At 69.8% G+C, this 57,671-nt stretch carries 44 protein-coding genes, 1 tRNA gene, 2 pseudogenes and 1 CRISPR repeat array (1 of these 48 running past the window's edge); of the genes and pseudogenes, 21 read left to right on the forward strand and 26 right to left on the reverse strand.

The genetic code is table 11. The annotated features are described in order from the left end of the window. Positions 1-206: helix-turn-helix domain-containing protein (locus LY41_RS17180; protein WP_253865076.1), on the reverse strand; the 206-nt coding region annotated here is incomplete at its 3' end. 299 nt (positions 207-505) lie between these two features. Between LY41_RS17180 and LY41_RS17185 the strand changes: the two genes are divergently transcribed. Continuing rightward, a complete protein-coding gene (locus LY41_RS17185) occupies positions 506-1,144 on the forward strand; it encodes an aminodeoxychorismate/anthranilate synthase component II (RefSeq protein WP_253865077.1) in 639 nt (212 codons plus the stop codon). A gap of 105 nt (positions 1,145-1,249) precedes the next feature. Here the strand turns inward: LY41_RS17185 and pknB are convergent, their stop codons facing one another. The 7 genes from pknB to LY41_RS17220 form a co-directional block, all read right to left on the reverse strand. Next, positions 1,250-3,241, reverse strand: a complete 1,992-nt coding sequence (pknB, locus tag LY41_RS17190; protein ID WP_253865078.1) for a Stk1 family PASTA domain-containing Ser/Thr kinase — start codon at positions 3,239-3,241, stop codon at positions 1,250-1,252. Beyond that, positions 3,238-4,668, reverse strand: coding sequence for a serine/threonine-protein kinase (locus LY41_RS17195; protein ID WP_253865079.1), 1,431 nt, complete (start codon positions 4,666-4,668; stop codon positions 3,238-3,240). Before LY41_RS17195 ends, pknB begins: the two co-directional genes overlap by 4 nt. Then, positions 4,669-6,138 (reverse strand): peptidoglycan D,D-transpeptidase FtsI family protein, encoded by a 1,470-nt coding sequence (locus tag LY41_RS17200; protein ID WP_253865080.1) that lies wholly within the window; start codon positions 6,136-6,138, stop codon positions 4,669-4,671. Beyond that, positions 6,135-8,003, reverse strand: coding sequence for an FtsW/RodA/SpoVE family cell cycle protein (locus LY41_RS17205; RefSeq protein WP_253865081.1), 1,869 nt, complete (start codon positions 8,001-8,003; stop codon positions 6,135-6,137). Before LY41_RS17205 ends, LY41_RS17200 begins: the two co-directional genes overlap by 4 nt. Continuing rightward, complete coding sequence (locus LY41_RS17210; protein WP_253865082.1) at positions 8,003-9,445, reverse strand: PP2C family protein-serine/threonine phosphatase; 1,443 nt, start codon at positions 9,443-9,445, stop codon at positions 8,003-8,005. Before LY41_RS17210 ends, LY41_RS17205 begins: the two co-directional genes overlap by 1 nt. Further along, complete coding sequence (locus LY41_RS17215; protein WP_253865083.1) at positions 9,442-9,921, reverse strand: FHA domain-containing protein FhaB/FipA; 480 nt, start codon at positions 9,919-9,921, stop codon at positions 9,442-9,444. Before LY41_RS17215 ends, LY41_RS17210 begins: the two co-directional genes overlap by 4 nt. Positions 9,922-10,084: 163 nt before the next feature. After that, complete coding sequence (locus LY41_RS17220; protein ID WP_253865084.1) at positions 10,085-11,470, reverse strand: FHA domain-containing protein; 1,386 nt, start codon at positions 11,468-11,470, stop codon at positions 10,085-10,087. A gap of 135 nt (positions 11,471-11,605) precedes the next feature. Here LY41_RS17220 and LY41_RS17225 point away from each other — a divergent pair. The 9 genes and pseudogenes from LY41_RS17225 to LY41_RS17265 all read left to right on the forward strand — a co-directional run. Beyond that, positions 11,606-11,688 (forward strand) — tRNA-Leu (locus tag LY41_RS17225). Positions 11,689-12,041: 353 nt separating this feature from the next. Further along, on the forward strand, positions 12,042-13,091 hold the full coding sequence (locus tag LY41_RS17230) for a trans-sulfuration enzyme family protein (RefSeq protein WP_253865085.1): 1,050 nt from the start codon (positions 12,042-12,044) through the stop codon (positions 13,089-13,091). A gap of 79 nt (positions 13,092-13,170) precedes the next feature. Next, positions 13,171-14,706 carry an ABC transporter substrate-binding protein gene (locus LY41_RS17235; RefSeq protein WP_253865086.1) on the forward strand — a complete coding sequence of 512 codons (1,536 nt, stop codon included), beginning with the start codon at positions 13,171-13,173 and terminating at the stop codon, positions 14,704-14,706. 44 nt (positions 14,707-14,750) lie between these two features. Continuing rightward, a complete protein-coding gene (locus tag LY41_RS17240; protein WP_253865535.1) occupies positions 14,751-15,683 on the forward strand; it encodes an ABC transporter permease in 933 nt (310 codons plus the stop codon). Next, positions 15,683-16,492, forward strand: coding sequence for an ABC transporter permease (locus tag LY41_RS17245; protein ID WP_253865087.1), 810 nt, complete (start codon positions 15,683-15,685; stop codon positions 16,490-16,492). The genes LY41_RS17240 and LY41_RS17245 overlap by 1 nt, the downstream gene beginning before the upstream one ends. After that, positions 16,489-17,364 carry an ATP-binding cassette domain-containing protein gene (locus LY41_RS17250; RefSeq protein ID WP_253865088.1) on the forward strand — a complete coding sequence of 292 codons (876 nt, stop codon included), beginning with the start codon at positions 16,489-16,491 and terminating at the stop codon, positions 17,362-17,364. Before LY41_RS17245 ends, LY41_RS17250 begins: the two co-directional genes overlap by 4 nt. Positions 17,365-17,492: 128 nt before the next feature. Beyond that, positions 17,493-18,251, forward strand: a pseudogene (locus LY41_RS17255) (ABC transporter ATP-binding protein); the annotation flags it as partial. A gap of 268 nt (positions 18,252-18,519) precedes the next feature. Then, positions 18,520-19,866 (forward strand): amidase, encoded by a 1,347-nt coding sequence (locus tag LY41_RS17260; protein ID WP_253865089.1) that lies wholly within the window; start codon positions 18,520-18,522, stop codon positions 19,864-19,866. A gap of 102 nt (positions 19,867-19,968) precedes the next feature. After that, positions 19,969-20,089 (forward strand): annotated as a pseudogene (locus tag LY41_RS17265) (SDR family mycofactocin-dependent oxidoreductase); the annotation flags it as partial. A 17-nt stretch (positions 20,090-20,106) separates the two neighbouring features. Here the strand turns inward: LY41_RS17265 and LY41_RS17270 are convergent. Beyond that, a complete protein-coding gene (locus LY41_RS17270) occupies positions 20,107-21,078 on the reverse strand; it encodes an MsnO8 family LLM class oxidoreductase (protein ID WP_253865090.1) in 972 nt (323 codons plus the stop codon). 367 nt (positions 21,079-21,445) lie between these two features. After that, positions 21,446-22,303: an HpcH/HpaI aldolase/citrate lyase family protein gene (locus LY41_RS17275; RefSeq protein WP_253865091.1), complete on the reverse strand. Its 858-nt coding sequence runs from the start codon at positions 22,301-22,303 to the stop codon at positions 21,446-21,448. A gap of 706 nt (positions 22,304-23,009) precedes the next feature. Between LY41_RS17275 and LY41_RS17280 the strand changes: the two genes are divergently transcribed. Together LY41_RS17280 and LY41_RS17285 are read left to right on the forward strand one after the other, a co-directional pair. Then, positions 23,010-23,684 carry a hypothetical protein gene (locus LY41_RS17280; protein WP_253865092.1) on the forward strand — a complete coding sequence of 225 codons (675 nt, stop codon included), beginning with the start codon at positions 23,010-23,012 and terminating at the stop codon, positions 23,682-23,684. A 175-nt stretch (positions 23,685-23,859) separates the two neighbouring features. Further along, positions 23,860-24,513, forward strand: a complete 654-nt coding sequence (locus tag LY41_RS17285; RefSeq protein WP_253865093.1) for an SDR family oxidoreductase — start codon at positions 23,860-23,862, stop codon at positions 24,511-24,513. On the opposite strand, the gene LY41_RS17290 is transcribed toward LY41_RS17285, so the two are convergent. Further along, entirely contained in the window at positions 24,500-25,807 is a 1,308-nt protein-coding gene (locus LY41_RS17290) for a D-arabinono-1,4-lactone oxidase (protein ID WP_253865094.1), read from the reverse strand. The genes LY41_RS17285 and LY41_RS17290 overlap by 14 nt on opposite strands. Positions 25,808-25,889: 82 nt before the next feature. On the opposite strand from LY41_RS17290, the gene LY41_RS17295 reads away from it, so the two are divergent. Beyond that, a complete protein-coding gene (locus tag LY41_RS17295; protein WP_253865095.1) occupies positions 25,890-27,104 on the forward strand; it encodes an amino acid deaminase/aldolase in 1,215 nt (404 codons plus the stop codon). A gap of 50 nt (positions 27,105-27,154) precedes the next feature. On the opposite strand, the gene LY41_RS17300 is transcribed toward LY41_RS17295, so the two are convergent. The 3 genes from LY41_RS17300 to LY41_RS17310 form a co-directional block, all read right to left on the reverse strand. Further along, on the reverse strand, positions 27,155-27,781 hold the full coding sequence (locus LY41_RS17300; RefSeq protein ID WP_253865096.1) for a TetR/AcrR family transcriptional regulator: 627 nt from the start codon (positions 27,779-27,781) through the stop codon (positions 27,155-27,157). A gap of 509 nt (positions 27,782-28,290) precedes the next feature. Beyond that, positions 28,291-28,749, reverse strand: a complete 459-nt coding sequence (locus LY41_RS17305; RefSeq protein ID WP_253865097.1) for a hypothetical protein — start codon at positions 28,747-28,749, stop codon at positions 28,291-28,293. Between the two features lie 12 nt (positions 28,750-28,761). After that, positions 28,762-29,115, reverse strand: a complete 354-nt coding sequence (locus LY41_RS17310; RefSeq protein WP_253865537.1) for a hypothetical protein — start codon at positions 29,113-29,115, stop codon at positions 28,762-28,764. A 531-nt stretch (positions 29,116-29,646) separates the two neighbouring features. Between LY41_RS17310 and LY41_RS17315 the strand changes: the two genes are divergently transcribed. After that, positions 29,647-31,065 carry an NsdA family TPR-like regulatory protein gene (locus tag LY41_RS17315; protein WP_372493309.1) on the forward strand — a complete coding sequence of 473 codons (1,419 nt, stop codon included), beginning with the start codon at positions 29,647-29,649 and terminating at the stop codon, positions 31,063-31,065. Positions 31,066-31,097: 32 nt separating this feature from the next. Further along, a complete protein-coding gene (locus LY41_RS17320) occupies positions 31,098-31,952 on the forward strand; it encodes an aminoglycoside phosphotransferase family protein (protein ID WP_253865098.1) in 855 nt (284 codons plus the stop codon). A 125-nt stretch (positions 31,953-32,077) separates the two neighbouring features. Here the strand turns inward: LY41_RS17320 and LY41_RS17325 are convergent, their stop codons facing one another. The 5 genes from LY41_RS17325 to LY41_RS17345 all read right to left on the reverse strand — a co-directional run bounded on the left by LY41_RS17325 (position 32,078) and on the right by LY41_RS17345 (position 35,704). Next, positions 32,078-33,085: a CopD family protein gene (locus LY41_RS17325; RefSeq protein ID WP_253865099.1), complete on the reverse strand. Its 1,008-nt coding sequence runs from the start codon at positions 33,083-33,085 to the stop codon at positions 32,078-32,080. Further along, positions 33,082-33,594: a copper resistance CopC family protein gene (locus tag LY41_RS17330; RefSeq protein WP_253865541.1), complete on the reverse strand. Its 513-nt coding sequence runs from the start codon at positions 33,592-33,594 to the stop codon at positions 33,082-33,084. Before LY41_RS17330 ends, LY41_RS17325 begins: the two co-directional genes overlap by 4 nt. Positions 33,595-33,668: 74 nt before the next feature. After that, entirely contained in the window at positions 33,669-34,445 is a 777-nt protein-coding gene (locus tag LY41_RS17335) for a YcnI family copper-binding membrane protein (protein ID WP_253865100.1), read from the reverse strand. Between the two features lie 111 nt (positions 34,446-34,556). Continuing rightward, the gene (locus LY41_RS17340; protein ID WP_253865101.1) at positions 34,557-35,093 is read right to left on the reverse strand and encodes a hypothetical protein; all 537 of its coding nucleotides are present in this window, start codon (positions 35,091-35,093) and stop codon (positions 34,557-34,559) included. A gap of 101 nt (positions 35,094-35,194) precedes the next feature. Beyond that, positions 35,195-35,704: a DUF6474 family protein gene (locus LY41_RS17345; RefSeq protein WP_253865542.1), complete on the reverse strand. Its 510-nt coding sequence runs from the start codon at positions 35,702-35,704 to the stop codon at positions 35,195-35,197. Positions 35,705-36,015: 311 nt separating this feature from the next. Between LY41_RS17345 and LY41_RS17350 the strand changes: the two genes are divergently transcribed. Further along, entirely contained in the window at positions 36,016-37,710 is a 1,695-nt protein-coding gene (locus LY41_RS17350; protein ID WP_253865102.1) for a TM0106 family RecB-like putative nuclease, read from the forward strand. Here the strand turns inward: LY41_RS17350 and LY41_RS17355 are convergent. The 3 genes from LY41_RS17355 to LY41_RS17365 form a co-directional block, all read right to left on the reverse strand. Further along, a complete protein-coding gene (locus LY41_RS17355; protein WP_253865103.1) occupies positions 37,694-39,019 on the reverse strand; it encodes an HNH endonuclease signature motif containing protein in 1,326 nt (441 codons plus the stop codon). The two genes, LY41_RS17350 and LY41_RS17355, sit on opposite strands and share 17 nt — an antisense overlap. 735 nt (positions 39,020-39,754) lie before the next feature. Then, positions 39,755-40,513 carry an SDR family NAD(P)-dependent oxidoreductase gene (locus LY41_RS17360; RefSeq protein WP_253865104.1) on the reverse strand — a complete coding sequence of 253 codons (759 nt, stop codon included), beginning with the start codon at positions 40,511-40,513 and terminating at the stop codon, positions 39,755-39,757. 45 nt (positions 40,514-40,558) lie between these two features. Next, complete coding sequence (locus tag LY41_RS17365; protein ID WP_253865596.1) at positions 40,559-40,726, reverse strand: hypothetical protein; 168 nt, start codon at positions 40,724-40,726, stop codon at positions 40,559-40,561. Between LY41_RS17365 and LY41_RS17370 the strand changes: the two genes are divergently transcribed. The 3 genes from LY41_RS17370 to LY41_RS17380 all read left to right on the forward strand — a co-directional run bounded on the left by LY41_RS17370 (position 40,646) and on the right by LY41_RS17380 (position 45,488). Then, positions 40,646-41,956, forward strand: a complete 1,311-nt coding sequence (locus LY41_RS17370) for a UDP-glucose dehydrogenase family protein (protein ID WP_253865105.1) — start codon at positions 40,646-40,648, stop codon at positions 41,954-41,956. The genes LY41_RS17365 and LY41_RS17370 overlap by 81 nt on opposite strands. 101 nt (positions 41,957-42,057) lie before the next feature. Continuing rightward, positions 42,058-43,785 carry a gamma-glutamyltransferase family protein gene (locus tag LY41_RS17375; protein ID WP_253865543.1) on the forward strand — a complete coding sequence of 576 codons (1,728 nt, stop codon included), beginning with the start codon at positions 42,058-42,060 and terminating at the stop codon, positions 43,783-43,785. Between the two features lie 104 nt (positions 43,786-43,889). After that, entirely contained in the window at positions 43,890-45,488 is a 1,599-nt protein-coding gene (locus LY41_RS17380; protein ID WP_253865106.1) for a sugar ABC transporter substrate-binding protein, read from the forward strand. Positions 45,489-46,097: 609 nt separating this feature from the next. Here the strand turns inward: LY41_RS17380 and LY41_RS17385 are convergent. Then, positions 46,098-48,362 carry an acyltransferase family protein gene (locus tag LY41_RS17385; RefSeq protein WP_253865107.1) on the reverse strand — a complete coding sequence of 755 codons (2,265 nt, stop codon included), beginning with the start codon at positions 48,360-48,362 and terminating at the stop codon, positions 46,098-46,100. A 162-nt stretch (positions 48,363-48,524) separates the two neighbouring features. Here LY41_RS17385 and LY41_RS17390 point away from each other — a divergent pair, with 162 nt between their 5' ends. Further along, positions 48,525-49,694 (forward strand): putative hexosyltransferase, encoded by a 1,170-nt coding sequence (locus LY41_RS17390; protein ID WP_253865108.1) that lies wholly within the window; start codon positions 48,525-48,527, stop codon positions 49,692-49,694. A gap of 161 nt (positions 49,695-49,855) precedes the next feature. Here the strand turns inward: LY41_RS17390 and LY41_RS17395 are convergent, their stop codons facing one another. From LY41_RS17395 to LY41_RS17405, 3 genes are all read right to left on the reverse strand, one after another. Further along, the gene (locus LY41_RS17395; RefSeq protein ID WP_253865109.1) at positions 49,856-53,710 is read right to left on the reverse strand and encodes an FkbM family methyltransferase; all 3,855 of its coding nucleotides are present in this window, start codon (positions 53,708-53,710) and stop codon (positions 49,856-49,858) included. Further along, complete coding sequence (locus LY41_RS17400) at positions 53,703-55,256, reverse strand: flagellar basal body-associated FliL family protein (protein WP_253865110.1); 1,554 nt, start codon at positions 55,254-55,256, stop codon at positions 53,703-53,705. The genes LY41_RS17395 and LY41_RS17400 overlap by 8 nt, the downstream gene beginning before the upstream one ends. Positions 55,257-55,397: 141 nt before the next feature. After that, entirely contained in the window at positions 55,398-56,645 is a 1,248-nt protein-coding gene (locus LY41_RS17405; protein ID WP_253865111.1) for a hypothetical protein, read from the reverse strand. A 173-nt stretch (positions 56,646-56,818) separates the two neighbouring features. Here LY41_RS17405 and msrA point away from each other — a divergent pair, with 173 nt between their 5' ends. Then, entirely contained in the window at positions 56,819-57,478 is a 660-nt protein-coding gene (gene msrA / locus LY41_RS17410; RefSeq protein ID WP_253865112.1) for a peptide-methionine (S)-S-oxide reductase MsrA, read from the forward strand. Positions 57,479-57,550: 72 nt separating this feature from the next. After that, positions 57,551-57,671: a CRISPR direct-repeat array (repeat unit 28 nt; unit sequence GTGCTCCCCGCGTACGCGGGGATGATCC); it runs 151 nt beyond the window's last position.

Consider the following 57,671-nt stretch of genomic DNA (forward strand, 5'->3'; position numbering starts at 1 on the left):
AACCGACCACGCTTGACCCGTCGGATTCCCCGATCCCAGTCCCGGGCCGTCCGCACGTGCACTCCCACACGTTCGGCCGCGACTTTCCTGGTCACACCCTCATCCCGCAACGCCAAGAACTCGGCCTTGCGAGGATCGGCAGCCCGCTTCGACCAGAACCCCGCCGCACGAGCCCACCCCTGCGCCGTCACGCGATCGATACCCACCGCACACGCCGCCAAACCCACACACTTGACCACGTCAAGCAGAGCCACAAACCTCTCACGCCGACCCACAACCGACACGATCGCCACAACCTCCCACAACTCAGGGTGTTGCAACCACCGCTAGAACCCGCCGCCCTTCGGGGCACTCGTGCCGTTCGACGACATTGGTGCGGTTCGACCGGATGAGGATTATGCGACGGGAAGTTTTGGGGCGTTGAGCGCCCCGAAGGTGCCCTTGGGGGCACGCTCGTACCGGTTCCGCGAGGGATGTTCCCGCGGTCGGCCGGTATCCTGAGGTCATGCGTGTACTGGTCGTCGACAACTACGACAGCTTCGTCTACAACCTCGTGCAGTACCTGGCACAGCTGGGTGCCGAGCCCGAGGTGTGGCGCAACGACGTCGTCGACCCCGACGCGGTGCCGCAGTTCGACGGCGTGCTCGTCTCGCCCGGCCCCGGCACACCCGAACGCGCAGGCCGCAGCATCGACGTGGTCAACCGGTGCGCCGCCGACGGTGTGCCGATGCTCGGCGTGTGCCTCGGCCACCAGGCCCTCGGCGTCGCCTGGGGCGCGACCGTCGACCGCGCCCCCGAGTTGCTGCACGGCAAGACCAGCCAGGTGCAGCACGGCGGCGTCGGCGTGCTGGCGAACCTGCCCGAACCGTTCACCGCCACGCGCTACCACTCGCTGACCGTGCTGCCCGAGACGATCCCCGACGTCTTCGAGGTCACCGGTCGCACCGAATCGGGCGTCGTCATGGGCATGCGCCACCGGGAGTTGCCCCTCGAAGGCGTGCAGTTCCACCCCGAGTCCGTGCTCACCCAGGGCGGCCATCGCATGCTCGCCAACTGGATGGCCGCCGCGGGCCACCCCGTCGCCCCCGCGACCGTCGACAGCCTCGAACAGGCCACCCGCGCCCTGCAGCACGCGGCCGCCTGACCCACCCCGCCGAGCCCGCACCCGACCGCACACACGAGAACGGCCGCGCCACCACGGAGGCGGCGCGGCCGTCACGGCTCATCGCTGGGCGGTCAGGGGTTGCCGTTACCGAGGCGGGTCGAAGATCCCGTCGTCGTCCTCCTCGGTGGACGACGGCGATTCGTCCTCCTCGGCACCGACGTACAGCGTCACCGGCTGGCCCTTCGTGATCGCCTCACCGGGTGCCGGGCTGCTGTTGGTGACCTTGTCGACGTTCTCCTCGTCGGCGCCGGGATCGGCGACCCGGCTCGGCTGGTCGCCCTGCCAGCCCGCGTCCTTGAGCGCCTGGACGGCGTCGTCCCACGACATACCGGTCAGGTCCGGCATGTCCATCTGCTGGTTTGCGCCGTTGGACACCGTCAGCTGGATCGTGTGGCCGCGTTCGAACTCGCCCGCGTTCGGCGTCTGGTTGATCACCGTGCCCTGGGGCTGTTCGCTGTCGGTGGTCGTGCGCGACACCGAGAAGCCGAGCTGCTCGAGCCGCGCCTTCGCCTCGGCGAACTTCTTGCCCTGCATGTTCTCGACCGTGATCTTCGCGGGCTCCTTGCCGACCGTGATCTTCACGCTCGTACCCGACTCGACCTCGTGATGCGCGGCAGGATTCTGCTTGATGACCGTGCCCACGGCCGACGAGTCGTCGACCTCTTCCTCCGCGATGTCCTGGTCGAGCGACAGCCCGGCGTCCTTCAGCGCCTGCTCGGCCGCACCCTGGTCCAGGCCCTGCAGGTCGGGCACCCGCACCTGCGACGGCTTGACGCCCACCTGCAGGGTCAGCTGCTCGTTGACGTCCACGCGCGTACCCGCCGCCGGGGACACCGCGAGCACCGTGCCCCGCTGATCCGGCGTGCACGCGTTCGGATCGTTCGGGTCGGCCTGATCGCGGCAGATGACCTCTTCTTGCTGCACATTGTCGAAGCCCGCGTTGCCCAGTCGTTCGGTCGCCACCGCGGTCTGCTGGCCGACGACGTCCGGCACGGCCCGTTCGGTCGCCGAGTTGCTGTCGAACACGCCGGCCAGCCAGGCGGCGAACGCCACGAGGCCCACGCCGAGCAGCACGAGCAGCGCGATGAGCCAGCCCTTCCTGCGCTTGCGGTCGTCCTCGTCGTCGTAGGCGGGGGCGTAGTCGGCGTCGTCGTAATCGTCGTCGGGGCCGCCCGAGGGCATGCCCATCACCTGCGTGCGCTCCTCGTCGGACATCACCATCGGCGCGGACGGCTGCTGCCCGGTGAGCGTGCGCACCAGGTCGGAGCGCATCTCCGCGGCCGACTGGTACCGGTTGTCGGCTCCCTTGGCCAGCGCCTTCAGCACCACCGCGTCGAGCTCGGGCGAAACCTCGGGGTTCATCGCCGACGGCGGTTTCGGGTCCTCCCGCACGTGCTGGTACGCCACCGCCACCGGCGAGTCACCGGTGAACGGCGGATCGCCCGTCACCAGCTCGTAGAGCACACAGCCCGCTGCGTAGACGTCGCTGCGGGCGTCGACCCGCTCACCGCGCGCCTGCTCCGGCGACAGGTACTGCGCCGTGCCGATGACCGCGGCCGTCTGCGTCATCGCGGCCTGCCCGTCGTGGACGGCGCGGGCGATGCCGAAGTCCATCACCTTGACCGCGCCGCCCCGCGTGATCATCACGTTCGCCGGTTTGACGTCGCGGTGCACGATGCCGTGGCGGTGCGAGAAGTCCAGCGCCGCCGACACGTCCGCCATGACCTCCATGGCCCGCTGCTCCGGCATCGGACCCTCGGTCTTGACGATGTCGCGCAGCGTCCTGCCCTCGACGTACTCCATGACGATGTAGGGCAGCGGGCCGTACTCGGTGTCGGCTTCGCCCGTGTCGTACACGGCGACGATGGCCGGGTGGTTCAGCGCGGCGGCGTTCTGCGCCTCGCGGCGGAACCGTTCCTGGAACTGCGGGTCGCGGGCCAGGTCGGCACGCAGGATCTTGACGGCCACCTCACGGCCGAGCCGCACGTCGTGGGCGTGGTGGACCTCGGACATGCCGCCGTACCCGAGCGTGTCGCCAAGCTCGTAGCGGTTGGAGAGCATTCTCGGTGCGCTCATTGCTCGGTGCCGTCCCACTTCGTCCACGGTGTGCCCGTCATGCCTTCTGCGTTCTCGTCAGGGTCCCCGACAGTCTTGTCGGAACCGGTTGTCGTTTCACCGGCGGTACTCACTCCGCCTGTGTCGATGACGCCGTCGCCCCCGATGTCGCCCGACGCCTGCGACCAGTTACCGCCGGTCGGCGGCGGCTGGTCCCCGACCCGGCCGGGAGTCGGGTCGGAATCCTGCCCGAGCAGCACGATCAGCAGCGTGGCGATGACGGCCACGACCAGGACGGCGGCCAAGGTGAGCAGTATCCACACCCCGCCGGGCCGCTGTCGTTGAGGCGCCCCCGGTGCGGCCACGCCCGGCGGCGTCATGCCGCCGTGGGACGTGCCCCCGTGACCCGCCATGACGCCGTTCTGGGCCGGTGAGACCGGCGACACCGGCTGCATCGAGGGGTGCGATCCCTGCCCCACGGTATTCGGCTGTGGCTGGTTCCCCGCCTGTCCGGGCGGTCCGGGAGGTGTGACCCGGCCGGCCTGCCCGGCCGCCTGACCACCCTGGACGGGGCCGGCGGCCGGGCCGTAACCCGCCATACCGGACGGCACCGGCAGCGGATGCCCCGCTTTCACCGCCGCGATCGCCGCGGCGAACTCGCCGCCCGCTGCGTAACGCTGGCGCGGATCCTTGAACAATGTGGCATCGATCACGGCGCGCGCCCCGGGTGGTACATCCGGCGGCAGCGGCGGCGGCACATCGCGGATGTGCATCATCGCCACCGTCACGGCGTTCTCCGACAGGAACGGCCTGCGCCCGGCGAGGCACTCGTACCCGCACACCGCGAGCGAGTAGACGTCGCTGCCCGGCTCGGCGTCCTGCCCGAGCGCCTGTTCGGGAGCGATGTAGTGGGCAGTGCCCATCACCATGCCGTTGCGCGTCACGGGCGCCGAATCCGCGGCCTTGGCGATGCCGAAGTCCGTCAGCTTCACCGCGCCCGCAGGCGTGACCATGATGTTGCCGGGTTTGACGTCGCGGTGCACCAGCCCGCGTTCGTGCGCGGCCTGCAGCGCGTGCCCCGCCTGTTCGAGGATGTCGAGCGTGCGCTCGGCCGTGATCCGGCCCTCCCGCTGCAGGATCCCGGCCAGCGGTTCGCCCTCGACCATCTCCATGACCAGGAACGCGATCGCCGACTCGCCCGCTTCGGTCTCGCCGTAGTCGTGCACCGCCGCGATGTTCTGATGGTTCAGCGACGCGGTCGTCTTCGCCTCCGCGCGGAACCGGTGCAGGAACTCGGCGTTGCCGGACAACTCGGCCTTGAGGATCTTCACCGCCACGGGGCGGTCCAGCCGCGTGTCACTGGCCTCCCACACCTCACCCATACCGCCGACGGCGATCTGGTTGGTGAGGCGGTAGCGCTCCGCGATCAGTTGCCCGGTCGACAGCATCTAGCCACCCCCGAGCCCTGCGGAGATGGTGGCCCTGGCGATCTCGGCGGCGACCGTGCCGCCGGTGGCTGCCAGTCCGTGGTTGCCGCCCGACTCGACGATCACCGCGACGGCGATCTCCGGGTCGTCGTGCGGAGCGAACGCCGTGTACCAGGCATGCGGCGGGGTGTTCTTCGGGTCGGAGCCGTGCTCGGCCGTGCCCGTCTTCGAGGCGATCTTCAGATCCGGATCCTTGCCACCGCCGCCGGTGTTCTCCTCGGACTGGATCATCATCTGCGTCAGCGCCTCGGCCGACTCGTCCGACATCGCCTCGTCGCCGGTCAGCTCCTCAGGGCTGATCGGCTCGATGGTCGACAGGTCCGGGGCCAACCGCGCCTTGACGAGGTTCGGCTTCATCGCCATGCCGTCGTTGGCGACCGTCGCCGCCATCAGCGCGTCCTGCAACGGTGTCAGTCGCACGTCCCGCTGGCCGATACCGCTCTGATACAGCGCCGCCTCGCTCTCGAGCTCGCCGAGGCCCGACGGCACGACACCCAGCGGGATCCGGAGGTCGTCCTGGCCGATACCGAAGTTCGCCGCCGTCGCGCGGAGCTTCTCGGCCCCGAGATTGCCGGCGATCTCGGCGAAGGCCGTGTTGCACGAGTACTTCAGCGCGGCCTCGAGCGTGCTGCCAGGGCAGGTCGCGCCGCCGTAGTTCTCCAGCTGGTTGTTCGTCTGCGGCAGCGTGACCTCGGAATCGGACGTGACCCCGGCGTCCGGCTCCATGCCGTCCTCGAGCGCGGCGGCCGTCGTGACGATCTTGAAGGTCGACCCGGGCGGATACGTTTCCCGCACGGCCCGGTTCAACATCGGGTTTTCCTCGGACTCGTTGTACTGCTTCCACGCCTTCTGCTGCTCGTCGCCGTCGTGGGAAGCCAGCCGGTTCGGATCGTACGACGGGGTCGACACCATGCCGAGGATGTCACCGGTCTTCGGGTTCATCGCGACGACCGATCCCGTGTAGCCGTTGTCGGTCATCGCCTGGTATGCAGCCTGCTGCACCGCGGGTTTGATCGTCAGCCGCACGTTGCCGCCACGCGGATCGCGTCCGGTGACCATGTCCGAGAGCCTGCGCACGAACAGCCGCGGATCGGACCCGTTGAGGAACTCGTCCTCGGCGTTCTCCATGCCGCCCGCGCCGTACATGATCGAGTAGTAGCCGGTCACGGGCGCGTACATCGGGCCCTTGCGGTAGGTGCGCAGGAAGTTGAAGTTGTCGTCCGACGGCTCGACGCCCGCGAGGACCTGACCCGCCTCGTCGGAGACGATCTTGCCGCGCTCGCGGGAGTACTCCTCGTACAGCACCCGCGAGTTCCGCGAATCGGACGCGTAGTCGTCACCGCGGATCACCTGGACGTACGTCGTGTTGACCAGCAGCAGCGTCAGCATCGCCAGCATGACCATGCCGACCTTGCGCAGGGGAGTGTTCACGTCGCGTCATCCCCCTTCGGCCGGTGCGGTTCCTCGTCGGTGCTGTCCTCGGTGGGCCAGGCGGGCTCGTCTACGGGCGCCGGTTGCTCCGCCGCTGCCTGCTGCGACTCCGGCGACTGGGGCGGTTGCTGCGGTTCCGCCTTCGGCCGGGGCGGCTGCTGAGCGGCCGGCGCATCCGCCTGCTGCTCCCCGGCCGGGTACACCGGTGGCTGCCCCTGGGCCGGCGTGACCGGTTGCTGCGCCTGTCCGGCCGGGTTCCGGCCCGGTGGGTGTTCCGGTGCCTGCTGCCCGTGCGCGTGTTGCCCCGGTGGTTGCCGGCCGTGCATGTGCTGGTCGGGTGCCTGCTGGCCCGCCGACCCCCGAGCCGCCGGCGCGTTGCTCTCCGACGCCGGCTGCGGCGGGCGCTGCACCATCACGGTGTTCGCCTCGGCGATCGGCGCCAGCGGTTTCTGCGGCGCCTCACCGCGTGGCTTCGACTGCTGCGGGCGGCGCGCCGTGTCGGAGATCCGCAGCAGCAGCGCCACGAGGATGTAGTTCGCCAGCAGCGACGACCCGCCCGCCGACAGGAACGGCGTGGTCACACCCGTCATGGGGATGAGCTTCGTGACGCCGCCGACGATGACGAACACCTGCATGACGATCGCGAACGACAGACCGCCGCCGAGCAGCTTGCCGAACGTGTCCCGCACCGCCAGCGCACTGCGCATCCCGCGCATCGCCAGCAACAGGTAGACCAGCAGCACCGCGGCGAGCCCGACGAAACCGATCTCCTCACCGAGCGCGGCGCTGATGAAATCGGTGTGCGCCTCGGGCACCATCTCCGGCCTGCCCGCGCCCAGCCCGGTGCCGAACACGCCGCCGGTGCCGAGTCCGAACAGGCCCTGCGCGATCTGATAACCGCCGCCGGGATCGTCGTAGGTGGCCAGCGGGTCGATCCAGTTGGTGACACGCTGCTGCACGTGGGTGAACAGCTGGTAGGCGAGGAACGCGCCCGCGAGGAACATGCTCAGGCCGACGACGACCCAGATCGCACGCTCGGTGGCGACGTACAACATCATCAGCGTGATGCCGAAGAACAGCAGCGCCGTGCCGAGGTCGCGCTCGAACACGAGGATGCCGAGGCAGACGACCGCGGCGATGATGATCGGCCCCAGGTCCCGCGCACGCGGCAGCTCGACGCCGATGACGCGTTTGCCCGCCGTCATGAACAGATCCCGCTTCGCGACGAGGAACGACGCGAAGAAGATCATCAGCAGGATCTTGGCGAACTCGCCGGGCTGGATCGAGAAGCCGGGTAGCTTCAGCCAGACCTTCGCGCCGTTGACCTCCGACAGCGACGCCGGAAGCATCGCGGGCAGCGCCAGCAGGATGAGCCCGCCCAGGCCCGCCGTGTAGGCGTAACTGGTGAGCGTGCGGTGGTCCTTGATGATCCGCAGCACCGCGAGGAACAGCGCCAGCGCCACCACCGTGAACAACACCTGCCGCGGCGCGCTGCCCGAGAACTCCTGTCCCAGTGAGCGCGCCCGTTCGGCTTCGGCGAGGTCGAGCCGGTAGATCGTCACCAGCCCGAGCCCGTTGAGCAGCGCCACGCACGGCAGGATCAGCGGATCCGCGTACGGCGCCCAGTACCGCACCGCCACGTGCGCCGCGCTGAAGATCGCCAGGTAGGCACCGCCGTACCAGAGGATCGACCAGGACAGCGTCTGCTCCTGATTGATCTGCACCAGCACGAAGGCCGTCGTGACGATGACCGCCGCGAACGCCAGCAGCATCAGCTCCGTGCCACGGCGTTTCGGCAGTTCACGTGGTGGGTTCGTGGTGTACTGCTGCCCGACCGCGCTCTGGTTGCCTGCGGCCGCGGACATCAGTTACCGCCCGAGCCGGGCGCCGGACGGCAGTCCACCCCCGGCTGCTGGTCCTGTCCCGCCTGCGCGTCGGCCTCGCCCGAAGTCGAGTCGTCCTGGTTCTGCTGGTCCTGCCCGGAGCCGTCGGAGCCGTCGTTCTGCTGCTGCTCGCCCTCGCCGATGCCGCCGATGACGCCGCCGCCCTGCGGCTGGTCCTGCTCGTCGTCGCAGATCTCCAGCATGTTGTTGCGGCGCAGCGTGTCGATGTACTCGCGCGCCGCGGACAGGTCGTCGCGCTTGACCGAGTTCGACACGGCCGAGCGTGCGTCCTGCTGCAGGTCCTGCAGGCGCAGCGGTTCGCACAGCGTCGAGGACGGGGGACAGGACCCCTCGGCCTCCTCGTGCAGGTCCAGACCGAGCACGCTGCCCGGCACGCCCTGGTAGATGACGACCTCGTCGTTCGAACCGACCCCCACGTAGTACTGGCTCATCACGAAGTACCGCGTCGTGATGGCCGCAGCCGCGAGCAGCACGATCGCCAGCCCGATGCCGACGAGCAGCCGGACGCGTTTGCGCCGCTTCGCCTTCGGATCCTCCGGCGGCGGGCCCGCGTCGGCCTGCTGCGCCTGCGAGGGCTGCTGTGGCGCAGTGAGCGCCCGTGCCCGGGCCGCAGGGGAGTCGCCCTGCGGCGCCTCGTCGGTGCCGTCTCCCGCGGCGCCGCCCACGATCGGGGCGTTCTCGCCGTAGTCGACGTCCACGACATCCGCGATGATCACCGTGACGTTGTCCGTGCCGCCGCCCTTGAGTGCCAGCTCGATCATCCGGTCCGCGCATTCCTGCGGGTCCGGGATCTGCATCGCCTCGGCGAGCGTCTCGTTGCTGACCATGCCGGACAGCCCGTCCGAGCAGAACAGGTACCGATCGCCGGCGCGCGCCTCACGCACCGTCAGGCTCGGCTCCACCTCACTGCCCGTCAGCGCCTTGAGTAGCAGCGAACGCTGCGGATGCGTCGCTGCCTCCTCCTCGGTGATCCGCCCCTGCTCGATCAGCTCGTTGACGAAGCTGTCGTCACGCGTGATCTGCGAGAACTGCCCACCTCGCAGCAGGTACGCCCGAGAATCGCCGACGTGGACCATGCCGAGTTTCGAGCCCGAGAACAGCGCGGCCGTGAGCGTCGTGCCCATGCCGTCGAGCTCGGGGTCGTTCGACACCAGTTCCGAGATGGCGTGGTTGCCCTGGATGGTGGCGTCACGGAGCTGGCTGACCAGGTCGTCGCCGGGTTCGTCGTCGTCGAGCGGAGCCAACGACGCGATGACGACCTTGCTGGCCACCTCACCGGCGGCGTGGCCGCCCATACCGTCGGCCAGCGCCAGCAGGCGTGGGCCGGCATATACCGAGTCCTGGTTGTTGGATCGCACCAGGCCGCGGTCACTGCGTGCCGCGTAGCGAAGGACGAGAGTCATGGGCGAAGCTCGATCACCGTCTTGCCGATCCGGATGGGGACGCCGAGCGGGACTCGGAGGGGTGCAGTGACCTTAGCCCGATCGAGGTAGGTGCCGTTCGTCGAGCCCAGGTCTTCCACATACCACTCGTCTCCGCGCAGGGAGATACGAGCGTGGCGCGTCGACGCGTAGTCGTCGTCGAGCACCAGCGTGGAGTCGTCGGCACGGCCGATCAGGATCGGCTTGCCGTCGAGTGCGATACGCGTGCCGGACAAGGCGCCCTGCGTGACGACGAGCTGCCGCGGCATCTTCCCGCCACTGCGCCCGCCCGAACGTGGGCGCTTCTTGTCCTTGCCTCGGCGCAGACTGGGGAGATTCACCCGCAGACCGGACGCCGCGTAGAGGTCCGAACGCACCACGCGCAGCGCGGCGAACACGAACAGCCACAGCAGCAGCAGAAACCCTGCTCTGGTGAGTTGTACGACCAGCTCCGGCACGTGTTGTGTCAGCTCCCGCCTTTTCGCGCTCGCCCCACGGCGAACACGCCGCAGGCCCCCACATGGTCGCCATTATGCGTGACCAGCACGCGGCGTCCGTGCGGGATTGCCGAAAATCCGGGCTGGCGCTCCGCTGCCCGGGCCCGGCCGAACCCGGATCCGCTCAGCCCTGGGTCCGGAACACCAGCGACGAGTGACCCACACGGATCACGTCGCCGTCGGCCAGCTGCCAGGTCTGGACCGGCGTTCCGTTCACGGTCGAACCGTTCGTCGAGCCGATGTCGGCGAGCGTGGCGCTCTGGCCGTCCCAGGTGATCTCCAGGTGGCGACGCGAGACACCCGTGTCCGGGAGGCGGAAATCGGCCTCCTGTCCGCGGCCCACGACGTTGCTGCCCTGCTTCAGGGCGTAGTTCCGGTTGGAGCCGTCGTCGAGCTGCAGCGACGCCGTCAGCGGCCGCGGCGGGGCGCCGGCGGGTGCGCCGGGCGCGCCGGGTGCACCGGGGGCGCCGGGGGCGCCGAAACCGCCGGGCTGGCCGTAGCCGCCGGGCTGGCCGTACGGATCCTGCGCGGGCTGGCCGTACGGATCCGAGTGCGGGGGCGGAGCCTGCGCCGGGTAGCCGCCGGGAGGGCTCGGCGGAGCCCCGTAGCCCTGGTCGTAACCGGGCTGGCCGTACGGGTCCTGCGGTGGCTGGCCGTAACCCGGCTGGCCGTAGGGATCCTGCGGCGGCTGACCGTAACCGGGGTCGTAACCGCCGGGCTGGCCGTAGCCGGGCTGGCCGTACGGATCCTGCGGCGGCTGACCGTAGCCGGGCTGGCCGTACGGGTCCTGCGGTGGCTGGCCGTAACCCGGCTGGCCGTAGGGATCCTGCGGCGGCTGACCGTAACCGGGGTCGTAGCCCTGGCCGTACGGGTCGTAGCCGGGCTGGCCGTAGCCCTGGTCGTAACCCTGGCCGTACGGGTCGTACCCCGGCTGGCCGTAGCCCTGGTCGTAGCCCGGCTGGCCATACCCCTGGTCGTAGCCGGGCTGTCCCTGTCCGTATCCGTACTGGCCCTGGCCGTACGGGTCACCCTGGTCGTACTGGCCGTAGCCGCCGGGCTGGCTCATTGCTCGGTCTCCTGCGTCGCTGGTTCGTGCCGGCCGTGCTTGACCGTCGCCATCAAATGCAAATGCGGTGACGTCGGGATCAACGGTCGAGCGGGTCTTGAACTGTCCAGTATGCAGCGCTTCGTTGCGCTCTAGCGAAACTACGACGTCACCATAGGTGTCCCAACCGTGTTCGGACAGATGCTGTGAGACGGCATCCGCCAGCAATCCGGTGACCCGCTGCTCGTCGCCCGCCATCCGATCGTGATCTGCAGCACCCAAGGACACGATGTAGTGGTTCGGAGCGAGCCTGCGCCCGCCCGCGAGCTCACGAACGTTGTCCTCGCTTTCACGCTCCAGACTGCGCGCCACTTCCTCCGTGACGACGTTGCCGCCGAACATCCGGGCGAAGGTGTTGCCCACCAAGCTCTCGAGGCGCCGGTCAAAACGTTGCACACGACCCAATCCGGACACCCTCCTCCCTGGTGAACACCCCTCTGCCCATCGATCGTATCTGGGTTTGGCGGTCATGACACCGGGGCCGGTGAAAGCCTCCGGAACGGCCTGCTACGCTATTGGAGCTGCCGCAGAAAGGCACTCGCGCGAGTGGCGGAATGGCAGACGCGCACGGTTCAGGTCCGTGTGTCCGAAAGGACGTGTGGGTTCAACTCCCACCTCGCGCACTCGATCGAAGGCGCCCCATGCTTGTCGCTGGGGCGCCTTCGCTTTTTTCGATCATCGTCATGTTTCGTGGGGGCGAAGCCCCCACACCCCACCCGGGGCGCTCCCCGGACCCCCATCCGCCGGGGTCACGTAGGCGCCGTGCACCGCGTGTTCTGCACTCAGGACGTCGTGTTGTGCACTCCGGGGACCGTGTTGCGGATTCCAGGGCGCGTGTTGCAGGTTCCGGGGCAGGAGGGGGTGCGAGTCCGGATGGTGCAGGCGCCGGTGGCCGGTCACCGGAGTGCCGGCGGCTCGCCATCGCGTTGATCTCGTTGACGGGACGCGCACGGTGGGTACGGCTACGGTTGTCCGCGTGAACGATTCGTGGTCCGCGCGCACCCGCGCCATCCTCGCCGGCCGCCCCGACGCCGGTGACGGCAATCCAGCCAACGTCCCGCTCGTCCCGGCCAGCGCGCTCGGCCTCGAGTACTCCCGTGAGGTCGGCACTCCCACGTGGGCGGCGTTCGAAGAGGCCGTCGGCACTCTCGAAGGCGGCACCGCGACGGCGTACGCGTCCGGCATGGCCACCGTCACCGCCGTGCTCGACCTGCTGCCCGCGGGCGCGACGATCGCCGTTCCCCGCTACAGCTACGCCGGTACGCGCAGCGTGCTCGACCACGCCCAGCAGCAGGGCAAGCTGACCGTCCGGCGCATCGATCCCACCGACACCGACGCCTGGATCGCCGCGGCCGGTGAGGTCGACGTGCTGTGGCTCGAATCGCCGGCCAACCCGACGCTCGACGTCACCGACCTCGACGCGGTCCTCACCGCCGCCGCTTCCGCCGAGCGCACGCCACTGACCGTCGTCGACAACACGTTCGCCACGCCGCTCGGCCAGCAGCCCCTGGGCATGGGCGCCGACGTGGTGGTGCACAGCGTCACGAAGTTCATCGGCGGGCACAGCGACCTGCTCCTCGGCGTGGCCGTGACCGCACGCGACGACCTGTCGGCGTCACTGCGCGAGGCGCGCACGCGCACGGGTGCCACGCCCGGTGCGCTCGAGGCATGGCTGGCGCTGCGCGGGCTGCGCACGCTCGGGGTGCGGTTCGCCGCGGCGTCGACGACCGCGTCGCTGCTGGCCGGACGGCTCGCCGAACATCCGGCCGTCGTGCGGGTGCGGTACCCGGCAGCGGGCGCGATGGTGTCGTTCGACCTCGCCGACGGCGACGCCGCCGAACGCCTCTGCGCGAACCTGACGCTCATCCACAACGCGACCAGCCTCGGCGGGGTCGAGAGCACCCTCGAACGCCGCGCTCACCTGCCGGGGGACTCCCACGTGCCCGCCGGCCTGCTGCGGCTGAGCGTCGGCCTCGAAGACCCCGAGGACCTGTGGCGTGACCTGGCCGGTGCGCTGGACGGTTGACCCCTTGACCACCGGTCGGCGCGGTGCCAACGTCAGCCTGCTGATCGGGTTCTCCGAGGTGGCCGGGAGGCGGTGACGGATGGCGGCACGGCGGTCGGCGCTCTCGGCGTTGGCGTCCGCCGCGGTGTTGGCCGCGCCGCTCGCGCTGGCCGGCTGCACTGCGGGTTCGACGGCGATCGTGGCGGGCGGCCCGTCGACGCTGGCCGTGGGATTCACCGCAGAGCCGCAGAACTTCGACTTCACCACCACCGACGGCGCCGCGATTCCGCAGGCGCTGCTCTACAACGTCTACGAGACGCTGGTGAAGATCGACTCGGACGGTGAGATCACGGGCGGGCTCGCCGAATCGTGGGACGTCAGCGACGACCGGACGGTGTACGACTTCCACCTGCGCGACGACGCGACGTTCAGCAACGGCGAACCGTTCACCGCATCGGATGTCGAATTCTCCGTCGAACGGGTAAAGCAGGACTGGACCATCTCGCTGCAGTCCGGCATGGACGTCGTCGACCGGGTCGAGGTGGTCGGCGAGTACCACGCACGCGTCGTACTGAGCAGGCCCAGCAACTCGTGGTTGCGCGCCATGACCACCCGGATCGGTGCGATGTTCGACCCGAGCGGCGTGGCCGACCTGGCGAACGACCCCGTCGGCACCGGCCCGTACGACGTGGAGAGCAGGCGCCGCGGCGATGCGGTCGTGCTCACCCGCAACCCCGAGTACAGCCGCCCCGGCAGCCCCCGGCCCGAACCCGATTACCGCACGGTCGTGCTCAAGTACTACGCCGACGCGACGGCACTGAACAACGCGCTGCTCTCCGGCGGTATCGACGTCATCTCCGGCGTGACCGCACCCGATTCGGTTCCCCAGTTCGAGGCCGACAACCGGTTCCGGGTGCTGCAGGGCACGACGAACGGCGAGGTCGTGCTCGCCTACAACAACCGCCGCGCCCCGCTCGACGACGTCCGCGTGCGCAAAGCGCTGACGTACGCCGTCGACCGGAAGGCGCTGCTCGAGGCCGCGTGGGGCGGGCGCGGCGAGCTGATCGGCAGCATGGTGCCGCCCACCGACCCGTGGTTCGAGGACCTCTCCGGCGAGTACCCGTACGACCCGGACCGCGCCCGCAGGCTGTTACGCGAGGCGGGACACGAATCGCTGCGGCTGAACCTGCGGATCGCCAACCTGCCGTACGCCGTGTCGTCGGCCCAGGTCGTCGCCGCGCATCTGAAGAAGGTCGGCGTGACCGTCGACATCGAACCGCTCGACTTCCCCGCGGTGTGGCTGCAACAGGTGTTCACCGACGGCGACTACGACATGTCGATCGTCCAGCACGTCGAACCGCAGGACATCACGACGTTCGGCGACCCCGAGTTCTACTGGGGCTACGACAGCGAGCGGGTGCAGCGTCTGCTCACCGAGGCCGACACCGCCCCGCCCCGGGAGTACATCGCCGACATGCGCCGGGTCGCCAGGACGCTGTCCGACGACGCCGCCGCCAACTGGCTGTTCCTGTTCCCGAACATCGTCGTCGCGAAGAACGAGGTTCGCGGACTGCAGGCCAACCAGGTGAGCGAGTCGTTCGACCTCACCGGCCTCCGGCGGCAGGAGCCGTCGTGACGGTGGGTGAGCGCGTCGCGGCGGGAGCCAGTCCGGCGGTGGCGATCGCGCGCAGGCTCGTGATCTTCGTGGTGAGCGTGGGTGTCGCGTCGGTCGTGGTGTTCGCGTTCATGGCGGTGCTGCCGGGCGATCCGGCGCAGGTCGCGCTCGGGGTGAACGCGACGCCGGAGCTCGTCGAGCAGACGCGGCAGGAGTTCGGCCTCGACCGGCCACTGGTGACGCAGTATCTCGACTGGATGGGCGGCCTGCTGACCGGCGATTTCGGCACCTCGTACGTCACGAAGGAGGCGATCGGGCCGCAGCTGCTCGACCGGTTGGGCGTGACGCTGTGGCTGGTCGGCGCGGGGATGCTCGTCGCGCTGCTGCTCGCCGTGCCGACGGGGATCGTCGCCGCGGTGCGGCACCGTAAGCCGAGTGGCGTGATCGTGTCGGCGGCGTCGCAGGTGGGCGTGGCGGTGCCCGCGTTCCTGGCGGCGATCATCCTGGTGCAGGTGTTCGCGGTGCAGCTCGGCTGGCTGCCGTCGGGCGGGTGGACGCCGCCCGCCTACGACGTCGGCGCGTGGCTGAGCGGGCTGATCCTGCCCGCGGTGTCGCTGGGCCTGGTACAGGGTGCGGTGCTGACGCGGTACGTGCGTTCCGCGGTGCTCGACGTGCAGCGGGAGGACTTCCTGCGCACCGCGCGGGCCAAGGGGCTGCGGCCGTACCCGGCGCTGCTGCGGCACGGGTTGCGCAACGCGGCGGTCCCGGTGGTGACGGTCCTGGGACTGCAGCTGGCGACCCTGCTCGTCGGCGCCGTGGTGATCGAGCGGGTGTTCGTGCTCCCCGGTCTGGGCAGCATGCTGCTCGACGCCGTCGCGGCGCGGGACCTGCTGACGGTGCAGAGCGTCGTGCTGGTGCTCGTGGTGGGAGTGCTGCTGGTGAACTTCCTGGTCGACGTGCTGTACGCGGTTCTCGATCCCCGGTTGCGGAGGTCGTGATGCGCGGCAACCTCGTCGTCGGCGGAGCGCTCGTGGGCGTGGTCGTGGTGACGGCGCTCGTGTCGCTGCTGTGGACCCCGCTCGACCCGCAGGCCGTCGACGCGAGCGTGCGGTTGCTCGGGCCGACGTCGCAGCACCTGCTCGGCACCGACAAGTTCGGCCGCGACGTCCTCAGTCAGCTCATGGTCGGTGCGCAGACGACGCTGTACGTCGGGATCGTCGCCGTCGGGCTGGCCGCCGTGGCCGGGGTGCCGCTGGGCGTGCTGGCGGCGATGGGGCCGCGGTGGCTCGGCGAGCTGGTCCTGCGGACCAGTGACCTCGTGCTGGCGTTTCCCGCGCTGTTGCTGGCGATCATGCTCGCGGCGGTCTACGGCGCGAGCACGCTGACGGCGATGATCGCGATCGGGGTGGCGACCGTGCCTGCGTTCGCACGTGTCGCCCGGGCGGGCACGCTGCAGGTGCTCTCGCGGGAGTACACGCTCGCCGCGCGGGCCGGTGGGCGGTCGCGGTGGTGGATCGCGTGGCGCCACGTGCTGCCGAACGTCTCGGGCATGGTCGTGGTGCAGTCGTCGGTGTCGTTCGCGATGGCTGTGCTCGCCGAGGCGGCGCTGTCGTTCCTGGGGTTCGGCACCGCGCCGCCGACCCCGTCGTGGGGGCGGATGCTGCAGGAATCGCAGGAACTCCTGGCCGTCGACGCGCGGCTGGCGCTCGTCCCGGGCTTGGCGATCGCGGCGGTCGTGCTCGGCTTCAACCTGCTCGGCGACGGCCTCCGCGACCGGTTCGACCCCCACCTGGAGGCCCGCCGATGACGGAACGTGCCTGCCCCGAAGGGCACCTTGGGGGCGTTGAGCGCCCCGAAGGGGCCCTTGGGGGCGTCGACCGCCCCGATTCTTCCCCTGATCAAGGGCTGCACCGTGAACCCGAACGTGACGGTCTGCTCGCTGTCGACGGGCTGAGCATCACGCACGATGACGGGGAACTGGTGGACGACGTCTCGTTCCGTATCGCGCAGGGGGAGCGGGTCGGACTGATCGGCGCATCCGGATCGGGCAAGTCACTCACCGCGTCGGCGATCATGGGCCTGCTGCCGGACGGACTCGCGGCATCCGGATCGGTGACGCTGCGGGGACGGCAGCTCCTCGGTGCCCCGGAACGCGAGCTGTCCCGCCTGCGCGGCAAGGACCTCGGCATGGTGTTCCAGGAGCCGATGACCGCGCTCAACCCGGCGATGCGCATCGGCAGGCAGGTCGCCGAGGCGCTCACGATCCACGGCACGGCCCGTCGCAGAGCAGCCGACCGCGCCCGCGAACTGCTCGACCGCGTCGGCCTGCCGGAACGGACGGCGCGCGCCTACCCTCACGAACTCTCCGGCGGGCAGCGGCAGCGCGTGCTGCTCACCATCGCGCTCGCCAACGACCCCGCCCTGCTGATCTGCGACGAACCCACCACGGCGCTCGACGTGACGGTGCAGGCCCAGGTGCTCGACCTCGTCGCCGAAGGCGTGCGCGACCGCGGCACCTCCCTGCTTTTCATCACCCACGACCTCGCCGTCATCGCGTCGGTGTGCGAGCGCGTGCTGGTGTGCCGCGACGGTCGTCTCGTCGAGGAAGGCCCCGTCCGGGCGGTGCTGTCGGACCCCGAACACGACTACACCCGGCGACTCGTGGAGGCCGCACTGTGACGTCCACGCCCGACGGAGTTCCCGCCACGCCGGCGTCCGCGGCCCCCACACCGGACGCCGCTACGCCAGCCCCGGCCACGTCGGATGCTGCCACGCCCGCCCCGGCCACTCCGGACACCGCGGCACCGATCCTCGCGGTACGCGACCTCGAACGCACGTACCGCGGCGGGGTTCACGCGCTGCGCGGCGTATCGCTCGACGTGCCACGCGGCGGACGGTTCGGCATCGTCGGCGAATCCGGTTCCGGAAAGTCCACTCTGGTCAGACTGCTCGCCGCGCTCGACCGGCCGACCGCGGGCACGGTCACGTTCGACCGCCGGCGCATCGACGACCGCCGCGATCGTGACCTCGGGTTCCTGCGGCGACGGCTGCAGGTCGTGTTCCAGGATCCGATGGGATCGCTCGACCCGCGCATGCGTGTGCGCGACATCATCAGCGAACCGCTCGGCCGCACGCGCGGCCGTGACGAGCGGGTGGCCGAACTGCTCGAGGCAGTCGACCTGCCCGCCGACGCGGGCCTGCAGTATCCGCACCGGTTCTCCGGTGGGCAGCGCCAGCGCATCTCGATCGCCCGCGCGCTGGCACCGCAGCCGGAGGTGCTGATCGCCGACGAGGCCGTCAGCGCGCTCGACGTGCTGGTGCGCAAACAGATTCTGGACCTGCTCACCCGGCTCGTCGACGAGTACGCGCTGACACTCGTGTTCGTCTCGCACGACCTCGGTGTGGTGCGGAAGGTGTGCGACGAGGTCGCCGTGATGCGCCGGGGCGAGCTCGTCGAGCACGGGCCGGTCGACGACGTGTACGACGCGCCCCGCCACGACTACACCCGCGAGCTGATCGCCGCCGCCCCGACACTGCACGGGGCTCTGTCGCAGCCACAGCGGGGACGATCTTTCGGCGACGCGGCGCCGGTCGAACCACCCGGCCCGGAACCACCCGGCCCGGAACCGCACGGCCCGGAACCGCACGGCCCGGAACCGCACGGCCCGGAACCGCACGGCCCGGAACCGCACGGCCCGGAACCGCAGGCCGCCGAACCACAGAGTTCCGAATCGCAGAGCCCCGAGTCACAGGCCCCAGAATCACCGGACCCAGAATCACCGGACCCCGAATCTTCACGCTCCGAGTATCCACCGTCCGAAAAGGAGTGAGGTCATGACGAGTCTCCCGGCGATGACCGCGACGGAACTGCGCGCCGCGTACACCTCTGGTGAGGTGAGCCCGGTCGAGGTCACCGACGCGGTGCTGGCGCGGATCGACGAGCGCGAACCGCAGTTGCGAGCCCTGTACGCCCTCGATCCGGACGCCGCGCGGCAAGCGGCGGCGGCCTCGGAGCAGCGGTGGCGTGCCGGAACTCCGCTGGGTCCGATCGACGGGATTCCGTTGACGCTCAAGGAGAACATCGCCACGCGCGGGACGCCGAAGCCCATGGGCACGGCCGCGACGAGGCTCGAACCCGCGGCGTCCGACGCGCCGGCTGCGGCGCGCGTCCGGGAGTCCGGTGGCGTGCTCCTGGCGAAAACGACGATGCCCGACTTCGGCATGGTCACCGCGGGCGTGTCGAGTTTTCACGGGACGACGCGGAATCCGTGGGACCAGGCGTGTTCACCCGGCGGGTCGAGCGCGGGTGCGGGAGCTGCGGCAGCGGCCGGGTACGGGCCGTTGCACGCCGGTACCGACATCGGCGGGTCGGTCCGCCTGCCCGCGGCGTGGTGCGGCGTCGTCGGGGTCAAGCCGAGTTTCGGGCGGGTTCCTGTCGATCCGCCGTTCCCGGGGAGGGCGATCGGGCCGATGACGCGGACCGTCGCCGACGCCGCGCTGTTCCTGCGCGTGCTGTCGCAGCCGGATGCGCGGGACCACATGTCGCTGCCACCGTCGGAATTGGACTGGTCGTGCCCGCCCGTCGAACCGTCGTCCCTGCGGATCGGCCTGCAGCTCGACCCCGGCGTGGGACTGCCCGTCGAACCGGCCGTCCGCGACGCCGTGTCCGCAGCGGCCCGCCGATTCGAGGCCGCGGGGGCGAGCGTCGAGGTCGTCGAACCGTGGCTGACGCGGGACATGCTCGACGGGCTCGACCGGTTCTGGCGCACGCGCATTCTCGCCGATCTGACACACCTCGACTCCGGCTCGGTGCTGCCGTACCTCGTCGACTGGGCACGAGCGGCGGAAGGACTGTCCGCTGTGGACGCGTACCACGGGTTTGCGCAGATGGACGCGATCGCCGTCGCGACCCTGCGTGCCACCGAGCCGTACGACATCGTGCTCTCGCCGACGTGCCAGGTATCGCCGCAGCCGGTCGATGCAGCCTCGCCCACGGGAGATCCGATGCGCCCGTTCGAGCACATCACGCTCACGCTGCCGTACAACCTGTCCGGCCAGCCCGCCGTGTCCGTCGATTGTGGACGGACTCCGGACGGCCTGCCCATCGGGCTGCAACTCGCGGGCCGCCGCTTCGACGACATCGGCACCCTGCGCGCCGCCGCGACGTTCGAAAACCTCTGACGCCCGCACCGCCCCACCCCGGCGTGTTGCAGGTCCCAGGGACCGTGTCGCGGGTTCGGTCGGGTAGGCGGGCCGGCCGGTTGCAGTCTCGAGGAGGAGACGATGACGGGTCGGATGGCAGGCAAGGTCGCGTTCATCACCGGCACAGCCCGCGGGCAGGGCAGGAGCCACGCGGTGCGACCGGCGGAGGAGGGCGCCGACATCATCGCGGTCGACAGCTGCGAGCACCTGACGGCCGCGTCAGGCCAGGCCGGCCAGGCGCGTGTACGAGTCGAGCATGTCGGCGCGGTCGTGCGTACTCATCGTGATGAGCAGTTCGTCCGCGCCGGTGCGTTCGACCAGCTCGGCGAGTTCGCGGGCGACGTCGGACTCGGTGCCGTGGATCTGACCACGCAGGGCGTCGTCGAGGTGGCGCCGCTCGCGTTCGCCGGGCGTCGGTACGTCGTCAGGCGGCAGCAGCGGCGGGAAGACGCCGTCGAGGCGTGAGCGGGCCATCGCCCACGCCTCGGGAAGAAGCAGTTCGCGCGCCTGTGCGCGGCTGCCGGCGACGGCTACCGCGGTGGACACGACGACGTGCGGCTCGGGCCACTGCACCGACGGCCGGAACGTCTCGCGGTAGTGCCGGACGCGGTCGGTGAGGCGGTCGAAGTCGCCGAGCGGTGCGATGACGAGTGCCGCGCCCAGTTCCGCAGCGAGTCCGGCGCCTGCCCCCGTGGCCAGCACGAACAGCGGCGGTGGCTCCAGTCCCGCCGCGGGGAGGCCGCGTACCCGGTGGTCGCCGTCGAAGTGGCCGAGCAGTTCACGGACGTCGTCGCCGAACCGGTCGGCATCGGTCTTGCCGGCACCGAGGGCGGTCCGCACGGCACCGGTGAACCCGACGGAACGGCCGAGTCCCATGTCGACCCTGCCGGGATGCAGCGACGCGAGCGTGCCGAACTGCTCCGCCACGACCAGCGGCCGGTGGTTCGGCAGCATCACGCCGCCCGTCCCGATGCGGATCGTCGACGTCGCGGCGCCTACCGCGGCGGCCAGCACCGTCGGAGCCGCGCCCGCGATGCCGGGCACCCCGTGATGCTCGGCGACCCAGAACCGCCGGTACCCGAGGCGTTCGACGTCACGGGCGAATCCCACCGTGTCGCGAAGGGCGGCGGCCGGATCCTGGCCGTGACGGACGGAGGCGCGGTCGAGCACGGACAACGGCGGTAGCGGCACGTCCGGTGCAACGTCTGTCCCCCTGCGCGGATTCCCCCGCATGTCCTGCACTCAGACGCGCGTGTTCTGCGCCCGCCCGTTGCCCGGCCACCACCCCTCAACGACGCGCTGCACGCGGCTGTGTCCTCCCGCGTGTTCTGCGTTCGGCGTGCCTGTGCCCGCTTGTGCCCCGTTTTCGCTGCGCACTCCCCGTGTGATCACGACGCGTCAACCTGAGCCGCACGGGCGGGTGGGGCAACGGAGTCCCGGCAGCGCTGCGGGAGACCCGGCCGAACCCGCCTCCCCGAGATGGGCGGCGGCTGGGAGACGGGAATCCGCAACACGGGCCCCGGAGCCCGCAACACGGGCCCCGGAATCCGCAACACGGTTACTTCGCGGCGATGGCGTCCGAGAGGTCGAGGATCCGCTGCGCCTCGGTGACGTGGAGGTTCTCCACCATCCGTCCGTCGACCGTCACCACGGCGTCGCCCTTCGCGCGCGCGGCCTCGAAGGCGTCGATCACCTTGCGGGCGTGGGCGATGGCCTCGTCGGACGGGGCGAACACCCGGTTGCACGGTTCGATCTGCCCCGGGTGGACGAGGGTTTTGCCGTCGAACCCGAACTGCCGTGCCTGCGTGGCTTCGGCCTCGAAACCGGCAAGGTCCTGCACGTCGTTGTAGACGCCGTCGAGGATCTGCTTGCCGGCGGCGCGAGCGGCCAGTAGTGACAGTGACAGTCCGGCGACGAGCGGTGCGCGGCCCGCAGCCGGTTCGGCGTGCAGCTCCTTCGCCAGGTCGTTCGTGCCGATGACCAGCACCGACAGCCGATCGCTCGCGGCGGCGATCTCCTCGGCGTGCAGCATCGCGACGGGTGTTTCGAGCATCGCCCAGATCGTCGTGTGCCCGGGCGCGCCGTTGAGCTCCAGCGCGCGCTCGATGGTCATCACGTCGCGCGCGGAGTCGACCTTCGGTACGACGACGGCGGCAGGGCCGGCCTGGGCGGCGGCGCGCAGATCCGCGTCGTGCCACTCGGTGTCGATCCCGTTGATGCGGATCGCCACCTCGCGCTCACCGTAGTCACCGGACGCGGCCGCCGCGTGCACGCGCTCCCGCGCGGATTCCTTCGCGTCGGGGGAGACGGCGTCCTCGAGGTCCAGGATCAGCGCGTCCGCGGGCAGCGTCTTCGCCTTGTCGAGCGCCCGCTCGTTCGCGCCGGGCAGGTAGAGAACGGAACGGCGCGGTGCCACGCGCGGACCTCCTTGTCGCTTCGGGGTGTCGGGGGTGCCGGGATCGGGGCATCAGGATGTCGCAGCGTGCATCGGTGTCGTGGTGGCCAGTGTTGCAGTCGTGCCGCGTTGCAGCCCGTGCCGCAACAGCTCGGTCGTCGCTGCTGGGCCGGCCCGCCGCACGTTCCCCTGTCGCACGTTCGATGCCGCCTGTGTCCTTCCTGTTGAATCCGGTCGCCGGATGTGCTGCTCTGGAGTCCATCCAGTTCAGCGGTGAGGTCCACCTTCCGTACGGTGGTGGCGAACCGCTCGGCTCCCGGCCGTCGGAGACGATAACCGCCCGTCGTCGTTCCTGGCTGCGGTGAACGTCACCGGACAGGCCCGGAATGCCCCGAGATCCCCCTTTCAGCCGTACGTCACCCATACGGCAGCACTGCCGGGCCGAATTTCCTTCACCGCTCACCGACCGATCACCGACCGCTGAGTGCCGTCGATCGCAGCTACCCCGCGAGGGCGCAGACGCCGGCCTGTTTCGGTTGCAGTCTGAATCGGCAGCGCTTCGCGGCCCGGGATTCGTCCCGCCTGCGACGAGCTGTACCGGCGCAGGGGCTGGTGAACACCACATGCCCGCGGGGAATCCGGCGGACGGGTGTTCGGAGTAGAGAGCCATCCAACGAGGAGTTCCGCTCACCGGAGCGGGCTCCGGACGAGTACGGGAGGCAGATCCGTGGCGGCGACACCCGGACAGACCGCGATCACGAACGGCACGAACGGCACGAACGGAACGCCTTCGGTGCCGAGCCGGGTGGTCCCGCCTGTCGAACTGCCCGAGAACGTCGACGCGCTCGCCGCCGACGCGGCCGCAAGCCTCGGCTGGCACGGCGCGGTGCTGCCGCCGCTGACGATGTTCGGCAGGCGCGTGTACGTCGTGGCGAAGCTGCGCCCCGAGGCACACGCCGAGCGGATCGCCCTCGGTCAGGAGCCCGTCACCGACCGCGCGCAGGTGTCGACGTGGACATGGCCGGAGCTGGCCGACACCGCGCCGCCGCCCGCCGTCGACGTCGTGGGCGTGCTCGCGGTGGCGCGGCACTGGCGCACCGGGCTCGCCGCGACCGTGCCGTTCTCCCGCTACGGCGAGGCGGCGATGGTGCTGCCCCAGTCGATGACGCTCACCCACGACTACGTCGACAACTGCCTCCCGCGGACGCGTACGTACGGCGTCGCCGTGGTGTCGGCCGATGACGAGGCGCACGTGACGCTCGACGTCGAAAGCCACAGCGACCGCGTTCTGCTGGGCCGTGACCCCGTGTGGCGCTGGGTCAACGAGGTCGTCTACGAGCGGTTGATCGCCATGGAGGACGCGAGTGCCGCGCCGGCGGAGGAATCCTCCCAGCACGCGTAGTCCTCCCAGTACGCGTAGAGTCCTTCCCGGCACGCGTAGTCCTCCCGGCACGCGTAGTCCTCCCGGCACGCATAGTCCCTCCCGGCGCGGGGCCTGCCTCACCGTCTCCCTCGGTCGGGACGCTTCGCGACGCTGTCCGGGACGTCGTCTCCCCATCGACCACTAGGATCGAGGCATGCGCGTAGTCATCGCCGGTGGGCACGGAAAGATCGCCCGTCCCCTCGAACAACGCCTCGCCGCGAACGGCGACGAGGCCGTCGGGATCATCCGCAACCCGGACCATGCCGACGACCTGCGAGCCGTGAGTGCCGAACCGGCCGTGCTGGACCTCGAGAACGCCACGGTCGACGAGGTGGCCGCCGTACTCGACGGTGCCGATGCGGCCGTGTTCGCCGCGGGCGCGGGCCCCGGCAGTGGCATGCCGCGGAAGGAAACCGTCGACCGGGGTGCCGCGGTGCTGTTCGCCGACGCGGCCGAGCGCGCGGGTGTCCGGCGGTTCGTGCAGGTCAGCGCCATGGGGGCGGACGGTCCGTTCGACGAGGACGTCCTCGGTGAGGTCTTCGCCGCCTATCTGCGTGCGAAGGGCGCCGCCGAGGAGGACCTGCGGCGGCGCGATTTGGACTGGACCGTCCTGCGCCCGAGTCGGCTCACCGACGAACCTGCGACGGGCAGGGTGCAGCTCGGTGACAGTGCGCCCCGCGGCGACATTCCGCGTGACGACGTCGCGGCCGTGCTCGCCGCGCTACTCGGCGGCGAGCACGGGTTCGGGCGCACGCTCGAGTTGACTGCGGGCAGCACGCCGGTGGCCGAAGCCGTCAACCGGCTTTGACCGGACCGAGGACCCGGTCGAGGTAACCGTTGCGGAACACGCCTGCCGGATCCGCGTCGGCCGCCACACGCACGAAGTCGTCGAATCGGGGGTAGCGCTCCCGCAGTGTCGCCGCGTCGAGGGTGTGCAGCTTGCCCCAGTGCGGCCGTCCGCCGACCGCGCCGGCGATCGCGGCGAAGGCCAGGAAGTACTCCCGATACGGCATGCCGATGTACTGGTGGATTGCCACGTAGGCGGTGTCGCGGCCGTAGGCGGTCGAGAGCCACACGTCGTCGGTCGCCGCGACGCGCACCTCGGCGGGAAAGGCCACCGGGGTCTCCAGTCTCGGCACGAGCGTCCGCAGTTCCCGCAGCACGTCGCCCACCGCCTCGCGCGGAATCGCCCACTCCGACTCGACGAACCGCACTGACCGCTGCGTGGCGAACACTCGGTGGGAGACGTCGCGGTAGGAGCGCGTCGACAACGCCGACGACGACAGCCTGCCCAGCGTCGGCACCAGGGCCGGGACGGCACGGCCGAGGCGGCACAGGGTGCCGAATGCCGCGTTCTCGGTGACCGTGTAGTCGACGAACTCGCGCAGTTTCGACAGCGGTTCGGCAGGCCCCGGTACCCGGTTGTTGCGTTTGACGAGCGCGTTGCGGCCGTAAGGGAACCAGTAGAACTCGAAGTGGTCGTTGTCGTCGGCGTAGTCGTCGAACGCGTCGAGTACACCGTCGAGTGGTTCGGGTCCTTCGCGGGCGTCGAGTAGGTACGCCGGTTCGCATTGCAACGTCACGGTGGTGATCACACCGAGCGCGCCGAGGCCGACGCGGGCCGCGTCGAACAGTTCGGGGAGCTCGGTCTCCGAGCACGTGACGACGGAGCCGTCCGCCAGCACGAGTTCCAGCGCTCGGACCTGGGTCGCCAGGCCGCCGAAGCGGGCGCCCGTGCCGTGAGTCCCCGTCGAAATGGCGCCCGCAATCGTTTGCGCATCGATGTCGCCGAGGTTCGTCATCGCCAGGCCCACACGCGCGAGCTCGGCGTTCAATCGTTGCAGCGTCGTGCCGGATCGTGCCGTGACCAGTCCGGTGTCGCGGTCGGCGTCGAGTACGCCCGCCCATTCTGTGAGGTCGAGCGCGACGGAATCGGTTGCGGCGACCCCCGTGAACGAATGGCCGCTGCCGAGCGGGCGCACCCGCATGCCCGTGTCGACTGCCTGGCGGACGGCCGCGGTGATCTCGTCGAGATTCCGCGGGCGGTGCCGTCGTTGCGGACTCGCCGTGGCGGTGCCGGCCCAGTTCGTCCACGTCGTCACGTGATCACCTGCTTGCGTGAGAGGTCGACAGAATATGTGAATACATTTCGCGTTTCAAGCTGTCTGGCGTACGGTAGTAGCCGTGAGCACCGTGAACGCTGCAGCGTACGACGCCGCGACCCAGGATCTCGACCCACCTTTGGCGGTCGTTGATCTTGACGCGTTCGACGCCAACGCGCGTGACCTCACGCGACGTGCCGGCGGCGTGCCGATCCGCGTGGCCAGCAAGTCCGTGCGCTGCAGGGCGTTGCTGGAGCGCACGCTCACGATCCCCGGTTACGCCGGTCTGCTGTGCTACTCGCTGCCCGAGGCGCTGTGGCTGTATCGCTGTGGCGTGAGCAGCGACCTCGTGGTGGCCTACCCGACCGTCGATCACGCTGCCCTGCGCACCCTGGCCACCGACGATGCGGCCCGCGCCGCCATCACGATCATGGTCGACTCGACGGAACACCTCGATGCGATCGACGCCGCGCTCGGCGCCGGGGGCCGGGGTGCAGACGGCTGGGGTGCTCATCCCGAGTTTCGCGTCGCCCTCGACCTCGACGCCTCGTGGCGCCCCGTCCCGCGACTCCACGTCGGGACGCGCCGTTCGCCGGTGTTCCGCCCCCGCTCGGCGCAGCAGCTCGCGTCGCGGATCGCCGAACGCCGCGGGTTCCGCCTGGTCGGCATGATGGCGTACGAGGGACAGATCGCGGGCGTTCCCGACGGCGGCCGCGGCCTCGAAGCGCGCATCGTGCGGTGGGTGCAACGCCGTTCGGCCGCCGAGCTCGCGCAGCGCCGAGGGGAGGCGGTCGCCGCGGTGCGTCGTGTCGCCGACCTGGAGTTCGTCAACGGCGGCGGCACCGGCAGTATCGAATCCACCGCCGCCGACCCGTCGGTCACGGAACTCGCCGCGGGATCCGGCTTGCTGGGGCCGGGGCTGTTCGACTCCTACACGCGGTTCAGCCCCGCGCCCGCAGCGTTGTTCGCGCTGCCCGTCGTGCGCAGGCCTGCGCGGGACATCGTCACCGTGTTCGCGGGTGGCTACGTCGCGTCCGGGAAGGCGGCACCGTCGCGGCTGCCTGCGCCCGTGGCGCCTGCCGGGTTGCGGCTGCTCGGTGTCGAAGGTGCCGGTGAGGTGCAGACACCGGTGACAGGCACGGCTGCGCGGGATCTCGGGCCGGGAGACCGCGTGTGGTTCAGGCACGCCAAGGCGGGCGAGCTCGCCGAACGCTTCCCGGAGTACCACCTGGTCCGCGGCTCGCGGATCGAGCGCACGGCTCCCACCTACCGCGGCGAGGCGAAGTCCTTCGGCTGACGCGTTGCACTTCCGCAACACCGCGCGGCCGCGTTGCAGTTGTGGGGGAGTCAGTCGCCGAAGCGGCTCGCCAGGTAGGTCTTGATGAGGGCTTTGGTCTCGGCGACGACCCGCGGATCACCCTCGGGGTCGGTGCGGAATGCGAGTTTCAGCAACGAGTCGGCCGCTTCGACTGCGATGGATATCGGCAGGTTCACCTCGTCGCGGGCGAGCTGAACGTGGTTCGCGACGAGGCCGGCCAGCGAGTCGGTGATGACGCCGTTGTTGGTGCGTTCCTCGTCGAGGAGTTGCACGTCGACGGCGTCGCCGAAGTGCACTCGCGCAAAGCCCGGTACTTCGCGGTGCATCTGCAGATAGATGTCGAGCAGGGAGTCGACGATCTCCCACCAGCTCTGGTGGTCGACGCCGCGGAACCGTTCGTCGACGGCACCGAGGAACCGTTCGAGGTTCCGGTGGGTCAGTGCCTGCACGATCGCGCGTTTGTCGGGGAAGAACTGGTAGAGGGACCCGACCGCTACGCCCGAGCGTTTGGCGACGAGCGTCGTGGTGAGCGCGTCATACCCTTCTTCGGCCAGCAGTTCGGCCGCGGCATCGAGCATGCGCTCGACCCGCTTGGCGCTGCGTTCCTGGACGGGTTTGCGACGTAGTGGTGGCAAGTCGGTACGGCTCTCAGACACGTGGTGCTCCCTCACTCTGTGTAGGGAACTCTAACGCGCAGGTGATGCATCCACGGTCGAGTGATCGCTGTGCCGGATGGCAACGGGCGGCGCGCTGCACGCCGGAGCTGCATACCGGAGCAGGATTCCGGACTTGTGGGTTCCGTACTTGTGGGACCGCGGGCCGGTGCCGGTCGGGGGGAGGGGAATCTTCGGCACCGGCCCGCGGGGATCGGGGCCCTTGCGTAGGCGGGGATCTACTGCGGGCTATCACCGCGGCCGGGGGTCTCATCCATCCGGGTCAATCGGATGCTGATCCGCGGGAATTCCTTGTGAACTTGTTAACGCACTGTCACTGCCCCAACCTAACTGCGGATCACCGTCTCCGGTAGCAAACGAAAGACGGTTCTTCCGATTAATCAAGCTGGCTGGCGTGTTGGAAGCCGGCAGCCGACTCGTCTCGCTCGGGGGTACGAACGAGCCGGCCGCCGGCCGGGACGGGCAGCAACCCGTCGCCTGTTCGCATGCCGCTACCGGGTCGGGGTTCCGGTGGCGACATGCCGGGCCGACGTCGGTGCAACCAACGCATGCCGACCCGTTTGTTCGGGGAGTGCGGGCTCGTCGGAGCGCCGCGGGGACGTCTCGGGCGTGTGTGTCGCCGACGCGGGAGCCGGCACCTTCCGGCGCAGTTTCCGCTTGGTCGGCTGTTCGGGGGCCAGACCGCCTGCCACGAGATGTTCGTGCGCCACTTGCCACACGGTGCACGGGGCCTTCACCCGGCGCCAGCGGGTGGAGCACGTGGGGCAGTGGCCGCCGTCGTCGGGTTCGTGGGAGAGGAGCATCGCGCGCCAGCCATCGGTCAGCCGGGGCAGCTCCGAACGCGCGACCGACACCAACGAGGGCTCGTCGGCGCGACCTGCGAGGTCGGACAACATGTCGAGGCGTTCCCACACCGCGTTGCGGAGCACCTGGCCGAGGACTTTATCCACAGGGGGTCACCGTCACCTTTCCGCCAGTCCGGCGGCGTCGCCGAGCGCGGCCGTGAGCCGGCCGAGCTGGGTGCTGGTCAGCCGCGCCGCTTCACCGGGCGGGCCGACCAGCACTACTTCGTCGTCGTCCACGTACACCGTCATGCAGCGTTCGCGGCCGATGGGATCGCCGCACTGCACGCGCCGGACGACCTGACCGTTCTCGTCACGGCGGGCCGCTGACGCATGCGCGTCGGCTGTGGGGACCGGGGAGAAGTGTTGCCGGGCGACCGGGACGGAAGTCCCGGCCGGGGAGCCGGCGGTAGTGGCCGGACCCGCGGCAGGCGGGAACGGTGAGGCGGACGGAGCCGTGCCCGGTCGGGACATGCCCGACCGACGGGCATCGGACAGGGACGACGTGCCACGCGAGGTGGCCGAGGATGCGATCTCCACGTCGTCTCCGTTTCCGTGCTCGTCGAGGGCGGTGGGCCGGTGGGCCGGTGGGCACTCGATCCGGCAGTGATGCCGTTCGGGTTCGTACTCCGGCTCCGTACTCCGGCTCCGTACTGCTCCGGCTTCGCCGTCCGTTCCGCACCCGCCTGCCTGGACTGTCCGTACGAACCCCGGGTGCGGAGGGTCCGTACGGCCGTTGGGGCCGTCCGCGGGAGTCCTGGTGGATCTCCCGGGTGATCGCTGACCGTGTTCGGGTGGTCACGTCGATCCCGAGAACTAGATTGCGATGAATGAAACGCCGATAGAAGCCTCGGTGGGCCGGACAGCGGCGACCGGCTACAGCTGGCCGTTAAGCGGTCGACGAAGTTCGGCAGAGCCGATCAGGGGTCACAAATCGGGTTTCGCGCGGTTCAATGTGAAGTGCCTACGCTGCTGACGACGCCCGGAAGGACTGTGGAGGGGCGCATGGACACCACCGACAACACGGCGATCGCCCGTATCTCGGGAGGCACGAACGAGGACTCGTCCGACCTCGTGCCCAGCCGGCTGGACCCGGAGGTCTGGGAAGGCGACGAGATGCGCGACGCGCTCTCCGTGCGCGATGTCAGTGAGGTCTATCGCCAACTGCGCAAACACGGTGTGTCGCAACGCCAGATCGCTGCGATGACCGGCCAGTCACAGTCCGAGGTCTCGGAGATCCTGAAAGGCCGTCAGGTCATGGCCTACGACGTGCTCGCCAGGATCGCCGCCGGTCTGGGTATTCCCCGTGGATACATGGGTCTCGCATACGACGAGGCCACCGAGATTCAGGTCGCCGGAACCTCCGGCGAGCAGCAGGCTGAGGAGGACGAGTCCGTGAAACGGCGGAAGTTCCTCGCGCACGCGGCCCAGGTCACGATGGGCGCCGCGGTCTTCGGATCGTCGGCGGAGGCCTGGGCGGCGAGCCCCGCAAGGACACCCGCGCCGGGTCGCATCGGAGTCACCGATGTGCGGCAGGTCGAAGCCGCCACCAGGGCTTTGCGTGCGCTCGACTACCAGTACGGCGGCGGGTTCTGCCGCGACGCCGTCGTGGCGCAGCTGTCCTGGGGACAGCAGATGATGCAGGCCAGCACCACCGACGGGGTCAGATCGCGGCTGTTCATCGCGCTGGCCGACCTGCACAGCCTCGCCGGCTGGACGTCGTTCGACACCGGGCTGATCGACTCGGCCCGCGGTCACTTCGCGAACGCACTCAACCTGGCGAAGCAGGGCGAGAACCACCCGCTGGTCGCGAACATCCTGTACCGCATGGGGCGCGTGTACCTGCACCAGGAAGCGCCGGACGACGCGCTGAAGCTGTTCCAGCTGGGGCAGATCGCGGCGCAGGAATCGGGCTCGGAACTGGCGGTCGCCGTGCTGTGCGCCAACGAGGCGTGGGCGTACGCGATGATGGGCAACTCCGACCAAGCCGTGAAACTGCTGGGCAGGACACGGGACGAGTTCGCGCGTGCCGACCTGGCCGGCGCCGAGTCGTGGGTCAAGTTCTTCACCGAGACCGACGTCCACGCGATGGTCGGCACCGTGCACACGGAGCTGGCGCAGGCGGCCGACCCGATGCACACCAAGTACGCGATCCCCGCGCTGAGCAGGGCCATCGACGCCTACAACGACGACATGGCGCGCAGCAAGGTGTTCAACCTGGGCATGCTCGCCACGAACCACATGATCGACGGCGACATCGACGTGGGCGTGCGTACCGGCGGTAAGGCGCTCGAATCGGCCGAAGGGCTCAAGTCCGCCCGCGTCGAGCAGCGCATGCAACCGCTGAAGAAGGAGGCAGCGCGCCGGTCGAACAACCCGGACGCCAGGGACTTCGTCGAACGGATGAACGCATTCTTCGCTTAGTCGGCGGTCCGCTCGACAACGTCCTGGAGGCCGTGTGTGCACGGCTGGGGGCCGATCCCCGTGGCGCCACGTTGCTGCGGTTCACGAACAACGCGGTGTACGCGCTCGCCGACCGGCCGCTCGTCGTGCGCATCGTCGGCACACCCGCACTGCGGCATCGAGCGCCCAAGGTGGTCCGGCTCGCGCGTCACCTGCAGCGGCACGGCGTGCCCGCGGTGCGGCTCGCCGACGAGATCGACCAGCCGGTGCGAGTGGGCGAACAGCTGGCGACGGTGTGGGAGCGGATTCCCGACACCGGCAGGCGCGCGACCCCCGCCGAGCTGGCTGAACTGCTGCGCACACTGCACTCCGCGGGGGTGCCGGACGTCGACGGCGCGGGCGAGTGGGCCCCGCTCGACGACGTGCGGGCCCGCGTTGCGGCCGGGGCGGAGGAGCTGGCCGACACCGATCGCGCGTTCCTGCTCGACCGGTGCGACGAGCTCGAAACGAAAGCAGCCGAACTCGAGTTTCCGCTGGCCAGGACGTTGATTCACGGCGATGCGCACGTCGGCAACGTCATCGTCGGCTCCGGCGGCCCGGTGCTGTGCGACTTCGACTCGGCGTGTGCGGGGCCGCCGGAATGGGACCTGGTGCCGGTGGCCGTGGGCCGTGAGCGATTCGGTGACTCGCCCTCGCGGCAGGCTGCGGTCGCCAGGCGGTACGGCTTCGACGTCACGGCCTGGGAAGGGTTCGACGTGCTGCGCGGCATGCGGGAACTCAAACTGGCGACGAGTGTGCTGCCCACGGCCGAGCGTTCCCCCGGCGTGCGGCGAGAGGCGCATCGCCGGATCGCCGACCTTCGGGCCGGAAACCTGAACCACCGGTGGATGCGTTACCGCTCAGGGTGACGATCGCCCGTCGTTCAACGACAGAAACCAACCGTTCGGCGTTTGGTCCGGATGGCGGTGTTTTTCGTCGACATTTCGGTGGGGCCGATCGCCGTCGGCGTCGACGCGGGTGACGGACGTGCCGCTCAGCCGACGGGCGTTCGGCCGAGGGCGACCGCGAAGCCGAACGCCAGGCCGAGGATCGCCAGCTCGATCGTTGCCCACGTGGCCAGTGCCGTCCGCCGGTGGCGCAGCACCTGCGGGAGCAGCTTCGCCCGCAGGTGTGCACCCAGCGCGGCGGCACCCGCCAGGCACGCGACCTTCACCACCACGAGCACGCCGTACGCCGTGCCGAACACCGCCGCGGGCAACGACAGCTCCGGGTGCCGGCCGAGCTCCACGACCGCGTTGAACACCCCGGTCACGGCGACGCAGGCCAGACACACCGTCGCGAGCGTCGAGAACCGGGGCAGCGCCGTGGCCAGCAGCGACCGGTTGGTTCCCACGACGGCGGCCACGGCGGCGAGCCCGCCGGTCCAGGTGACGGCGGCGAGGACGTGCAGCTCGACGGAGATCGTCGCGTAGTCGTGCAGCGACCACCCCGTCGCGTGCCCCGTGACGGGCAGCGGAAGCAAGGCGAACAGCCCGAGGCCGACGCGCACTTCGGCGGGCACGGTGTCCGGCCTGCGCAGCGCCACGACGGTCAGCGCGGCGAGCCCGAACGACAGCACGGCGACCAGCACCAGCGCCTTGCCCGCCGCGACGTCGGCGACGTACCGGCCGACGTCGACGCCGGAGGGGCGGTACTCCGCCGCCTGCAGCACGAGCGCCGCACCCGCTGCGACCGCCCACAACAGCGCCGCCGCCACCGCCGTGGGCTGTGCCGAAGCCAGCACGGGGCGGGTCAGCTTCGGCCGTGCACCTCCGAGCAGCACCGGCAGCAGCGCCAGCCCGACGGTGACGACAGCGGCCACGTTCATCACCGCCCGTGCCACCGGGACGCCTGCCGAGACCACCTCGTTGGCCGCCGCGATGCCGCGGACGGGCCCCGTTGCCGCGCCCGCAAAACCGGCCAGCGCGCCCGCCACCGCTGCGGCGAGCAGGCCGGCCAGTGTTTCGAGACGCGGTCGCGAGGTGGTCTCGGCGCGGCTCACGACCGGTCGGACCCGGTGCGCAGTGCGACCGTCACGCCCGCGCCGAGAAGCACGACCGCGGCGACGATCCACACCCACACGGGGATTCCGCCGGAATCGTCGTCACCGCCGGACCGTGCGTCGTCGGCGGCCGGCGCGGACGGCTTCGCACTCTCCGCACCCGGAGGAGTGTCGTCGCCGGGTCCGGGCCCGGTCAGCGTGAACCGGAGCTCCTCGCTGACCGGGTGGCCGTCGGCCGAGAGGACGCGGAACCCGATGACGTACTCCCCGGCAGGTCCGAGCGGGTGCAGCGGCGCTGTGACGGTCGTTCCGTCGACCTGCACGTCCCCTGCTGTCCATCGGCCTCCGTCGGGACCGGTGACGGCGATCTGGTTGACGTCCTCGCCCGCGCCCTGCTGTACCGGCTGGTTGAACGTCAGCGTGACCTGCTCGGGCGCCTCGTCGAGCGATGCGCCGTCGGCGGGGTCCGATTCGATCAGCTGGTTGTGTGCCGCCGCGGGCGTCGCCATGACCAGCAGTGCGACGAGCGTGGCGAGTGACAGTGCGGCAGCGCGCAGGCGCCTGCCAGGGGTGATGCCTGTGGTCACGAGTCCGCCTTTCCGTTCTTGCGGGCGCGCAGCGTGGCGCCAGCGCCGACGCCGACGCCGAGTGCGCCGACCAGCAGGCCTGCGCCGCCGAGCCACCGCGCCGTTTCGTCGGTGCCGCCCTCGGCGGCGTGAGCGTGCTCGCCGGAACCGGCCTCACCCGGGGCGCCCTCACTGTCGTCGTGCGTGGCGTGCGCACCGTGACCGTCCGACGGTTCGGCGAGCGCGACGACCGGTGCCGGGCTCTCCGGCTCGGCGTCACCGGACTGTGGCTGGTTCCAGTTGGAGACCGTGCCGTCGGAGTAGGTCTGTTTCGTCGGCAGCATGATGTCGTCGATGTTGTCGGGCAAGGCGCCGAGCTGCACGCCGAACTCCTGGTACGAGTCCAGCCCGGCCGGAATGCCCGCGCCGTCCGAGGCCGTCCACGTGACCTTGGTGACGACGTCGGAGCCGTTCGCGGTGACCTCGGACGTCCAGCCGTCGACCGGCTGGGTCCGTGCGCTGGTGATCTCGTACTCCGCGGGGACGGTCATCTCGAGCTTCGTGGTGCCCGCCTGCTCCTCCTCGTTCGGCACGCGCAGGGTGATCGCGCCGTAACCGCCCTTCTCGGGTGCGTCGCCGTAGACATTGGCGGTGACGTGCGCGGATGCGGCCGGGGCGCCGAGGACCGCACCGGCCGTGAGGGCGGCGCCGAGCGCCGTGGTGAGCGCGGCACCGCGGGCGCGCAGCCGGTGACCGGAACGCGGGGTACGGCGGGTGGGACGAGATGTCGACATGGTGATTTCTCCTGATGGGTCTGCTGCGCGCCGCGGAGCCGTAAGGGCGCGATGCGGCGCGGTGAGGTGCCCCGCGCGGCTTTCTCCGGCGCGGGGTGACGAACTGTCCAGTCAGGAGAGGACGGGCGGGCCGCGGCGGCCGTGCACGCGGCGGAGGAGGACGTCGACCACGGTTGTCGCCGCGTCGGGGAGTGCGAGTGGCGGGTGGGCGGGGCCGTGTTGCGGCCGCCGGTATGGGCGCCACCGCCACACCGCTACCGGCAGAACCGCGCGGACAGTGGTCGTCACGCCGGCGAGCACGGCCTCGGCGTGGGCGAGCACGTACGCGGTCACCACGGTGGCCAATGCGTGCCCGGCGATCATGGCGGGTCCTTCGCCGCCGTGGCCGGACAACGTGGTGAGCAGGGTGTGCGCGGCGAGCTGTCCCGCCCCGAGGAACAGCAGGATGCCGCGGATGCCTCGGGCCCGGTGGGCGGTCGCCGTGGCAACCCATCCGATGAGTGACGCCACGACGATCGTCGTCGCCGGATGGGGCAGTCCGCCGCCTGCGGCACCGTGTGCGGTCACGGACAGTGCCGCCGAGGTCACTGCCAGTAGGACGCCGCGGACGGCCGGGACGACGCGTCCGGACGGCGTTCGTGTGCGCACGCCGTCAGCCTATCGGCCGCCCGGATCGTGCCCTGTCCGGTCGTCGATGCCGGAGCCGCCGGTGTACGTTTCGACGGCGGCGCGATCCCGAGGAGCCGCGGTCACGCCACGCCGAGTCGGCGCAGCAGCTCGGATTCGAGGGTGTCGAGCTCCGAGGAGATGGCCTTGTGTGCGGCCTTCCTCCGAGTCGACGGCATGTGCTCGGCGGCGCGCACGGAGGCCGTGAGCTGCTCGAGCGTGCCTTGTGCGTGCTGGGCGAACGAGACGTCGTCGTCAGTGACATGCGGTGCCCGCCGCAGCTCTCTCAAACCGTCCGCCGCGCCGGCGATGCGGGCGAGCAGCCCGCCGCCGTGGCCGCTGTACTCGGACAGCTGCTCGACGGGGACGCCGATCTTGCGTGCCTGGTAACGGTCGTACGCTTCGCGGACCGTGCCGGCGGCGCGCACGGCCAAGGGCACCAGCGCAGGCCCGACCGCGGGGATGACGATCTTCGCCACCTTGACCGCGTTCTTGGCCTTCTGCGGCGTCAGACCCGATGCGTGCTCGTCGGAGTTGGCGGCCTTCTTCGCTGCCTTCCCGGCCTTCTTCGACGTCTTCGCGGTCTTCGTCACCGATGGCGTTGCGACCTCGGACTCCGCCGATCCGAGCTCCGACGATTCCGTGGACTGCGGCTCCGGGGATTCCGAGGTTTCCAGGAACGTCGAGGACGCCGAGGCCTCGGACAACGTGTCGTCGGCGCCATTCTTGCGGGATGTGCGGGCCATCGCCGTTCCTCGCCTCCGGTTCCGGTCGTTAAGTGGGCGTGTCGGGACCCCCGGCGCACCACGCTCATGTTGACAGTATGGCCAGAACTTACTGGTCATGATGGGCTGAGAGCACGTCGCCTCCGGGAGTGTCGGGGCCTTCTCATAAAGTGAAGACCATGGTTGACGAGGTGTTACTCGACGCGGGCGTGGTCACGCGGTGTCGCCGACGGGTGCACCTCGACAACGACCCCGCTATGGCCGGGACCCGGCTCGCACCCCCGGACCCCAGCTCCGAGCAGCGGATCGCCGACGCGGAAGCACACCGGAGCGAGGTGTCGGAGCGGTTGCAGGCGGCCGTCACTCCGGTCGACGACGGCGAAGACCTGGAGGCCGGAGCGGGCTCGGCCGACGATCCAGATGCAGCATGGACCGTTGTCCCCGCCGACCTTTCCCCCGCGGAACGTGCAGGACTCACTCTCACTGCCCTGGAGGAGGGCGCCCGATACATCTGGGGCGCGTTGCTGCCCCGGGACCGGGAAGCCGGGCGTCGTGGTGGCATCCAGCTGCTCGTCCGCTCCGTCGACGGGTACGTGCCGGTACTTGTCGTGCGTCACCGCATCACAGACTCCGGGGAGGGTGCTCGGACGACGGAGTTGACGGACCTCGACCCGGCCAACGCCTCCACCGACCCGGGCCGGAAGGTGCGGTCCCACCCGCGCGATCAGCTCCGGCTCGCTCACACCTATCGGCTTCTTCAGGCGGCAGGTTTCGCCGAACCGGACCGCGCGATCGGTGGCGTGATCGGGCTCGATGCCGATGTGGTGTTGTGGCATGACCTCGAGGCCGGCACGTGGCCGGGCGGGCGGACCGCGCTGGGGGAATACGACAGTCGTTTCGCCGACCGCCTCGCCGTGGCGCGTGCTGCGGCCGCGGGTGACGAGCCGTTGGCCGAGCCGTCGCGTGTCCTGGAATGCAAGGGTTGTCCGTGGTGGCCGACGTGCGAAGCGGAGCTCACGCGGGTCCGCGATGTCAGCCTGGTGGTGCGAGGCGAGGATGCGATGGAGTTGCGTCGTGCCGGCATCGCGACGGTGGACAAGCTCGCCGCACTCGATAGTCATGACGAACCGCCGATCCAGTGGACGGGCGTGTCGTTCTCGGACGCCGTATCGCTGGCGAAGGCGTGGCTCGCCGACCTGACGATGGTGCGGCGTATCCGCGATGTGACCGTGCCGCGTGGCGACGTCGAGGTCGACATCGACATGGAGAGCTTCGGCGACTCCGGGGCCTATCTGTGGGGTTGCTTGTTGGGCGGGGCCGACATCGGCGTGGAGCACGGCTATCACGGATTCGCCACGTGGGAGCCGCTGCCGACGGACGATGAGGCACGGTCGTTTGCGGAGTTCTGGGCGTGGCTGACAGACGTACGTGAACGCACCGCCTCCGCAGGTTTGCGGTTCCGGGCGTACTGCTATAACGCTCTGGCCGAGAATCGCTGGCTGTACGCGTCGGCGGAGCGGTTCGCAGGGTATCCGGGTGTGCCGTCGGCAGCGCAAGTACGGGCCTTCGTCGACTCCGACGAGTGGGTCGACCTGTTCCGGAGTGTGTCCGATCAGTTCCTGTGCTCGCATGGCAAGGGCCTCAAGGTCGTCGCACCGGTGGCAGGCTTCGCCTGGCGCGATTCGGAAGCGGGTGGCGAAGCGTCGATGCGGTGGTATCGCGATGCTGTCGGCATGGACGGCGCGCAGCCCGATGTCGAGCAGCGTGCCCGCTTGCTCCAGTACAACGAGGACGACGTGCGCGCGACGCAGGCCTTGCGAGTGTGGATCAGTGACCGGGCCATGATCGACGTTCCGTTCATGGAGGACTTGTGACGGTCGACGTGCCGTGAGCGTCGCCCTGTCCGCTGCCGGTTCGGTTACCGGCGGTGCGATGTCCGTTCCGATTTCGATTGCGGCTGCGTCGATTTCCCCGTCGCCGCCGGCGTTTCCGATCAGTGGTCTTTCCGCCGTTCGGAGGGGTGTCGAGGTGGGCGGGCTTACCGGTGCGAATGGTTCCCTCCGGGGTAGTAATGCGGAGGGTCCCGTCGGACTCGAGCTCGAATACCCAGTCAGGGGTGTGCTTCACGATGTGGTGTCGTCGACAGAGCCCGATCAGGTTTGCCGCGCAGGTCGGCCCGTTGCAGCCGTGAGGGCGCACATGGTCGAGATCCGAGAACTCGGTAGGGCGGTGGCATCCCGGGAAACGGCATTCCCTGTCTCGCACCTTCACGTATTCCGCGGTCACTGCTGGCGGTCGGTAGCGCTCCCGGCCGACGTCCAATGGTGCGCCGGTCCTCGGGTCGGTGATGATTCTCCGCCATGTGGATTTCGGGTCGGAGGCGATTTCCCTGGCCACTTCCGCGGGAATCGGCCCGTGCCCGGACAGATGCGCAGGGTTGTTGCGAATCGTGGTGAGCGTTTCGAAGTCGATGTGGATGTAGATCTGCGCCTTGTCCGACGTCGTTCTGCGTGGATTTCTCACCGGTGGGGGTGCATCATCAGCGTCTCCGCGTATCCCGCAGGAGCAGCCGGCCAGTAGCTGGTCGGCCAGCACGTCGGCACGCAGCTGATCCGTGGTCCGTTGGTCGTCGGGACGGCGCGTCGCCCGTGCGTCGCGGTCGACGTGTGCGTACACGGCCGCTGCACGTTCCGCGGGAAGGTATGCGGATACCGTGGCCATCGCGTCTTCGTGATGCCGCAGTTCCACCTTTCGTTCCGTTCGCCGTTGGCGTGCGCGTGCTGCGGCGCCGCCGGGATCCACCCGATGTACCGCGTCGTAGGCAGTCCGGCGAATGGAGTCGGCGCTGCGGTCCCTGAGTTTTTCCGTGACGAGCTGGTCCACGCGCGTAGCGTCTGTGCTGGACAGGTGCTTTGTCTGATAGGCCACTTTCGATGCTTTGAGTAGATCGATGTCGCCGCTTGCGAGTGTGTTCAAAGTGTGCGGTAAGCATGATGTCAGCTGGTGGGCCCATTCGAGTTCTCGCCGGACAACGTGTTCCGACTCCCCTCTGGCGAGGGCCAGCTCCGCTGTCACATCGGTGGTGTGTTCGTGTTCCGCCGAAAACTCGGCGAGTGCTCGCAGGTACGCCGCCTGTGCCCGGCCGATCTGACGCCAGGCGTGTACGACATCGGTGATCTCCATCGATCCCCCTCGGTTCGTCGAGCGGCCTACGGTACAGACGTGTCGAGGTGCGGTCAAACCTTTGTTCGAATCACTCTGTTGGGTGACAGATGGAGTGCGGTGGGCTGTGGAACACTTGCCCTGTGTGCGCACGTTGATGACGACCCGTCGTGTCCGGGCAACCCGTTCCGTGTTGGTTCGGTCCGGTGTCAGTTGGGTCCGGTGTCGGTTCGGCAGGGTGTGAGTCCGGTGCAGCTACAGGGTTCGACGGGCCGGTCTGCAGTGCTGGTTTTCCTGCGGGCCGGGGTTTTCTCGTTGGAGGCGGAAGGGGGCCCCGTGGGGTCACGAAATGTGCATTCCTGGATCGGTCCACTGTCGGACTGTCGGAGTTGTCGCGGGTCCGACCGCCGAGACAGACGCCGATTGCGACGGTGGTTTCGGTATCGAGAACGAATTTCGCCCCCGAAACACGGTCGTCTCGGGGGCGAAATTCGACAGCGCAGTCGACACGTTCGGCCATCTGCGGCGTGGGCAGCGGCGGCCCGCGACCGTCGTACGGAACCGTCAGTAGCACAGCGTGACACAGCGCGCCGTAACGGCACGACGCAAGCGGCACGACGCGAAACGGCACGACGCAAGTGGCACGGCACGGCGCGACACGATACGGCGCCTGTAGCCGAGGTCGTGTGGTGCACGCGATGCCTGCGGTCGACGCACCGCCGTCGGCGAGGTGTCACGACCGTCGGGTGTTCATCGTTATCGCGGAGCCATGCGGAGCGACCCGTCGAGGCGGATGACGTCACCGTTGAGGTAGTCGTGTTCGACGATGTCGACAGCCAGTTGACCGTACTCGTCGGGCCGGCCGAGACGCTTCGGGAACGGAACCCCGGAGGCAAGGCCGGCACGGACGTCGTCGCCGACGGTCGCCAGCATCGGTGTGTCGATGATGCCCGGCGCGATGGTCATGACGCGAATGCCCTGTGAGGCGAGGTCGCGTGCGGCGGGCACGGTCATACCGACGACACCGCCCTTGGAAGCCGAGTAGGCGATCTGGCCGATCTGCCCCTCGATGGCGGCGACCGACGCGGTGTTGATCACGACGCCGCGTTGGCCGTCCTCGAGTGGTTCGGTGTCGGCAATGGCCTCGGCCGCGAGGGTCATGACGTTGAAGGTGCCGACCAGGTTGATGTTGACGACCTTGTGGAAGAGGTCGAGGTCATGCGTTCCCTTCTTCGACAGGATCCGCGCCGAAGGGCCGATACCTGCGCAATTGACGACGATGCGCAACGGGACGTCGCTGGAGGCGGCCTTTTCGACGGCGGTCCGCAGCGCGGCACCGTCCGTCACGTCGGCCTCGACGTAGGTGACACCTTCGACTTGCTCGGCCTTGTCGATCGAGGCCGCGAGGTCGAATGCGAACACGCGGGCGCCCTTGGCGGCCAGCGCCTTCGCGGCAGCGCCGCCGAGACCGGAAGCGCCACCCGTCACGATGGCTGCGGTGTCCTTGATCTGCATGCTCGTCCTTTCTCGCACGTCTTCGAGCAAACAGAGCGTACGTGGTCACGCGGTCGATTCGTCGACGAATGTCCGCCTGACGGTTCCCTCGGTGTTCGCCCGCAGGTCACCGGCGACTGTGACCGTTACCTCATGGACGCTGCGCGGATCGTCGTGGTCGGAACGGGGTACGTCGGACTTACCACGGGCGCCTGCCTTGCCAGCCTTGGTCATCAGGTGACCTGTGCAGATGTGGACAGAGTGAAGGTCGCGAGGCTGTCGGCCGGCCGCGTGGACATCGTCGAGCCAGGCCTACCGGAACTGGTGTCGCGTGGGATCGCCGAAGGGACGCTGTCGTTCGTCGTGGGTGCCGCGGGCGCAGCGGTCGAGGCGGACGCGGTGTTCTTGTGCGTACCGACGCCGATGGGGGCGGGCGGTGCAGCCGACCTGCGAGCCGTGGAGGAGGTGGTCGCCGAGCTCGCCGATCACTTGCCGTCCGGTTGTGCTGTCGTCACCAAATCGACGGTTCCGGTCGGAACGACGCAGCGGATCAGCGCGCTGCTCGGCAGAACGGACGTCCCGGTCGTGTCGAATCCGGAGTTCCTGCGTGAAGGCAGCGCGGTGCGCGACTTCCTGCGACCGGACCGGATCGTCGTCGGATCCGAGACGGCGGAGGCGGCACGGATGGTCGTCGACCTGTACTCAGCACTGGGCGCGCCGTCGGTGGTCACGGACGCGGCGAGTGCCGAACTGGTCAAGTATGCGGCCAACTGCTTCCTTGCCATGAAGCTGTCGTACGTCAACTCGGTCGCGGAGCTGTGCGAACGGTTCGGTGCGGACATCGATTCGGTCACTGAAGGAATGGGATATGACCGGCGTATCGGGCGGTCGTTCCTGGAACCCGGGCCGGGGTGGGGAGGTTCGTGCCTGCCGAAGGACACCAGTGCGCTGCTGCGCATGTCCGAATCGGTCGGGTTCGGGTTCGACCTGCTCGGCGCGGCGGCTGCGGAGAACCTCGCTCAGCGGGAACGGGTCATCGCGAAGATCGCGAAGGCGGTCGGTGGTGATCTCTCCGGCGCTCGGATCGGCCTGTTGGGGCTCGCGTTCAAGGCGGGAACGAACGATCTCCGGGATTCGCCGGCACTCGGTGTGGCGTCCGTGCTGTGCGCTCACGGGGCTGAGGTCGCCGCCTATGATCCGGCGATCGCCGAAGAGCAACCCGGAATGCTGGTGGTCGACAGCCCGTACCGGGCGGCGAAGGACGCGGACGCCGTCGTGGTTCTCACCGAGTGGCCGGAGTTTCGCAAGCTGGACTGGCACGTCATGGCCGAGGCGATGCACGGCGACACCGTCCTGGACACCCGGAACCTGCTCGATCCGACCACGGTTCTGTCCACCGGGCTGAGTTGGCAGGGCATCGGCCGGCCGCGGATCGTCGAACACGCCACGTCTGCCGTCGGCTGAGATCTCGTTAGTTGAGGTAACTACCTGACGGGTCGTAGGGTCGTGGTGTGTCGCATCCCTCCGCATTCACCACCAGACCCGAACTCGCCGGAACACACGGCATGGTCGCCTCCACACACTGGCTCGCCTCGGCGGCGGGAATGGCGGTACTGGAAGACGGGGGAAATGCTTTCGACGCCGCGGTCGCTGCGGGTTTCGTACTTCAGGTCGCCGAGCCGCACCTGAACGGACCCGGCGGGCAGGTGCCGGCGATCTTCGCTCCCGCAGGCCGCCGCCCCCGCGTGTTGTGCGGTCAGGGCGGCGCTCCCGCAGCGGCCACGATCGACCGTTTCGATGACCTCGGACTGGAGCTGATCCCCGGCAGTGGTTTGCTCTCGGCCACCGTGCCGGGCGCGTGGGATGCCTGGCTGCTCCTTCTGCGCGACTACGGCACCAAGTCGCTCCGCGACGTGCTCGGGTACGCGATCTCGTATGCCTGGAACGGGATTCCGGTGCTCGACCGGATCGCTGCCACGATCCGCGCGGTGTCCGAGCTGTTCGCCACCCACTGGCCGACGTCTGCGCGGCAATGGCTGCCCGGTGGAGACGTGCCGACCGTGGGCTCGCTGCACCCGAACCGTGCCCTGGCCCGGACCTGGCAGCGGCTGCTCGCCGAGTCGGAAACGGTATCCGGCCGTGAGCAACAGATCGATGCCGCGCGGCGGGCATGGGCGCAGGGCTTCGTCGCCGACGCCGTCGATGCGTTCACCCGCACCGTATTCCGGGACGATTCGGGTCGTGATCATGCCGGGCTGCTGACCGGTGACGACCTCGCCTCGTGGGAAGCGTCTTACGAGGAAGCCGTCGTCGCGGACTTCGGCGAGTGGAGTCTCGTCAAGTGCGGTGCGTGGACCCAGGGTCCGGCCCTCGTTCAACAGCTCCGCATCCTCGAAGAACTCGATCTGTCCTATGTGGACGGAAAACCGACCGCAACGACGATTCATCTCGCCACCGAAGCCGCGAAGCTCGCCTTCGCCGACCGCGAAGCCTGGTACGGCGACACCGGCGACGTTCCGGTCGGCCGGCTGCTTTCGCGTGAGTACGCCGCACAGCGCCGCGCTCTGCTCGGCGACGACGCGAGCGACCGGCTCCGCCCCGGCGGCGACGGAGCCCGACTGCCGGAGATGATCGAGCGCACGCGCGGCGCGACGGCGGGTTCCGGCGCGATCGGCGAACCCACCGTCGAACCGCAGGGGCGGAATCGCGGCGACACCGTGCACATCGACGTCGTCGACGCCGCGGGCAACATCGTGTCCGCCACACCGTCCGGTGGTTGGCTGCAGTCGTCACCCATGATCCCCGACCTGGGTTTCTGCCTGGACTCCCGGGCGCAGATGTTCTGGCTCGAGGAGGGCCTGCCCAACTCGCTCGCGCCCGGAAAACGTCCGCGGATCACGCTGTCGCCGTCGATGGCGTTGCGCGACGGCGAACCGGTCCTCGCGTTCGGCACACCCGGCGGCGACCAACAGGATCAGTGGCAGCTCTGCTTCTGGCTCGCACACGTCGGGGTGGGACTGAACCTGCAGGAGTCGATCGACGCGCCCGCGTGGCACACGACGGCTTTTCCGAGTTCGTTCTCTCCGAGGTCGTGGACACCGAAAGAGCTCGTTGTCGAATCGCGCGTCGGCGACGATGTGCTCGCCGACCTGGCGGATCGCGGCCACGATGTGGTCGACGCCGGACCGTGGGCACTGGGACGTCTTTCAGCCGTGTCGCGTGATCCGAACGGCGGAATCCTTCGTGCTGCGGCGAATGCGCGCGGTATGCAAGGGTATGCCGTCGGCCGCTGACCGGTGCAAGTTGCAGTTCGTTGTTCTGTCGCAAGGGTTTACATTGATAACATGGGACGATGCTCTCATGGGGGTCAGAGCTCGTAGGTTTCAGCGCCGCGGCAATGCCGCACCTCACCGGCATTGCCGATCTGCTCGGCGCGCTCATCGCCGCGATGAGCGGCGTTGCTTCCGCCACGGTGTTCTTTCTGGCGCGGCGGAACAAATCGCGGGCCATGGCGATCCGCACCGGCTGGCAGATCGCCCACGACGCGGACAACACCGGAGCGATTGTCTACAATGGATCAAACGTTCCGTTGCAACAGATCGTCGTCACGGTGGTGTGCGGAGCCCGGCGCCGGACGGCCCGCCGTGAAATCGCCGTACTGAAGCCGGACGACACCCACCTCTGGCTGAGTGATGACGTCCATGACGAGCGCGTTTCCCGTGCACACGACACCGACCAGCACAAAGTCCAGGTGACGTTCCGCAGCGGTCGCGAATGCTGGCTCCGTGACGAACGCATCGCCGAACGGATCCGTTCCCTCGTGTTGTGGTCGGAAAGCGCGAGGGCGGACATCCTGAGGCGGTACTTCGGCCGGGACAGCCGCTTCCGCAAGGACTACTCGGTCCGCATCAGGGTCGAATCCTTCGACAGCACCGAAGCGCTCGAAACGGCGTTCGCCCACGTCGCCTCGACCGGACACGCGCCCGCCGGCTACCAGCTGCCGGACGTCGTCGCCGGTCCACACGGCTGGCTCGGCAGGGCCGTCACCGAGGACTGGGTCGAACAACCACCGCTGACCGTCGAGGACCGCTCCGGCATGTCGGCCGTTGCGACCGACGCGCTCAGCAACGGTGACCCGCTGTACGCGGTGCCGTACGTCATGGACAGCGTCGCGCTGATCCGCAACGATGCCCTCGCCGGCACCGGTTCGATGCCGTCGACCTTCGCCGACGTCGTCGCCACCGGGCGGTATGCGTTGCGTGCCAAGGGAATCGATGACGGCGTCGCCGTCGCGCTACAGGTGGGCGCTCCGGACGGCGATCCGTTTCACGCGTGGCCGCTGCTCAGCAGTGCGGGCGCCTCGTTCTTCGGGGCCGGCCGTGGCCCCGGGCAGGAGCATCGAAGCGGGTGCTGGCGTGGCGATTTCGTCGACGCGTTCGAAAGACTGGCCGCGCTCGGCAGAGCACAGGGCGGCGTCCTGGATCCCGACGTGGACCGCCGTGGAGCGCTGCGATCGTTCCTCGGCGGCCGGGCGCCGTACCTGATCAGTTCGTCCCTGGCGCTGACCGATATTCGCCGCCGGGGGCTGAACGTCACCGTCGCGCCCGTTCCCCGGTTCGGGGACAAGCCCCCGACACCGCTCGTGTCGGTCCACGGCTTCTACCTCAACCACCGCGCGCGCAACCTGCCCGCCGCGCGCGATCTGCTCACCACGTACCAGGCGTCGCCGACCGCAGGTCAGGACCTCAACCGGATCCGCAGGGTCGTGCCCGTACACGAGGACGCGATGGACACGCTGCACCGCAGTGATCCGATGCTGCGGCCGTACATCGAACAGTGCCGCACCGGAACGCCCATGCCGTCGTGGCCCGAAATGCGGACCGCGTGGCAGCTCCTCGGCCGCACCGAGTACCGCGTCCTCGCAGGCCACGGCGATCCCCGCGACGTGGCCGAGGCCGCCGCCGACGAGGGAGCGGCCCTTCTCGCCGGCACGTGAACAGCCGTCAGTGCGTGCCGGCAGGTGCACCGGACGACAACCGGCAGGTGTAGCGAACCGCGGCACCGAGGCACGGCAACACCGCGGCACCGAGGCACCGAGGCGCGGCCGCACGGTGGCACCGCAGCGGGCAACGCTGCGGCGGAGTCACGGTGTTTCGGCGATCACCCAGTACTCGACGAATCGGTTCCCACCGTGACGAAGGGTGTCGTGCCGGAGGATGTCGTGTCCGTGGAAGGTCGTCGCTGCCGCCTGGTAATGCCCGTGAGCGACCCATCGGGCGCTGATCAGGTCGCCTTCGGTAACGGGCCCCACGTCGACGCCGAACGTCACCGCGCCGGACCGCGCCGAACGCCTCGATGCAGAACTCGATCGCACGCCGGGAATCGGCGACGATCAGGTACGGCGTCGACGCGTGCCTCGGCCTCGACGGTGGGTTCGGTCGGGGTCGGTTCCGCTCGGTCGTCCATGGTTCCTCCTTCGGCCGGACTGCCGGATGCGGCACGTGTCCGTCGTCGCCCAGGGACACGGGTTCATGACGAACACGCTCCGGCCTGTCTCGCCCGTGTGGGTGAGGCAGAGGTTCGTTCGACGGGCGGGCAGGAGGTGTCAACGCGCGTGTCCCGGGCCGTCCTCTCCAACGGGACGGCGAGGCCGACGTTCCCGCGGCCACTGCTCGGGAGATGGCTGCTCGGGAGGCGGCTGTCGGGGAGGCTGTTGCTGGAGGGAGTGCTGCTCGGGAGATGGCTGTTGGGGAGACCACTGTCCGGCAGGCCGCTGTCGGGGAGGCTGTTGCTGGAGGGAGTGCTGCTCGGGGGAGCGCGGTGGTGGCTGCTCCGGTGGCGGTTGCCGCGGCTCGGCTTCCGACGGTCTCCGCGGTGGCGGCTGTTCCGGTGGCCGTCGGCGTTGTCTCCACGGTTGCTCCGCCCCGGGGTGTTCCGCCCCGGGGTCGGCCGTGCGCTGCTGCCGGTCCGGGCGTTCGCGAGGGCCGGCCTCGGCCGGATTCGATGCCTGCGGCGGCTCGCGGCGCGGGTCGACACCGGTTTCGGGTGGTGGGACATCGGCCGGTCCGGTTCCGGACGGTCCGGCTTCGGGTGGTCGGGCTTCAGGCGGTTGTCGATCCGGCCGCGGAGGTGGCTGTGCGGGGCGATCCCGGGGCGGCTCCCCCTGGCGGTCCGGGGCGGATTCCGCCCTGTGGTTCCGGGCCGGTTCCTCCGGATCGGGATGGGGGCGAGGGCGGTCACCGGGGTGGTTCGGCTGGTCGCCGTGTCCGTTGAATCGTGGTTCGGCGACACCACCGCCGTGCTCCGGGGGTGGCTGGGGTGCGGGCCGGCGCGGTCGATTCCGTGGTGGCAGCGGTTCCGAACGAGGGGATTCCGAACGAGGGGATTCGGGACGAGGCGGTGCGGGCTCCGGACTCCGGGGCGCCGAGCGGGTCGGCCGGGAACGTGCCGGATCGGCGGGCAGCGGTTCCGAACGGGTGGCTCGGACCGGCTCGGACGGCGTCACACCGCGCGATCCTGCAGCGCCCTGGTCGGCCGGGATCTGCACGGTCACCTCGCCGACACCTGCATCCCGGTCGGCGTCCGTGTGGTCCGCGTCGGCCGACACGGCTTCACCGGCCGACACGGCTTCACCGGTCGACGCAGGACCGGTCGACGCAGCCTGATCGGCACCACCGGTCCCGGCACCGTCGGCTCCCGGACCGGCCCTACCGGCCCTACCGGCACCTCCGGCATTGCCGGACCCGTGCTTCGCGGTGTTGCCCACGCGCCGGGACAGACTCCGGGCCCACTGGTGACTGGGCCGCTCGACACCTCGGTAACTGATCTCGACCAGTGCTGCCGTGACCAGCAGTGATATCGGCAGTGCGATCGCGAACGGCACCGCAGGGCGCAGCAGGCCGAGCGTGACGAAAATGCCGAGACTGTGCAGTAGATAGATGGAGTACGAGCGTTCCGACATCGCCGTCCAGAAGCGGAACTGCCGCAGCTTCGGCTCGGCGAAATAGCCAATCAGGAAGAACATCACGGCGATCGACATCGCGAGGTTGTACGAGTCGTCGATGCGCCCGACGTCGACGATGTCGGCGTACACGTACAGCATCCACGCCAGTGCGCCGAACACGCCGCCTGCCCAGAGCGGGATCTTCTTCGACGTCGTGGCCCAGACGACCTGGCCGATGATCAGGATCGGCAGGTACGACACGTTGACCGCGAACAGCGACCACGATTCGTTCAGCTCGTTGCGGCTCGACAGCACTACGAACACGAACGTCAGCTCGATGCCGATCGCCAGCCACACCGCCCGCCGCAACACCGGCAGCAGCGCCAGCAGGATGAGGTAGAACAGCACCTCGATGATCATGGTCCAGGCCACCGGCATGAGGACGATCTGCGGATACAGGACGTAGTTCACCAGGGTCCAGTTGGTGAACATCGTCCACGGTGTCAGCTCCTGCGGCTGGCCCGTCGACTGCGGTTCGAGGCCCGCCCACAGTGCAGCCGCCGTCAACAGCAGTACGAACAGCAGCGGTGCGTACACGCGGATGAACCGGTTGAGTGCGAACTTCCGCCGCCCCTGGCGGATCGCGATCGGCGTCACGATGAACCCGCTGACCAGGAAGAAGAACGGCACCGCGATCTGGCCGATGCCCTGAGTGGCCATGCGCATCGGTTCGCTGCTGAACGTCTCGACGAACTCGATGACGGGTGCGTTCTCGCCCTTCGCCTGCACCCACGGGTGAGCGATGTGGGAGTAGACCACCAGTAGCGCGGCGATCGCGCGGCCCATGTCGACGAACGAGATGCGTGTCTTGTCGTCGCCTTCGAGCGGCTTCGGCCGAGAGCGTGACGTCTTGTCCACCGCACTCACCCCCTCAGCGTGCCGCTTGTACCTGCCGTTTCACCGTGGATGTCACCCCTTTGCCCCACGGTGCGTTGGTTCACACCAACGTCGAACGGGCAAGCGGCAGCGTATCGGCAGTTAGCATGACTGTGGAATCCCCGTCCGATCGACGAGTTGCGACACCTGCACATGACCGACACGACCGCCGCACCCGTATCGGCGGCAACCGTGACACTTCGCCACCGGGTGTGGCGTGCGCTCCGGCCGGCCCTGCCCGCGCTCACAGCGTTCTACGCGGTCCAGGTCGTCTCGTACGTCGTCATCGCGCTTGTCGCCGACCGCGCGGGCGTCTCGTTCACGGAGCTGGTCGGCAGTTACGACGTCAACTGGTACGCCGAGATCGCCGAGCACGGCTACCGCCAGGACGTCCTCCTCGACGAGAACGGCAACCCCGAACCGGTCAGCCTCGCGTTCTTCCCGCTGCTGCCCGGGCTGGCGTCGGTGTTCGGGCTGTTCGGCATGCCCGCCGCGGCCGCGCTACTGCTGGTGTCGCTGCTCGCGGGCGGCGTCGCGGCGTGGGGGCTGCACGCGTTCGGCACGCGCCTCGGCGGACCGCGCGTCGGCAATCTGATGGCGGTGCTGTGGGCGGTCGCGCCCGGCGCGATCGCCTTGCGCATGGGCTACTCCGAGTCGCTGTTCGTGGCCGTCGCGGTGTGGACGCTGGTGGCGCTCGAACGGCGGCAATGGCTGGCCGCGGGCGGGTTGACGTTGGTAGCGGGGCTGTCCCGGAGTACGGCTGTGGCCCTCATCGCGGCCGTCGGCGTCGCGGCGCTGATCGCGATCGTGCGCCGACGCGACGGCTGGCGCCCCTGGGCCGCCGCGCTGCTCGCGCCGCTCGGACTGGCCGCGTACCTGCTGTACGTCGGCTGGCGTGGTGGGCGCCTCGACGCGTGGTTCTGGATCCAGGAACACGCCTGGCACATGGGATTCGACGGCGGTGAGCTCACGTGGATCACCTTCTCCAGGGCGCTTTCCGGCGACGAGCCGATGTGGTCGGTGATCCTCGCCGGCGTCGTGCTGGTGAGCATCGGGCTGCTGGTGGCGTCGTGGTTCATCCGGTCGATCCCGCTGCCCGCGCACGTCTACACCGCGATGATGATGGTCTCGGCGCTCGGCACGGGCGCGTTCTGGAACTGCCGGGCCCGGTTCCTGCTGCCCGCGATCACGCTCGCCGTCCCGGTGGCGTTTCTGCTGGCCCGTGCGCCGCGGTGGGTGTCGGCCGTCGTGCTGTCGCTGGCCAGCGTCGCCGGTGCCTGGTGGGGTGCCTACCTGATGGCGTACGCCGAGCTGAACCCGTAGCGAGGCTGAACCCGTAGCGAGGCTGAACCCGCGGCGGAGCTGATTCCGGGTAGCGACCCCGTAGCCGAGCTGACCCGCGTAGCGATCTCGACGCGGAGTAATCAACCGCGCATCCGAGATCTCACGGACGGGTGGTGGTCACAACCGACGGATGCGGAGGGTTACTGCGGGCGGAGCCAGAGGGTGGTGAAGCCGCGGCGGTCCATGCGGGCGTGGTGGATCAGCATGTCGTCCGGTTCGTCGTCGGCGAGTGTGCCGTCGGCGAGCAGTTCGACCGGCTGGTATCCCCACTTGCGGTAGGCGACGAGTACGGCGGCCGGGTCGTCGCCGAACTCCTCGATCGCCTCCGGCGAGAACTCGCACAGCACGTCCGGCCGGTCCCGCTCGAGTGTCTCCTGCAGTCCGGCGAGCGCACGGTGGTCGCGGCCCTGCAGATCCGTCTTGACCAGGCCCACCGGCTGGCGCAGCACGTCGGTGCTGCCGTCGAGCCGCACGGCCTGGACCATCAGCCCCGCCGTACCGTCCGGTTCGCGCACCCGGTGGTCACCGCTGTTGCGCTCGTCGGTGTGCGCCAGCACGAGGTTGCCGTCGGCGTCCCATGCGGCCGCCTCCAGCACGTTGACCAGCCCGGAACGGTCCTTCGGCAGGTTCACGGCCAGGTTGCGGCGCAGGAACTCGGCGTTCGTCGGGTCGGCTTCGACGGCCACCACGTTCGTGACGGCAGAAGACGACCGCAGCAGGCTCAGCGTGTGATAGCCGACGTGCGCGCCGACGTCGAGGAACGCCCCCGGGCGCCGCCCCGCCAACTGCGTCAGCAACTGCGCCTCGTCGCGTTCCCACGACCGGTGGTGGCGGATCCACGGCAGCATCACGTCGTCGACGGGCAGCAGCAGCGCGCCCGTGTCGCACACCACGACGTCGCCGCCCTCGGGGATCGGGGCGTGCACCAGCCGCGCCGCCTCCAGCACTGCCTCCAGGTCTCGGCCGAGTCGCTGGATGGCGTGTTCGTCGTTGTCGAACCGCTGGTCGCGAGCCTGGACGAGGTCCTGTATCGACTCCTGCCGCCGGTCGATGTCGGAGTTCAGGTGCGCGAGCCGGTCGGCGAGTGTGCGGATGTCGTCCTGGCTGCTGCGGAACTCCTCGACATCGACACCGACACCGGCGCCGTGTTCGGCCACGGTGCGGTGCAGTTGTTCCGTGCTGACGGTGTCGGCCTGGCGCAGTTCGTCCACCGTGCGGCGCAGCTGCTCGGCCCGCTTCTCCTGGCGGCGAGCAGTCTCGCGTGCCTCGGCGGCCTCGCTGGAGGTGGCCTCGACGGACCGTTCGAGTGCCTCGATCCGCTCCAGCAGTCGCTGCATGGTCGTTTCGGACCCGTCCTGCAGAGTGCCGAGCACCTTGCGCTGGTGGACGTCGTAGTGGTCCAGCAGCCTCAGCACGGCCTTGCGCAGTGCGGGTGCGACCGGTGAGCGAGCCGCGGCCCCCGTCTCGGGCCGCCAGCGCAGCGCCTCGCGGGACTCGCGCATCGGCGTGAGCGGGTTCTCGACGGCAGGCTTGTCCTCGACGGCCCGGTGGCGTTCGAGCCACGTCCGGTGGGCGCGTTCCAGCTCGGAGCGCAGCCAGGTCGACGCGGCCCCCATCGACCGGGTGCGCAGGATGTGGTCGCGGGCAGCCCCGCCCCGGCGCGCGGCTTCCGCCGGCACGTCGGCGACCTGGCGCATCGCCTCGGCCGCGGCGTCCACGTCGGGCTCGGCCCACAGCGCGTCCGGGTGGTACGGCTCGCAACCGTCACCGACCGGCACCAGACGGTAGGGGATCGGCCAGCCCGTGCCGGCGTCGAGGAATTCGGTGGTGCTCGAGTACGCGGTGCTGATCACCGGCATGCCGCGCGCCATCGCCTCGGCGATCGTCAGCCCGAAGCCCTCACTGCGGTGCAGCGACACGTAGCAGTCGGCGGAGGCGTACAGGTCGGCCAGCTCGGCGGCGCTGACGTAGCCCTCGACGAGTTCGATGCGCGCGTCGTCGGCGACCATCGTGCGCAGGCGTTCCGCAGCTTGCGGGTGCAGGTCGCCGTTGATCGTCTTGAGCACGAGCCGCGCATCGGTGCGGCCTTCGAACGCGATCCGGAACGCCTCGACCGCGCCCCACGGATTCTTGCGTTCGCCCACGCTGTTGAAGTCGAATGCGAACAGGAACCGGGTCGGATCGCCCGTCTTGCGGACGCGCGCGCTGGGTCCCGGGTCACGCACGGGCACGGGGATCGTCTTCACCGGCACGGTCGCGTGCGCGGCGAACGCGTCGCGGCAGAAATCGCTGACGGTCCACACCTCGTCGACCATCCCGAACGCCTCGTGCTGCCACTCGGGGAAGTCCTCGAGCTCCCACGCCCACAGCCCGATGCGGTACCGGTCGCGGACGACGTCGGGATGCGTCGAGGTGGCCAGGCGGGTCTGGTCGGCATTGACGGCGATGATGCTGAGCGGGAACCGCGGGTCGCCCGCGGTGGCGGGCCGCTCGACGCCGGTGCGGTTCGACACCGCCTTCTCCTCGACCACGGACGCCACCTCGACACCCGCGTCGACGATCGCGTCGTGGATGACCCGGCCCATCTCACCGAGCCCCAGTTCGGCGGTCAGATAGCCGAGGAGGTTGACGCCGAAGTCCTCGTCGGGTTCGCGCGGCTCCGGCTGCCGGTGGGGCAGCGCCCACGCGGGCAGCACCTGCTCGTCGACCCCCGAGTCCGCGCACCATGCGCGGAAGCCCCCGGCGTCGGCGCCGGTGGGGTGCGGGAACGCCAGTTGCAGGTCCGTCCGCTCCCGCCAGACGGCCATCGTCATCCGGTTCAGACCCGCGGCGGCCTGCGCATGGTCGGCGGGCGCCGACAGCCACGCACGCAGCCCCTCACCCTTGTCCTCGCCGTAGGCATGCGGCGGCATCGGGTCGCGGCGGCCCGCGCCCCGGCCGGTCTCGTCGGGCGTCTCGGCGGCGATCCAGCCGTCGCGGAACAGCCGCCGGCAGCCCGCGGTCAGTGGCGTGCCGTCGCCGAACGTCGCGAAGCCGTACGGGATGGCCTCCAGCGTCTCGGCGTACCCGGACGACTTGAGTGCCGAGCCGTAGGCGTCGCACAGGGCGCGCAGGTCCGGGTTGTCCGACAGCAGCACACGCGGGTTGCGGGCGCAGTGCAGCGTCAGCAGCCACGGCCGCTCGGGGCGATAGCCGGAGAAGTGGAAGAACCGCAGCGTGTGCCCGCCCGCGGTGACGGCGCCGTCGTCGGAGCGTTCGACGGGGCGTTCGTGCAGGTTCCAGTACGCCACGTTGAAGCCCGGGTCGGTGAGCACCACGTGCCGGAACAGGGCAGGCACCTGGTCGACCCAGCGCTGGTCGGTGAACAGCTGCTCGGCCGGCGCGACGATCGCGTCCTGGCGCAGGCGGCCCGCCCAGAACTCGAGGAACTCCTCCGAACCCGGTCCGACACCGACGAAGCCGAGGTTGAAGATGCCGGTGCCCATGATGACCGCGTCGCCGGGCTCCTTGCCGTCGCGCGGCAGCGGGGCGGTGAAGTGCGGGGTGAGCACGATGCTGTGCTCGAGGGCGAGTTCGGCGACCTCCGGCATCGGCGAGAACACCTGGATGTCCGGATCGAGGTAGATCACCACCGACGAGTTCGCCCGCAGCTCACGCAGCAGGTACGGCTTGACGGCCGTCGCCAGCTCGGTGATCGAGTACGCCGTCGCCATGCGCAGATACGTCTCGGAGTCGATCCCGAACGCCGAAGGCCCGACGATGCGCATGCCGTCGATGACCGTCTCGTCGTCACCGGGATCCTCGGTGCCGACGCCGCAGTCGCTGTCGATGACACCGACGACGAACTGGTGCCCCGGATGGTGCTTGAGGTACGACGCCGCGAGCACGCGCGCCGCGGGCAGGTAGTTGCGGGCGACGATGGTGCAGGCGGTCACCACGGTCAAGTCACCGCTGGACGGTGTCGGCTCACTCATCGGTGGCGCCGGCTCACTCATCGGCGGGCAGGTTCTCGAGCTGGGTCTTCAAGGTCGCCTCGAACTTGTCCCTGATGGCGCCGAGCTTCTTCTGACCGGACACGCCCTCGACCCGCACCAGGACGTCGCCGGAGAGGTAGTGGGCACGCATCGTCGCGTGCTGGACGATCTCGCCGTCGTCCTTCTTCCGCTGGATCTCGGTGACCTGCACCGAACCCGGCACCCCGTTGATCGAGGTGTTCTCCTGGTTGTTCTTGAGCTGGATGTCGCGCAGCTCGCTCACCGCAGCCGACGCGGCGTCCTGGTCGGCCACCTTGACCATGAGGATCACCGTCTTCACCTTGCCGCCGTCGTGCTGGTAGACGGCGTACTTGGCGTTGCCGGGGGCGGTGCTCTGGTACGCGGAGAGCTCGTCGTCGTTGAGCAGTTTGATGTTCGCGATGTCGTCCCAGGACTTGAGCGTGTCGCTGCTGCTGTCCTCCAGCGTTCCCTCGTGGCCCTCGAGCGGCATGTCCTCCTGCGGCTCCGGGCTCTGGCTGGTGTCGCCGCCACCGCCCTGCTGGCCCTGGTTGCCGCCGCTTGCCGTCGGCTCCCCGTCACCGGAGCCGAACAGGAAGAACGATCCCGTGGCGACGCCCGCAAGCAGCACGATCGCCGCGACGATCGCGAAGATCTTGCCCTTGCCGCCCTTCGACTCGCTGTCGAACGAACCCTCGGGCCCCTGGCCCCATTCGGCCGAGTTGCCGGGGGAGACGGGCGGGAACTCGCCGCCCCACGGCGGGCTCTGGTCGGTCTCGGGAGCGTTCCACGGCTGCTGTTGTGCCTGCGCGGGCTGCGGGAACCCGGCGGCGGGGGAGGCCTGCGGGTGCTGGGGGTGTTGCGGCGGCTGCGGCTGCTGAGGTTGCTGAGGCTGCTGCGGCGGGGCTACCGGCTGCACGGCCTGCGTGGCTTCGGCATCGCCCGGGCGGACGGCTTGGGTCGCCTCCGGGTCGGAAGGGCGCACGGCCTGCGTGGCCTCGGGATCGCCTCCCGGATTACCCGCCTGCGGGGGCGTCTGGCCTGCTTGCGCGGGCGGCTGGCCCGGTCCGGCAGGGGGCTGACCGGCCTGGCCCGGCTGGCCGGACTGTGGGGTCAACGGGGCGATGACCTGCGTCGAGTTGCCGTCACCACCCTGGTTCTGGGGTGGCTGTTGGGCCTGCGGCTGCGCAGGCTGTTGCGGAGCCTGGGGTTGCCCGGGCTGCTGCGGAGTCTGCTGGGACTGCTGACCCTGCGGATCCTGGGGCGGCTGTTGCGGAGCCTGCTGGGGCTGCTGCGGCGCGGCCTGCTGCTGGGCAGGGTCCGGCTGCCCGGGCTGTTGCGGCTGGGCAGGCTGCTGCGGCTGGCCCGGTTGAGCGGGCGCTTGGCCCGGTGCTTGATCCGGAGTCTGGGCCTGTGCTCCTGCGGATTCGTCACCATGCGTGACGGCTGACGACAGCACCTGGTCGCGCCGGACGCGGTAGTCGTCAGCGGAGAGTCTGCCCGCTGCAAGCTCCTCGTCCAGCTTGCGCAACTCTTCCTGCCAGGACACCCCGTACCCCCTGCTCGATCAGCGCCGCCGGCTCGGACGGCCGCTTCCTGCGATGTGTTCGAACTGCGCTCATTCTGCACGGTGTGCAGGCTGTGAGGAGGTGTGGGTCATTTTGTGACCTCGTCGATTCCGGGCAGTCACCTACGACGCGGGTAGCGCGTCCTGCAGCGACACCAGCATTTCCTCGAGGCGGGTGATCAGTTCGCTCTCGTCACCGCTCATCGGCTGGGACACGCCGATACCGACGGCACGGCTGCCGGACGCGTACCACAGAACGCTCACCCGGCCGTCGGATTGCTCTCCGGTGAAGGCGATGAACCGGGGGTCGTCGCGAAGGCGTTCGTTGGCGAACCCCTCCTTGACCAGTGTCGTGTTCATGGCGCGTTGGAGCCCGATGGCCTTCTGCTCGCTCGGGGTGCGGGCCACGACGAGGCTGTTGCCCTGCTGGCCGTCCTCGCCCTCGGAGGAGGCGCGGTAGACGACGTCGGCGACGCCGAACTTGCGCATCGACTCGGCGTCGGCCCGGGTGACGAGTCCGAGGTCGAGTGCGCGGTCCACCGACATCGTCGAGTTGTCGGGATTCGCCGTTCCTGGCAGCGCGGGCAACTGTTCCTCGAGCGCGACCTCGTCGTCGGTGCCGGCGGTGTCGTCGTCGGGGTCCGTCAGCGCGCCGGAGGTCGGTGCGGGTGCGGTCGGGCCGTCGTCGGAGCGGGAGAGCCACCATGCGCCGCCGATGACACTGCCCAGCACCACGAGGATCACCAGCGGCACGATGATCCAGGGGCTCTTGCGCTTCTTCGGTGCGGGTGAGAAGTCGGGGTAGTCGCTCGCCTGGGACGCCGCGAAGGTCTCGTTCGCGGGCGCGCCGCCCGAGCCGAAGGCGGTTGCGGAACCGAAGGCGGTTGCCGAGCCGGGGGCGGTTGCCGAGCCGTCCGCGGGCGTGTGCGGCATGAACAGCGGTGCGGGTGCGCGCCGGGCCGTCGACGGGGCATGGTTCAGCGGAGTCGGAGCGGGTGTCGTCGGCGGGGCCTGCGGAGACTGCGGAGACTGCGGAGACTGCGGGGGCTGCGGGGGCTGCGGGGCCTGCGGAGTCTCGGACGTGAGTGTGCCGGGCTGGACGTCGGCGGAGTCGCTGCCTGCGGGAAGCTGCGCGGCCGCAGCCGAGTTGGCGGCGGCCCACTTCGGTCCGTCGCCGGAGCCGTTCCCGCTGCCGGAGCCGCTGCCGCCGCCGGAGCCGGAGCCGTCGCGGTCGTCACCGGTGGCGTCGGAGCCGCCGTCGCTCGAGGCTTCGGCGATGACCTCTTCGCGTTTGCGGCGGTACTCGGCCTGGGTGAGGGCACCGGCGGTGAGCTGGGCGTCGAGACGTCTCAGCTCTTCTTGCCAGCTCATGGCGGGCTCCCTGTGGTCCTTCATGCTCGGCGGGTGCGTCGGGTGGTGCAGTGGGGGTGGTGCAGTGGTGCTTGCTCGCTTTCGCCGCGGGCGCACGTACGCCGAGCACAGTACTGGCCGATGCAGGGTCGTTATCACGGTCGGAAGGAGAATGTGTCGCCTACCATGGCTGTATGTCGCTTTTCGGTCGAGACAAGACGCGCCGGGTGCCGGCGGACGAGGCCCTGCCGGGACGTTCCGAACCGCTGGTGACGCCGGAGCTGCACGCGGTGTATCCGGACCGGCGCATCAAGCCGCCGTTCCCGGACGGTATGCGCACCGCGGTGTTCGGCCTCGGCTGTTTCTGGGGAGCCGAGCGGTTGTTCTGGATGACCGACGGCGTGTACTCGACGGCCGTCGGCTACGCGGGCGGGTACACGCCGAACCCGACGTACGAAGAGGTGTGCAGCGGCATGACCGGCCACACCGAGGCGGTCCTCGTCGTCTACGACCCGGAACGGGTGAGCTACGAACAGCTGCTCAAGGTGTTCTGGGAGGGCCACGACCCGACGCAGGGCATGCGCCAGGGCAACGACGTCGGCACGCAGTACCGCTCCGGGATCTACTACGACGGTGACGAGCAGCGGGCCGTGGCCGAGTCCTCGCGGGAGACGTTCCAGCAGGCGCTCCGCGCCGCGGGCCAGGGCGAGATCACCACGGAACTCGCACCGCTCGGCGACTTCTACTACGCCGAGGGCTACCACCAGCAGTACCTGTACAAGGTGCCGAACGGCTACTGCGGGCTAGGCGACACGGGCGTCAGTTGCCCGGTCGGCCTCGGTGTGGAGTCGTAAAGTCGGCGTCCTGCCCGGTTGAAACTGAATGAAAATCGACCGACTGCCGGGTTTCTGCGCTGGTCAGGAAGTGTGCTCCCCGCGTACGCGGGGATGATCCGGGCGACACGGCGCAGGTACCCACGAAATCCGGGTGCTCCCCGCGTACGCGGGGATGATCCCCGCAGCAGCGATCACAATCCTCACTACCAGG

Origin of the sequence: Prauserella halophila (assembly GCF_024171895.1) — a bacterium.
Classification (GTDB): domain Bacteria; phylum Actinomycetota; class Actinomycetes; order Mycobacteriales; family Pseudonocardiaceae; genus Prauserella; species Prauserella halophila.

Bases quoted from the DNA above. Each gene is read 5' to 3' on its own strand.
- LY41_RS17185 (WP_253865077.1), top strand. From the start codon at position 506: ATGCGTGTACTGGTCGTCGACAACTACGACAGCTTCGTCTACAACCTC.
- pknB (WP_253865078.1), bottom strand. From the start codon at position 3,241: ATGAGCGCACCGAGAATGCTCTCCAACCGCTACGAGCTTGGCGACACG.
- LY41_RS17195 (WP_253865079.1), bottom strand. From the start codon at position 4,668: ATGCTGTCGACCGGGCAACTGATCGCGGAGCGCTACCGCCTCACCAAC.
- LY41_RS17205 (WP_253865081.1), bottom strand. From the start codon at position 8,003: ATGTCCGCGGCCGCAGGCAACCAGAGCGCGGTCGGGCAGCAGTACACC.
- LY41_RS17210 (WP_253865082.1), bottom strand. From the start codon at position 9,445: ATGACTCTCGTCCTTCGCTACGCGGCACGCAGTGACCGCGGCCTGGTG.
- LY41_RS17235 (WP_253865086.1), top strand. From the start codon at position 13,171: ATGGCGGCACGGCGGTCGGCGCTCTCGGCGTTGGCGTCCGCCGCGGTG.
- LY41_RS17245 (WP_253865087.1), top strand. From the start codon at position 15,683: ATGCGCGGCAACCTCGTCGTCGGCGGAGCGCTCGTGGGCGTGGTCGTG.
- LY41_RS17250 (WP_253865088.1), top strand. From the start codon at position 16,489: ATGACGGAACGTGCCTGCCCCGAAGGGCACCTTGGGGGCGTTGAGCGC.
- LY41_RS17260 (WP_253865089.1), top strand. From the start codon at position 18,520: ATGACGAGTCTCCCGGCGATGACCGCGACGGAACTGCGCGCCGCGTAC.
- LY41_RS17285 (WP_253865093.1), top strand. From the start codon at position 23,860: ATGCGCGTAGTCATCGCCGGTGGGCACGGAAAGATCGCCCGTCCCCTC.
- LY41_RS17310 (WP_253865537.1), bottom strand. From the start codon at position 29,115: ATGTCCCGACCGGGCACGGCTCCGTCCGCCTCACCGTTCCCGCCTGCC.
- LY41_RS17315 (WP_372493309.1), top strand. From the start codon at position 29,647: ATGGACACCACCGACAACACGGCGATCGCCCGTATCTCGGGAGGCACG.
- LY41_RS17330 (WP_253865541.1), bottom strand. From the start codon at position 33,594: ATGGCGACGCCCGCGGCGGCACACAACCAGCTGATCGAATCGGACCCC.
- LY41_RS17335 (WP_253865100.1), bottom strand. From the start codon at position 34,445: ATGTCGACATCTCGTCCCACCCGCCGTACCCCGCGTTCCGGTCACCGG.
- LY41_RS17350 (WP_253865102.1), top strand. From the start codon at position 36,016: ATGGTTGACGAGGTGTTACTCGACGCGGGCGTGGTCACGCGGTGTCGC.
- LY41_RS17355 (WP_253865103.1), bottom strand. From the start codon at position 39,019: ATGGAGATCACCGATGTCGTACACGCCTGGCGTCAGATCGGCCGGGCA.
- LY41_RS17360 (WP_253865104.1), bottom strand. From the start codon at position 40,513: ATGCAGATCAAGGACACCGCAGCCATCGTGACGGGTGGCGCTTCCGGT.
- LY41_RS17370 (WP_253865105.1), top strand. From the start codon at position 40,646: ATGGACGCTGCGCGGATCGTCGTGGTCGGAACGGGGTACGTCGGACTT.
- LY41_RS17365 (WP_253865596.1), bottom strand. From the start codon at position 40,726: ATGACCAAGGCTGGCAAGGCAGGCGCCCGTGGTAAGTCCGACGTACCC.
- LY41_RS17375 (WP_253865543.1), top strand. From the start codon at position 42,058: ATGGTCGCCTCCACACACTGGCTCGCCTCGGCGGCGGGAATGGCGGTA.
- LY41_RS17380 (WP_253865106.1), top strand. From the start codon at position 43,890: ATGCCGCACCTCACCGGCATTGCCGATCTGCTCGGCGCGCTCATCGCC.
- LY41_RS17390 (WP_253865108.1), top strand. From the start codon at position 48,525: ATGACCGACACGACCGCCGCACCCGTATCGGCGGCAACCGTGACACTT.
- LY41_RS17395 (WP_253865109.1), bottom strand. From the start codon at position 53,710: ATGAGTGAGCCGGCGCCACCGATGAGTGAGCCGACACCGTCCAGCGGT.
- LY41_RS17405 (WP_253865111.1), bottom strand. From the start codon at position 56,645: ATGAGCTGGCAAGAAGAGCTGAGACGTCTCGACGCCCAGCTCACCGCC.
- msrA (WP_253865112.1), top strand. From the start codon at position 56,819: ATGTCGCTTTTCGGTCGAGACAAGACGCGCCGGGTGCCGGCGGACGAG.